The sequence below is a fragment of the Pseudomonas sp. A39 genome, assembly GCF_058145955.1.
The window spans coordinates 1-43,585 of the sequence record NZ_JBYVMD010000048.1 but is presented as its reverse complement, the minus strand read 5'-3'; the positions used below and the strand labels follow the sequence as shown (position 1 = coordinate 43,585).

At 62.0% G+C, this 43,585-nt stretch carries 37 protein-coding genes; 22 read left to right on the top strand and 15 right to left on the bottom strand.

Going from position 1 to position 43,585, the window contains the following annotated elements; genetic code table 11:
* Positions 1–922: 922 nt before the first annotated feature.
* Positions 923–1,867, bottom strand: coding sequence for an aliphatic sulfonate ABC transporter substrate-binding protein (locus tag AC3ZU9_RS26455; RefSeq protein ID WP_043205515.1), 945 nt, complete (start codon positions 1,865–1,867; stop codon positions 923–925).
* A gap of 245 nt (positions 1,868–2,112) precedes the next feature.
* Here AC3ZU9_RS26455 and AC3ZU9_RS26450 point away from each other — a divergent pair, with 245 nt between their 5' ends.
* From AC3ZU9_RS26450 to AC3ZU9_RS26425, 6 genes are all read left to right on the top strand, one after another.
* Positions 2,113–3,051, top strand: a complete 939-nt coding sequence (locus AC3ZU9_RS26450; protein ID WP_012724862.1) for an aliphatic sulfonate ABC transporter substrate-binding protein — start codon at positions 2,113–2,115, stop codon at positions 3,049–3,051.
* A complete protein-coding gene (locus tag AC3ZU9_RS26445; RefSeq protein WP_012724861.1) occupies positions 3,048–4,373 on the top strand; it encodes an LLM class flavin-dependent oxidoreductase in 1,326 nt (441 codons plus the stop codon). Before AC3ZU9_RS26450 ends, AC3ZU9_RS26445 begins: the two co-directional genes overlap by 4 nt.
* A 216-nt stretch (positions 4,374–4,589) precedes the next feature.
* Positions 4,590–5,648 (top strand): ABC transporter substrate-binding protein, encoded by a 1,059-nt coding sequence (locus tag AC3ZU9_RS26440; RefSeq protein ID WP_046036768.1) that lies wholly within the window; start codon positions 4,590–4,592, stop codon positions 5,646–5,648.
* A complete protein-coding gene (locus AC3ZU9_RS26435; RefSeq protein WP_185753886.1) occupies positions 5,635–6,624 on the top strand; it encodes an ABC transporter permease in 990 nt (329 codons plus the stop codon). Before AC3ZU9_RS26440 ends, AC3ZU9_RS26435 begins: the two co-directional genes overlap by 14 nt.
* Positions 6,618–7,406: an ABC transporter ATP-binding protein gene (locus AC3ZU9_RS26430; RefSeq protein ID WP_102060827.1), complete on the top strand. Its 789-nt coding sequence runs from the start codon at positions 6,618–6,620 to the stop codon at positions 7,404–7,406. The genes AC3ZU9_RS26435 and AC3ZU9_RS26430 overlap by 7 nt, the downstream gene beginning before the upstream one ends.
* A gap of 73 nt (positions 7,407–7,479) precedes the next feature.
* A complete protein-coding gene (locus AC3ZU9_RS26425) occupies positions 7,480–8,832 on the top strand; it encodes a Fic family protein (protein ID WP_490091558.1) in 1,353 nt (450 codons plus the stop codon).
* Positions 8,833–8,842: 10 nt separating this feature from the next.
* Here AC3ZU9_RS26425 and AC3ZU9_RS26420 read toward each other — a convergent pair whose 3' ends face one another.
* The gene (locus tag AC3ZU9_RS26420) at positions 8,843–9,385 is read right to left on the bottom strand and encodes an acyl-CoA thioesterase (RefSeq protein ID WP_490091557.1); all 543 of its coding nucleotides are present in this window, start codon (positions 9,383–9,385) and stop codon (positions 8,843–8,845) included.
* A 109-nt stretch (positions 9,386–9,494) separates the two neighbouring features.
* On the opposite strand from AC3ZU9_RS26420, the gene AC3ZU9_RS26415 reads away from it, so the two are divergent.
* On the top strand, positions 9,495–10,454 hold the full coding sequence (locus tag AC3ZU9_RS26415; RefSeq protein WP_102060825.1) for a GlxA family transcriptional regulator: 960 nt from the start codon (positions 9,495–9,497) through the stop codon (positions 10,452–10,454).
* A gap of 170 nt (positions 10,455–10,624) precedes the next feature.
* Here the strand turns inward: AC3ZU9_RS26415 and AC3ZU9_RS26410 are convergent, their stop codons facing one another.
* Together AC3ZU9_RS26410 and AC3ZU9_RS26405 are read right to left on the bottom strand one after the other, a co-directional pair.
* Positions 10,625–11,011: a hypothetical protein gene (locus AC3ZU9_RS26410; RefSeq protein ID WP_043205513.1), complete on the bottom strand. Its 387-nt coding sequence runs from the start codon at positions 11,009–11,011 to the stop codon at positions 10,625–10,627.
* A 145-nt stretch (positions 11,012–11,156) separates the two neighbouring features.
* The gene (locus tag AC3ZU9_RS26405; protein ID WP_122811113.1) at positions 11,157–11,879 is read right to left on the bottom strand and encodes a pirin family protein; all 723 of its coding nucleotides are present in this window, start codon (positions 11,877–11,879) and stop codon (positions 11,157–11,159) included.
* Between the two features lie 180 nt (positions 11,880–12,059).
* Between AC3ZU9_RS26405 and AC3ZU9_RS26400 the strand changes: the two genes are divergently transcribed.
* Both AC3ZU9_RS26400 and AC3ZU9_RS26395 read left to right on the top strand, forming a co-directional pair.
* Complete coding sequence (locus AC3ZU9_RS26400) at positions 12,060–13,010, top strand: GlxA family transcriptional regulator (protein WP_043205512.1); 951 nt, start codon at positions 12,060–12,062, stop codon at positions 13,008–13,010.
* Positions 13,011–13,105: 95 nt separating this feature from the next.
* Entirely contained in the window at positions 13,106–14,629 is a 1,524-nt protein-coding gene (locus tag AC3ZU9_RS26395; protein WP_102060822.1) for an ATP-binding protein, read from the top strand.
* Here the strand turns inward: AC3ZU9_RS26395 and AC3ZU9_RS26390 are convergent.
* Together AC3ZU9_RS26390 and AC3ZU9_RS26385 are read right to left on the bottom strand one after the other, a co-directional pair.
* Positions 14,576–17,338, bottom strand: coding sequence for an ATP-binding protein (locus AC3ZU9_RS26390; RefSeq protein WP_490091556.1), 2,763 nt, complete (start codon positions 17,336–17,338; stop codon positions 14,576–14,578). The genes AC3ZU9_RS26395 and AC3ZU9_RS26390 overlap by 54 nt on opposite strands.
* Before the next feature lie 57 nt (positions 17,339–17,395).
* Complete coding sequence (locus tag AC3ZU9_RS26385; RefSeq protein WP_043205510.1) at positions 17,396–17,794, bottom strand: helix-turn-helix domain-containing protein; 399 nt, start codon at positions 17,792–17,794, stop codon at positions 17,396–17,398.
* A gap of 204 nt (positions 17,795–17,998) precedes the next feature.
* Here AC3ZU9_RS26385 and AC3ZU9_RS26380 point away from each other — a divergent pair, with 204 nt between their 5' ends.
* The 6 genes from AC3ZU9_RS26380 (at position 17,999) to AC3ZU9_RS26355 (ending at position 24,329) form a co-directional block, all read left to right on the top strand.
* On the top strand, positions 17,999–18,907 hold the full coding sequence (locus tag AC3ZU9_RS26380) for a LysR family transcriptional regulator (RefSeq protein WP_046036775.1): 909 nt from the start codon (positions 17,999–18,001) through the stop codon (positions 18,905–18,907).
* 150 nt (positions 18,908–19,057) lie between these two features.
* Positions 19,058–20,026: a hypothetical protein gene (locus AC3ZU9_RS26375; protein WP_490091555.1), complete on the top strand. Its 969-nt coding sequence runs from the start codon at positions 19,058–19,060 to the stop codon at positions 20,024–20,026.
* Positions 20,027–20,194: 168 nt separating this feature from the next.
* On the top strand, positions 20,195–20,785 hold the full coding sequence (locus AC3ZU9_RS26370) for an antibiotic biosynthesis monooxygenase (RefSeq protein WP_046036776.1): 591 nt from the start codon (positions 20,195–20,197) through the stop codon (positions 20,783–20,785).
* Positions 20,782–22,620 (top strand): amidohydrolase, encoded by a 1,839-nt coding sequence (locus tag AC3ZU9_RS26365; RefSeq protein ID WP_046036777.1) that lies wholly within the window; start codon positions 20,782–20,784, stop codon positions 22,618–22,620. Before AC3ZU9_RS26370 ends, AC3ZU9_RS26365 begins: the two co-directional genes overlap by 4 nt.
* A gap of 28 nt (positions 22,621–22,648) precedes the next feature.
* Positions 22,649–23,266, top strand: coding sequence for an isochorismate family cysteine hydrolase YcaC (ycaC, locus tag AC3ZU9_RS26360; protein WP_012724846.1), 618 nt, complete (start codon positions 22,649–22,651; stop codon positions 23,264–23,266).
* A gap of 181 nt (positions 23,267–23,447) precedes the next feature.
* A complete protein-coding gene (locus AC3ZU9_RS26355) occupies positions 23,448–24,329 on the top strand; it encodes a LysR family transcriptional regulator (RefSeq protein WP_012724845.1) in 882 nt (293 codons plus the stop codon).
* On the opposite strand, the gene AC3ZU9_RS26350 is transcribed toward AC3ZU9_RS26355, so the two are convergent.
* Both AC3ZU9_RS26350 and AC3ZU9_RS26345 read right to left on the bottom strand, forming a co-directional pair.
* Positions 24,316–25,353, bottom strand: a complete 1,038-nt coding sequence (locus AC3ZU9_RS26350; protein ID WP_490091554.1) for an AraC family transcriptional regulator — start codon at positions 25,351–25,353, stop codon at positions 24,316–24,318. The genes AC3ZU9_RS26355 and AC3ZU9_RS26350 overlap by 14 nt on opposite strands.
* A gap of 1 nt (position 25,354) precedes the next feature.
* On the bottom strand, positions 25,355–26,269 hold the full coding sequence (locus tag AC3ZU9_RS26345) for a GGDEF domain-containing protein (protein WP_012724843.1): 915 nt from the start codon (positions 26,267–26,269) through the stop codon (positions 25,355–25,357).
* Between the two features lie 381 nt (positions 26,270–26,650).
* On the opposite strand from AC3ZU9_RS26345, the gene AC3ZU9_RS26340 reads away from it, so the two are divergent.
* The 5 genes from AC3ZU9_RS26340 to AC3ZU9_RS26320 all read left to right on the top strand — a co-directional run bounded on the left by AC3ZU9_RS26340 (position 26,651) and on the right by AC3ZU9_RS26320 (position 33,138).
* Entirely contained in the window at positions 26,651–29,164 is a 2,514-nt protein-coding gene (locus tag AC3ZU9_RS26340) for a TonB-dependent receptor (protein WP_122811118.1), read from the top strand.
* Positions 29,165–29,306: 142 nt separating this feature from the next.
* Positions 29,307–31,172, top strand: coding sequence for a phytase (locus AC3ZU9_RS26335; protein ID WP_490091553.1), 1,866 nt, complete (start codon positions 29,307–29,309; stop codon positions 31,170–31,172).
* Positions 31,173–31,219: 47 nt separating this feature from the next.
* Entirely contained in the window at positions 31,220–31,912 is a 693-nt protein-coding gene (gene tolQ, locus AC3ZU9_RS26330) for a protein TolQ (protein WP_490091552.1), read from the top strand.
* Between the two features lie 15 nt (positions 31,913–31,927).
* Entirely contained in the window at positions 31,928–32,374 is a 447-nt protein-coding gene (tolR, locus tag AC3ZU9_RS26325) for a protein TolR (RefSeq protein ID WP_012724839.1), read from the top strand.
* Positions 32,371–33,138 (top strand): energy transducer TonB, encoded by a 768-nt coding sequence (locus tag AC3ZU9_RS26320; RefSeq protein WP_490091551.1) that lies wholly within the window; start codon positions 32,371–32,373, stop codon positions 33,136–33,138. The genes tolR and AC3ZU9_RS26320 overlap by 4 nt, the downstream gene beginning before the upstream one ends.
* Positions 33,139–33,238: 100 nt before the next feature.
* Here AC3ZU9_RS26320 and AC3ZU9_RS26315 read toward each other — a convergent pair whose 3' ends face one another.
* The 7 genes from AC3ZU9_RS26315 to AC3ZU9_RS26285 all read right to left on the bottom strand — a co-directional run bounded on the left by AC3ZU9_RS26315 (position 33,239) and on the right by AC3ZU9_RS26285 (position 41,377).
* A complete protein-coding gene (locus tag AC3ZU9_RS26315) occupies positions 33,239–34,183 on the bottom strand; it encodes a D-isomer specific 2-hydroxyacid dehydrogenase family protein (RefSeq protein ID WP_093541623.1) in 945 nt (314 codons plus the stop codon).
* Complete coding sequence (locus AC3ZU9_RS26310; RefSeq protein WP_012724836.1) at positions 34,180–35,358, bottom strand: acyl-CoA dehydrogenase family protein; 1,179 nt, start codon at positions 35,356–35,358, stop codon at positions 34,180–34,182. The genes AC3ZU9_RS26315 and AC3ZU9_RS26310 overlap by 4 nt, the downstream gene beginning before the upstream one ends.
* Before the next feature lie 30 nt (positions 35,359–35,388).
* Complete coding sequence (locus AC3ZU9_RS26305; RefSeq protein WP_490091550.1) at positions 35,389–36,072, bottom strand: peroxiredoxin-like family protein; 684 nt, start codon at positions 36,070–36,072, stop codon at positions 35,389–35,391.
* The gene (locus tag AC3ZU9_RS26300) at positions 36,069–37,433 is read right to left on the bottom strand and encodes an LLM class flavin-dependent oxidoreductase (protein ID WP_102060813.1); all 1,365 of its coding nucleotides are present in this window, start codon (positions 37,431–37,433) and stop codon (positions 36,069–36,071) included. Before AC3ZU9_RS26300 ends, AC3ZU9_RS26305 begins: the two co-directional genes overlap by 4 nt.
* Positions 37,434–37,445: 12 nt before the next feature.
* Positions 37,446–38,420, bottom strand: coding sequence for an ABC transporter substrate-binding protein (locus tag AC3ZU9_RS26295; protein ID WP_012724833.1), 975 nt, complete (start codon positions 38,418–38,420; stop codon positions 37,446–37,448).
* Positions 38,421–39,185: 765 nt separating this feature from the next.
* Positions 39,186–40,769, bottom strand: coding sequence for a rhodanese-related sulfurtransferase (locus AC3ZU9_RS26290; RefSeq protein ID WP_490091549.1), 1,584 nt, complete (start codon positions 40,767–40,769; stop codon positions 39,186–39,188).
* Positions 40,766–41,377: a cysteine dioxygenase family protein gene (locus AC3ZU9_RS26285; protein ID WP_012724831.1), complete on the bottom strand. Its 612-nt coding sequence runs from the start codon at positions 41,375–41,377 to the stop codon at positions 40,766–40,768. The genes AC3ZU9_RS26290 and AC3ZU9_RS26285 overlap by 4 nt, the downstream gene beginning before the upstream one ends.
* 217 nt (positions 41,378–41,594) lie before the next feature.
* Between AC3ZU9_RS26285 and AC3ZU9_RS26280 the strand changes: the two genes are divergently transcribed.
* Together AC3ZU9_RS26280 and AC3ZU9_RS26275 are read left to right on the top strand one after the other, a co-directional pair.
* Positions 41,595–42,500 (top strand): LysR family transcriptional regulator, encoded by a 906-nt coding sequence (locus AC3ZU9_RS26280; RefSeq protein ID WP_046034664.1) that lies wholly within the window; start codon positions 41,595–41,597, stop codon positions 42,498–42,500.
* A gap of 106 nt (positions 42,501–42,606) precedes the next feature.
* Positions 42,607–43,401 (top strand): class II aldolase/adducin family protein, encoded by a 795-nt coding sequence (locus AC3ZU9_RS26275; protein ID WP_490091548.1) that lies wholly within the window; start codon positions 42,607–42,609, stop codon positions 43,399–43,401.
* The last annotated feature ends 184 nt before the right edge of the window (positions 43,402–43,585 follow it).

Genomic DNA, 43,585 nt, shown 5'->3' with positions numbered 1-43,585 from the left:
CCGCGTCCAAGCCTCAAATGTGTAAACGATGTCCCCGGTTTCAGATGTAAACGATGTCTACGGTTCTACACCCCGATAGCGGTGTTCCAGTCGATTCATCAGGTGACTGATTCAGCGCCATCGGGGCCTCGGTATCTACACCAATCTGGCTATGGCGCTGGACCTGTGGCGAGGGAGCTTGCTCCCGCTGGCTGCCCGACAGCCGAGCGCCATCTAACGGTTAGACCGCGATGCAAATGTGGGAGGGGGCTTGCCCCCGATAGCGGTGTGTCAGTCGATTCATCAGGTGACTGATTCAGCGCCATCGGGGCTTGGGCATCTACACAATTCTGGCTATGGCGCAGGACCTGTGGCGAGGGAGCTTGCTCCCGCTGGCTGCCTGACAGCCCACCGCCATCTAACGGTTAGACCGCGATCCAAATGTGGGAGGGGGCTTGCCCCCGATAGCGGTGTGCCAGTCGATTCATCAGGTGACTGATTCAGCGCCATCGGGGCATCGGTATCTACAAAATTCTGGGTGTGGCGCTGGACCTGTGGCGAGGGAGCTTGCTCCCGCTGGCGGGCTGGCAGACGACCAGGATGTTGGATCAGACCGGGTACATATCCGTTATTTAGGTAACGGCCGCTATGGGTTCCGCCCTTACGGCGGCTCACTTTTGAAGAGCGCAAAAGTAAGCAAAACGCTCTTGCCCCAACACTCGGCACCTCGCTCACGCTCGGTGTGCCCGTAATCCGACAGGTATTTGGGGGGCCGCCGCCACGCGCCATCCATGGCGCGGGGCGGCTAAACCGGCATCCCTGCCGGTTTACCCCCCAAATCCCTGTCGAATTCCGGCCAGCGTGTTTGACGGGGCGCCTGAGATCAAAAGCCGGATCAAGATCAAGAGCTGCTCGCTTCGCATCGTGGTTACCGGTTACGGCCTCAAGGCTTCCAGGTTTGTACATCCTTGGCGTCCACGGCCTTGGGCAACAGCCCTGCCTTGAAGAATGCATCGGCGATTTTCTGCTGCTCGCCCAACTGATCGATCGTCACCGGTTGCACCTGATAACTGCGGTGCGCATTGGCTGCTTCAACCGTGGCCACATCCAGGTTGCCCCACAGCGGGCCAAGCACGTTGGCCGCGTCTTGCGGGTGGGTTTTCACCCATTGGCCGGCCTTTTCCAGCTGTGCATACACCACGTTCAACACGTCTGGATGCGCCTTGGCGTACGGCGTGCCGGTCAGGTAATAACGCTTGTAGCTGGCCAGCCCCGTGCCGTCCGCCAGGGTGCGTGTCGGCAGTTGACGTTGCACGCTGGTGAGGAAGGGCTCCCAGGTGACCCAGGCGTCGACCTTGTTGTTCTCGAACGCTGCGCGACCGTCGGCGGGTGACAGGTAGGCCGGCTCGATATCCGAAAAGGCCAGCCCCGCCTTGGCCAGCGCGGCGATCAGCAGGTAGTGCGTGCCGGCCGCCTTGGTCACTGCGATCTTTTTGCCCTTGAGGTCCGCCAGTTGCTGGATCGGTGAGTCCTTGCGCACCACGATGGCCTGGGCGGAAGGCGAGGGTGCTTCCTGGGCGAAGTAGGTGAGCTTGGCCTGGGCCGCCTGGGCGAAGATCGGCACGGTGTCGGCCACGTCGGCGCTGATGTCGACGTTGCCCACGTTCAACGCTTCCAGCAGCGGCAGGCCGCTGGGGAACTCGTGCCAGCTCACGTCGATGTTGTCGGCCTTGAGGGCTTTTTCCAGGGTGCCCTGGGTTTTGAGCAGGGTGATCAGGGTCGAGGATTTCTGGTAACCAATGCGCACGGTTTCCTGGGCCTGCGCACTGACTGCGACGGTAAAGGCCAGCAACCCGAGGACGGCGGCGAGGGGGCGACGTAGGGACATGATGAGCTCGATCTCTAACAAAATAGCCTTGAGCTTAAAGTTCTAAAAACCATTCGTTAAATACTCTTTGGATCTTAGCTTAGGGCGCTTTTTCCGCGTTCTGACGAATTGGGCATAACGATAGAATTATAGGGTTCTTTCATAATTTCTCGTCATTAATATAATCGAATTAACTTTACTGCCAGGCCCTGCGCGGTTTTTTGGCATATGCAGCTGTCTTCTTCTCACCCACGCCAAGGCCTTTCATGACGTTCAAGAAACTAATCGTCGCCGCCAGTTTGCTGTTCGCCGCTGCGGTGGCCCATGCCGAGCAAACCCTGGACATCAGTTACCAACGCTCGTCCACCTTGTGGATTTTGCTCAAGCAGAACGGCCAGTTGGAGCAGCGCCTCAAGCCCTTGGGATTCACCGTCAACTGGCATGAATTCAGCACCGGCCTGCTCAGCTCGTTGAACGCCGGCAGCGTCGACCTGCACGCCGATGTGGCCGACGCCTTCGCGCTGTTCACCCAGGCCGCCGATGCACCGCTGACTTATTACGCCCAGGAAAACTCATCGCCGGGCGCCCAGGCGATCATCGTTCAGGACCAGTCGCCGATCCACAGCATCGCCGACCTCAAGGGCAAGACCGTCGCGGTGTCCAAGGGCTCGGGCAGTAACTTCCTGCTGATTTCCGCCTTGAAAAAGGCCGGGCTGACCCTGGCCGATATCACCCCACGCTATCTGGAAGCACCGGACGGTGGCGCGGCCTTCGCCAATGGCAGTGTCGACGCCTGGGTGATCTGGGACCCGTTCCTCGCCTCCCAGCAACTGGATCACCACGTGCGTGTGATCGCCGACGGCAAGGACGGCCTGGCCGACTACAACCGTTTCTACCTGGCCACGACTAAGTTCGCCAAGGCCCACCCGGACGTGTTGCAGGTGACCTTCGACACCCTGCGCGAGACCGGCCAATGGGTGAAGGCCCACCCCAAGGAAGCCGCCGACATCCTCGGCCCGCTGTGGGGCAATATCGCCCCGGCCACCGTGGAGCGCGCCAATAGCCGACGCAGCTACGACATCATTCCGGTCAAGGTGGAAAACCTCGCCGAGCAGCAGCGCATCGCCGACACCTACTACACCGCCAAGCTGATTCCCAAGCCGTTGAAGGTCAGCGCCATCAGCGTGTGGACACCCAAGCCATGAGCCGCCAAATCCATTTATCCGCGTTCCTGTTGAGTGGGCCGGTGGTGCACAGCCATGCGGTGTGGCGCCACCCGGAAACCGTCGGCAATTACCTCGACCCCGAGTACTACGCACGAGTGGCCAAGGTGGTGGAGGAAGGGCTATTCGACTTCCTGTTCTTCGCCGACCGCCTCGCGGTGGGCGATCAAATGGGCGGCTCCCGCGCGTTCGCCTTGCGCTACGGCGCCCAGGACGCCACGCGCCTGGACCCGTTGCCGATCCTCTCTTACCTGGTCGGCAAAACCAGCAAGCTGGGCTTGGGCGCGACGCGGTCCACCACTTATTACGAACCGGCGCACATCGCCCGTGAATTCGCCACCCTGGACCACCTGTCCAAGGGCCGCGCGGCGTGGAATATCGTCACTTCGATGAACGACAGCGAAGGGCGCCTGTTCGGCAAGGACAAGCACCTGGAGCACGACCTGCGCTACGACCGTGCCGATGAGTTTGTCGAAGTCGCGCTGAAACTGTGGAACAGCTGGGGCAAGGACGCGCTGAAGCTGGATCGCGAAAGCGGTGTGCTGGCGGACCCGGAGTTGATCCGTTCGGTGCAGCACCAGGGCGAATGGTTCAAGGTTGAAGGCCCGCTGAATATTCCGCGCACGCCCCAGGGCCGACCGGTGCTGATCCAGGCCGGTTCGTCAGGCCGTGGGCGGCGCTTCGGCGCGCGTTGGGCCGAGGCGATCTTCACCATCCATCCGCATTTGGCGGCGATGCGTGCGTTCCGTGATGACGTGCGCGCCCAAGTGGTGCAGCAAGGCCGTGACGCCGACAGCTGCAAAGTGCTGACGGCGGTGATGCCGTTCATTGGCGGCAGCGAAGCCGAGGCCCGCGCCAAGCGCGATCAGCACAACGCGTTGGCCCGGCCGGAGTTGGGGCTGGTGACACTGGCTTCGCAGCTGAATGTGGACCTGTCGCCATTCCCGCTGTCGGCGACGCTGGCCGAGATTGCCCAGTCGCCGCTGATCCCTCCGGCCGCCGCGGAAAAGCTCTTGATGCAAGGCCCGCAAACCACTCTGGAACAGCTGGGGCGCATCTTCGCCAGCAGCGTGCGCGTGCCGCAATTGGTGGGTACCGGGGCGCAGATTGCCGATCAGTTGGCCGAGCTGTTTGAGCAGGGCGGTTGCGACGGGTTTGTAATCTCTCCGGGGTACCTGCCGGGGTCGTTCACCGAGTTTGTCGAGAGCGTGATTCCGCATTTGCAGCGCAAGGGCTTGTTTCGCACCGCGTATGCAGGGTCGACGCTGCGCGAGCACCTGGGCCTGGCCGAGCTGCAGGGTTGAGCGGTTATTCATCCTGTAGTGAGCGGGCTTGCCCCGCGCTGGGCTGCGAAGAGGCCCCACTAAGATCGCCGCGTTCTTTCAGGTAACACGTGGTGTTTGGTTTTAGGGCCGCTTCGCAGCCCAGCGCGGGGCAAGCCCGCTCACCACAGCAAGCCCGCTCACTACAAAGAACGGTCTGCGGGCTTCATTACTGAGTTGATAAAAGGGATATTTCGCATGGCTGATTTCGATCATTTAACCCGTCGCCGTTTATTGGGCCTGGCCGGCATCACCCTGGCCAGCCTGTCGCTGCCACGCCTGGGGTTCGCCGCCGATGAACACGCCGGCCACAACACGTCACAAGAGCCCACCGGCACCGGTGAGTTCATCCGCCTCGACGCCCCGCGCAAGTTGAAACTGGCGGTCAACCTCAACGCCGTGTGCCTGGCCCCGGTGGTCATCGCCCATGGCCAGGGCTTCTTCACCAAGCACAACCTGGACGTGGAGTTGGTCAATTTCGGCAACTCTACCGAGGTGTTGCTCGAGGCCATCGCCACCGGCAAGGCCGATGCGGGCGTGGGCATGGCGCTGCGTTGGCTCAAGGCCCTGGAACAGGGCTTTGATGTGAAGCTCACCGCCGGCACTCACGGCGGATGCCTGCGCTTGCTCAGTGCCGCGAAGGGCGGTGTGACCACGCTGGAAGACCTCAAGGGCAAGGCCATCGGCGTGACCGACATGGCCAGCCCGGACCGCAATTTCTTCTCGATCCTGCTGAAAAAACACGGTGTGGACCCGGTGCGCGATGTCGAGTGGCGCCTGTATCCCGCCGACTTGCTCGGCACTGCGCTGGAGCGCGGCGAAGTGCAGGCGGTGAGCGGCAGCGACCCGTTCATGTACCGCCTGATCAAGTCCGGTGTGGCGCGTGAGTTGTCCACCAACCTGGTGGAGGAATACGCCAACCTCAGCTGCTGTGTGGTCGGTGTCACCGGCAAACTGGTGCGTGAAGAGAAGCGCGTGGTCGCGGCGCTGACCCAGGCGATTCTGGAGGCCCACGACTATTCTGTGCAGCACCCGGAGGAGGTTGCCAAGGGCTTCCAGGCCCATGCGCTGAACACGTCGGTGGAGGAAGTGCAGGCGATCCTTCACGACCATACCCACGGGCATCACGCGGTGGGCGCGGCGTTGACCCAGGAGATCCTTACCTACGTGACCGACCTGAAAACCGTCGAAGTGATCAGCAAGAGCACCGACCCGCTGGCGTTTGCCAAGGAGATCACCGCCGATGTCTTCAGCTGACGCAACCACCCTCAACCCACCGCTGGCCTTGAAGGTCGCGTGGCAGGGCGCCGCCGTGGTGACGGCCTGGTTGGCCGTCGCGCTGTTGATCAGCTACTGGCCCAACGCGACACGCCACTGGCCGATGACCCAAGGCCTGGCCAATCTGTGCGTGGGTGTCGCGGTGCTGTTCCTCGTGCTTAGCCTGCTGGGGCGCAGGGTCTCCAGACTGGGCCTGCGCCTGCGCAATGCCGGTCCCTGGCTGATTGCCTTGCCGGTGCTGCTGGGCCTCTGGGAATTGCTCACCGCCAAGCTGGCGCTGTTGCCGGTGCCGTTTTTCGCGCCGCCCCAGGCCTTGCTGGCGGTGTACATCGAAGATTACGCCCGGCTGGCCGACAGCCTGTTGCATTCGGCGTTGTTGCTGGGCTCGGGCGTGGCCCTCGGTGCGATCACCGGGTTTATCGCTGGCGTGGCCATCGGTTGGTCCACGCGCATCGGCTATTGGCTGCACCCGGTGCTGCGCATCCTCGGCCCGGTGCCGTCGACGGCGCTGTTGCCACTGTGTTTTTTCCTGTTTCCGAGCAGTTGGAGTGCCAGCGTGTTTCTGATCGCCCTGGCCACCTGGTTTCCGGTCACGGTGCTCACGTGGTCCGGCGTGGCGAGCGTGGACAAAGCCTATTACGACGTGGCGCGCACCCTGGGCGCCAAGCAAGGTTTCCTGATTTTCAAGGTGGCGATTCCCGCCGCGTTGCCCCACGTCTTTGTCGGCCTGTTCATGGGACTGGGCGCGTCGTTTTCGACCTTGGTGGTGGCAGAAATGATGGGGGTTAAGTCCGGCATCGGCTGGTACCTGCAATGGGCCCAAGGGTGGGCCGCCTACGCAAACATGTATGCCGCATTACTGATCATGGCACTCGCCTGTTCGGGGTTGATCACCGGGTTGTTCCTGGTGCGTGACCGGTTGCTGGCCTGGCAGAAAGGATCAATGAAATGGTAGCCCTGGCACACGCGGTATTGGCATCGGAAGGCTTGGCGCTGCGCATAGACAACCTCAGCCATGGCTTCGCCCTGGATGGCCAGCACCTGCCGGTGTTGGAGCGGGTGTCCCTGGACGTTGCGCCGGGCGAGTTCGTGGCACTGCTCGGGCCTTCGGGCTGCGGCAAGTCCACCTTGCTGCGCCTGGTGGCCGGCCTGGAACCGGCGGACTCCGGCCGGTTGCTGGGCGACGGTGAAGCCATCACCGGCCCGGACCCGAGCCGCGTGGTGGTGTTCCAGGACCCGACCCTGTACCCGTGGCGCCGCGTGTGGGACAACGTCGCCATCGGCCTGGAAGCCCAAGGCCTGCTCAAGACCCATTCGGCCAAGGTCGACGAGGCCCTGGAAAAAGTCGGCCTCAGTCAGTTCGCCCGTGCGTACCCGCGGCAGTTGTCCGGCGGCATGGCGCAACGGGTGGCGCTGGCGCGTGCGCTGGTGAACCAACCGCGCCTGCTGATCCTCGATGAGCCCCTGGGCAAGCTCGACTCCCTGACCCGCATCGCCATGCAAAAGGAACTGATCGACCTGTGGCAACGCCAGGGCTATACGGCCCTGCTGGTCACCCACGATGTGGAAGAAGCGTTGCTGCTGGCCAATCGCGTGATCGTGTTCAGCGACCGTCCGGCCAAGATCCAGGCGCAATTGACGATTGACCGGCCTTACCCACGGCACCGGGATGATCCTTATCTGGTTGACCTGCGACGGCAGATACTGGGCCTGCTGGGGCTGGGGGAGAGCTGGTGAAAGGGTATAAGCCTTGACACGCTGAAGCGAGCGCGCAACGATCAACTCAATTTTCAGAAATTGAGTTTCAGCGATGGCTAAGATCCAAAAGCCCAAAGATTTTGGCGTGTTGCTAAAACTACATGGTTTAGAGATTTTTGAGCTTGCAAAAACCTATAAAGCGGTTGATGAAAAGGGTAGATACCTGCATTGGGACGAATTCAGAAGGCATCCGGCGCCTGGAGTCAATAAAGAGGCTGCTTGGGCGGCCACTAAAATGTCCCGGTCCTATGGAAGTAAGACTCTTGAACTTCGAAGCGAGTGTGGTAATCCATTTTTGTTGTGCATGACCGATTATTGTAGTGCGGTTATTCATGGGATTGAATTGGTGGCGTCTAGACTAGGGGGTGAGGCGGCATCATCTACTAAGCACCGTGATGATAATCGATATCTAGTTGATTCGTTGATGATGGAAGAGGCAATTTCCAGTGCGCAGTTGGAAGGGGCCGCTACGACGCGTAAAGTTGCAAAAGATATGCTGGCCAAGGAGCGTGCTCCTCAGAATGACGATGAACGAATGATTCTCAATAATTATCATCTGATGAAGAGTGCAAAATATAATAAGGATGAGAATCTCTCTGTCGAACTTATTTGTGAGTTTCATAGCATTGCGACTACTGGCGTAAATGAAGAGGATGTTCAACCGGGATATATCAGAGATACTGATGATATTTTTGTAGGTGGGGCCGGGGATGAGGTGATTCACCAGCCGCCCAAGGCCACCCTGCTGCCTGCTAGGCTAAATGCTTTGTGTCTATTTGCCAACGATAGGCATGACGGGCTTGATGGGCGAGCCTTTATTCACCCAGTGGTCAAAGCCATCATATTGCACTTTATGATCGGTTATGAGCATCCTTTTCGAGACGGTAATGGACGTACAGCGCGCTGCTTGTTTTATTGGTTTATGCTTAAAAGCGGATATTGGCCTTTTGAGTATATTTCTATAAGTACGTTGTTAAAGGAAGCGCCTGTAAAATATGGACGTTCATACGTCTATACGGAGACGGATTCTTTTGATTTGACTTATTTCGTGGTTTATCAATTGAAAATAATTGAACGTGCCATCAATGAATTTATGGATTATTTTGAATGTAAGAGGGAGGAGGCTGTTGAGTTGATGGGGTGGTTGGATAATTTAAATATAAAGGGTAGGTTGAATTATCGGCAGGGGCACTTTTTGAAAAAGGTTCTAAGTAATCCAGGGCGGATCTTTACTCCAAAAGAGCTGACGCATGATTATGACGTGACAGAAAATACCGCACGTAAGGATCTCGAGAAGCTGGTTGATATGAAGGTCTTATTTAAGGTTCAAGAGGGTAAAGGGTTCTTGTACCTTGCCAGGGAGGACGCCGAAGCCAACTTGAAAAAATTGGCCGGCGCTCGTTAACCGCCCGGCCTCACGCCTGCTCCTCCCCCCGCAACTGCACACTCATCTGATCACAGCTGTGCGCCCAGTCGCTGAGCCATTGCGGCATTGGCGGCGACGTCTCATCCAAACCCAGCTCGCGCACAAAATCACTCGGGGGCAGGGTGCCTTTGGCCGCACGGAACAGCCCGCGCATGACCACCACGCCGACCACGCGGCCGTTGCTGACAAAGCGGTGTTCCATCAGGCTCCACTTATGGTCCCAGCCGAGCATGCGGGTGTGCACCTCGAACACTTCGAACAGCTTCAACTCGCGGCGGAACTTGCCCCAGGTATCGCCCACGATCGGCAGCGCCTTGTTGCGCAACGCCACGCGAAACGCGCCGGTGCGCAACACGAAATCCATGCGTGCAACATCCGCCAGGGAAAAGTAGCGGCCATTGGTGACGTGCCGGTTGAGATCCAGGTCCAGCGGCCAGACGCGCATGCGCACCACGGTGGTGGCCAGGCCATGGGCCGGTTTGCGCCAGGGGCGCCGGGACAGCATGAAGAGCAAGCGAAACCAGAGATTCATAAACACGCCAGGCAGTTGATTAATGGCTGCACTGTAAGGGCGCGGAATCGGCTAAGGTAGGTGCGCAAATGACTTATTACATGCGAAAAGCGCAATCCGGGTTTCTTTTATGCACATCACCTTGCTCCTGGCTGAACGTTGTTCCGCCGCCAGTGCCACCCTGGCGGTGGAGATGCTCAGTGCCGCCAACCTGTTTGCCGACAGCCCACCTTTTGAAGTCGTGGTCGCCTCCCTGGACGGCCAGGCCGTGGAGGCTTGGGGCGGCCAGCGCTTGCAGGTGGACTGCGCGGTGACGCAGATCACGCAGACCGACCTAGTGCTGATCCCAGGTTTTCTGTTCACCTTGAAAGAAGCCCTGCCGAGCTTCCCCGCCTATGGCCCCTGGTTGCGCGAGCAGCATGCGCGCGGCGCGGTGTTGGCTTCGATGTGTACCGCGACGTTCTTACTGGCCGAAACCGGTGTGCTGCAAGGCCTGCGCGCCACCACCCACTGGGCGTTCGCCGAGCTGTTTCGGCGTCGCTACGCGGACGTGAGCCTGGATGACGCGCAGCTTCTGTGTGAAGAAAACCGCGTGATTACCTGTGGTGGCGCCAGTGCGGCGATGGACTTGATGCTGCACCTGATTCGGCGTTTCGGCTCGCCGGAGCTGGCCCACACCTGTGGCAAATACCTGTTGATCGATACTGTGCGCAGCGAACAGTCGGTGTACGCCATGTGGTCGCTGCCCAAAAGCCATGGCGACGGCGAGATCCTGCGGGTACAGCACTGGCTGGAGCAGCACTTCGCCGAGCCGCTGGTCATCGACGCGGTCGCCCAGCGCTTCGGTTTTGGCGTGCGCAACTTCAAGCGGCGCTTCAAGGAGGCCACCGGCTATACGCCGATTGCCTACCTGCAAACCCTGCGCCTGGAACGGGCCAAGCAGATGCTTGAGTCGACCCGCATGACGCTGGAAAGTATCACCTACGCGGTGGGCTACGAAGACAGCAACTCTTTCCGGCGCCTGTTCCAGCAGCGGGTGGGCCTGTTGCCGGCGGCGTATCGCAAGAAATTCCTCGCCCATCCGGTTTGATTCAACAACGCAGCTGCGCATCGCCCTCGATACACGCGACCAAAAACGCCCTCACCACAGCGTATCGAAACGCGGCAACCGATCGACAGGGCGGCGCTGTGGGGAGAAACAACAGACGAAAAAAAACCGGCTGATCAGGCCGGTTTGGGGTTCCCGCAAACAGCGCGGGATTATGCGTTGTTGCCCTGCAGGCGATCAGCACCGCCTTCAGCCAGGCCACGTTCCTGCAGGCGATCAGCACCGCCTTCAGCCAGGCCACGTTCCTGCAGACGATCAGCACCGCCTTCAGCCAGACCACGTTCCTGCAGACGATCAGCACCGCCTTCAGCCAGACCACGTTCCTGCAGACGATCAGCACCGCCTTCAGCGACACGACGTTCCAGCAGGCGGTCAGAACCCCCTTCGGCTACGCGGTTGCCTTGCAGGCGGTCGGCGCCACCCTCTGCAACACGACTGTCGATCAGGCGATCCGCACCGCCTTCAGCGACAACAGGGTGAGCAAATGCGTTTGCAGCGAGTACCGAGAAAGCGAGGCTAAGCAAGATTTGGCGTTTCATGAGAGTGTGCTCCGAGTGTTTTAGTTTGGATGTTGCTGGTATGGGTTTGATGTTACGCGTTGCATTTTTTTAGAGAACTTCATTGCGCTGATGGTGACTATCGATGCCAGCGATGGCCCGGTACACGGGGCCATCGCAGCGCCAGTCATGGCATCTGCGGCAGTTCCTGCGGGCGCAGGTCGAACACCAGCACTTCGGCGTCCTCGCCGTGGCTCAGGCGGATCTGCCGCTCATCCCGCACTCGGGCGCCATCGCCTTCCTGCAAGCGCTGGCCGTTGACTTCAACGCTGCCCTGGGCCACATGGATGTACACATGGCGATCCGGCGGCAGGTCGAGGGTGGCGGTTTCGTCACCGTTGAACAGCCCGGCATATACCCGTGCGTCCTGGCGCACGCTGAGGGAACCGTCGTTGCCGTCCGGCGAGATGATCAACTGCAAGCGTCCACGTTTCTGCGCCTCGCTGAAGTGCTCCTGCTGATAGCGCGGTTCGGCGCCAGCCACGGCCGGCACGATCCAGATTTGCAGGAAGTGCACGCCACGGCTCTGGCTGTGGTTGAACTCGCTGTGGGCCACGCCGCTGCCGGCGCTCATCAGTTGCACATCGCCAGGGCGGATCACCGAACCGGTGCCGAGGGTGTCCTTGTGTTCCAGCGCGCCTTCAAGCACATAGGAGAAAATTTCCATGTCGCGGTGCGGGTGCTGGCCGAAGCCTTTACCGGCGGCGACGCGGTCATCGTTGATCACCAGCAGGTCGGAAAAACCCTGTTCATTCGGGTTCCAGTAGTTGGCGAACGAGAAGGTGTGGAACGACTTCAACCAACCGTGATTGGCGGCGCCGCGTTCGGAAGCTTTGCGAAGAGTCAGCATGGTCTTGTCCTCAAGTGGGAGCGCGCTGCGAGATGCAGGGCTCCTGCGTTGAGAAGAAGATTAATGGTTACTGCAGAATTCATTAAGAAGATAAAAACTGAATAACTGTCTCATCTGAGTTGACAGTTTCGAACGTGTCATAATGCCCGCCGCATTCTTTCTCGATGGATCTTTGTGTTTATGAAAACCGTGGCCATGGCGCTGTTTCCGGACTTCCTCCTGCTCGACATGGCCGGGCCGCTGGAAGTGTTTTCGATTGCCAACCGCTACCTGCCGGCGGCGGCGCATTACCAGATCCTCACCCTCGGCACCGAACCTGGCCCCTTGCGTGCCTCCAATGGCGTCGTGGTGCAGGCCGACCTGTTGCTGGACCAGGCGCACGACGCCTACGACCTGTTACTCGTTCCCGGTGGCCCCGGCGCCTACAACGAATGCCACCCCGCGTTGTTGCCGTGGCTCAAAGAGGCTGCACCTCGCGCCACACGCTTTGGTTCGATCTGCACCGGTGCCTTTGTGCTCGGGCATGCCGGCCTGCTGGACAATCACCGTGTGACCACCCACTGGCACTACACCGAGCGGCTGATCAAGGCCTTCCCCAAGGCGATCGTCGAGACCGATCGCATTTACCTGCAGGACGGGCGGCTGATCACCTCGGGCGGGGTGACGGCCGGGATCGACCTGGCGTTATCGATCGTTGCCCAGGACCACGGCAAGCAAGTCGCGGTGGAAGTGGCCAAGGTGCTGCTGGTGGTGATGAAGCGCCAGGGCGGCCAGGCGCAGTTCAGCCCGATGACGGCTGCCGTAGCACCCCAGGAAACCGCGATCACCCGCGTGCAGAACCACGTGCTGGCGCACCTGGACCAGCCGTTCACCATCGAATCCATGGCTGAGCTGGCCGGCATGAGCGCTCGCCACTTTGCGCGGTTGTTTGCCAGGGAGGTGCAGATGACGCCGATGGCCTTCCTGCAAGGCGCGCGCATCGACCGTGCCCGGCAGTTGCTGGAGTCCACCGACCTGCCGCTCAAGACCGTGGCCTTCCATGCAGGCTTCGGCAGCGTGCGGCATATGCGCTTTCTGTTCAGTGAAAAACTCGGTCTCAACCCGACCCAGTACCGACAACAGTTCAGTTAACGACAGAATGTCCGTCTGGCGCACTCGATTGTCCGTATCGCTCCCCGTGCCAGCATTGTCCTGTCATGGGTAGCTGGCAAGATAGCGTCAAGCCCATGGAAAAGGATGCGCAGGCGCCCAAGGCCGGGTGTTTCAGCGCGATGACAGACATGAACAACCCTCAGGCGATTGACGTTGATGGCACGGTGCGCTTCGGCATCTATGCCTTTCACCGGCAACAGCGGTTGGTCAGCAAGATAGGCTTGCCGGTGCCTCTGGGTGGGCGTGCGCTGGATATCCTCGCGGTGCTGTTGGAAACGCCCGGGCAGTACGTCAGCAAGTCCACCTTGATCGAGCGGGTGTGGCCGGACAGCGTGGTGGAAGAAAACAACCTGCGTGTGCACATTGCGGCACTGCGCCGCGCCCTCGATGGCCAACGCTATATCCTCAACGATCCCCTGCGTGGCTATTGCTTCGCCGCCAAGGTGCAGGGGGCCATGCCCGCCATGACACCTCGACACAACCTGGCGGCACGCCTCAGTGCGGTGATCGGCTGTGAGGCGTTGTTGGGCGTGCTGGCGCGACGCCTGTCCGGGCACTGCCTGATGACCCTGACCGGGTGCGCCGGTGTCGGCAAGAGTACCCTGGCCCTGGCGTTGGCCGAACGGGTATTGCCGCGTTACCGGGACGGCGTGTGGTGGGTTGACCTGGCCACGGTGGAGGCGCCGATGACCATGCTGCGCCACCTGGCCACGGCGCTGCACCTTGAACCCAGCGCCAACGCCACACAGCTGTGCCGTCAATTAGCCTCCCGTCAGCTATTGCTGGTGCTGGATGGTGCCGACTTGCTGCTTGGCGCCTGCCGGCACCTGGTGCGCGTGCTACGTGAAACAGCCCCCCAAGTCAGCGTGCTGCTCAGCAGTCGTGAAGCCTTGCATGTCCCGGGCGAATGGGTGCAACGCGTGCCCCGGTTGGCGGTGCCTGTACCGTCGGCGCTGGGCAGTGTCGAACACGCCATGGCCTACCCGGCCGTACAACTGTTCGTGGCGCGGGCAAGCGCCGGGCAACAGGGGTTTGTGTTGCGGCTCCAGGACCTGGCGCCGCTGCGCGATATCTGCCGACGCCTCGATGGTCTCCCTCTCGCACTGGAGCTGGCTGCGGCCCAAGTGGATGCCCTGGGCGTGCGTGGCTTGCAGCAGCAATTGTGCAAGGGTTTGCAGGTGCTGACCCGAGGCCGTCGCACGGCGGTGGAGCGCCACCAATCGCTGATCGCAGCCCTGGACTGGACCTACCAGCGGCTGAGCCTGCCGGAGCGCTGGCTGTTCTTGCAATTGGGGTTGTTCAAGATGGCGGTGACCTTACCCACCCTGAGCGAGCTGGTCGCTGGCTCGGAGCTGGAACATGCCGACCTGTCCTACCTGCTGGGGCGTCTGGTGGACACCTCATTGCTGACCCTTGAACCCGGCCCGGGCCATTCGCGTTATCGCCTGCTCAACTGCGTGCGCAGCTATGCGCTGGCCCACCTGCGTGACCCGGTGCAGGTGGCACGGTTGCAGCAGGGCGATGGGCATTATTTGGGGCCGTTCTCAGGCCGGCCGTTTGTCTTGCAACTCGTCGAGCAGGCGGCGTACGCGGACTAGGTCCGGGGTGGCAAAGCCTTCGGTAAAGCGCGCATGGACCGAACCCAGCACGTCGCGTGCAGCCTGCAGGCGACCTTGGGTCTGCCACAGCTGCGCCAACGACGTCGCGCAACGTAGCTCCCAGGCCAGTGCGCCTTGCTGGTGCGCCAGCCCGAGGGCGTCGACCAGCAGCGTTTCGCTCGCACGGGGATCCGCGATGCTTGCGGCGCGTACCCGCAGGATTTCCGCTGCGCACCAGCCCGCGCCGCCCGTGCGTGCGCGTTCAAACCCTGAGTCATCCACGGCGTGTGCACCCAGCGTGATCAGGATGTCCTCGATCAGCCCCAAGCCTTGCAGATCCTGGTGCCCCAGGATGCCGGCATAGTGCCCCGCCCAGGTCTGAAACAACTGCACCGAGTGCTTGTGCGCGTGTTCCAGCAACAACGCTTGCAGGCTCTGGGCGGCGTGCTCGTCACCGTTGTAACGGGCGATGACCACGCCTGCCAGGGCCAGGGTGTAGCAGACGGAGGTGCCGTGATTGATCTGCAGCGCTAACGCCAACGCCTGGCTGGCGGTACGCCAGGCTTGCTCGGGAAAACCCTGCAGCCACAGGATCCGCGCCAACACCGTCAGTGAGGCCACGCTCTGGTCGTATTGCACGCCAATGCCGTGGGCGAACCGATTGAGGTGGCCGCTGTGCGCCATGCGTTGGATCACTTGCTCAGCATTGTGCCGGGCGAGCGCCTGATTGCCGTTGTAGTGCTGCGCCAGTACGCGCAGGCGCTGGGCACTGACGTCCAGTTGCGGGTCGGTGCGCGGGTCGAGGCGATCGAACTGCTCGCTCTGCGCCAGTGCCTGGCGATACAGGCCTGCACACAGGTTCACCGCCATATGCCCGGAGACCGCGCGCAATTGACCCGCGACGTCCTGGCGCTCCTCGGCCAGGCGGCGGGCGCTGACAAACGCGGCGATGGTCTGCGGGGCACCGCCCATGGCGTGATAGGACAGGCTGCCCAGCGCCAATTGCAGTTGCATCGTCAAGCGCGGGCAGGGCGAGGCGGCCCGGCTCATCAGCGCCAACGCCTGGTCCACATACAAACGGTGCTCCCTGAGTAACGACAACTCTTGCCACAGTGGCATGGCGCTGACCGTCAAGCGGATTGCCAGCAAGTGTTCGCCCCCTTGCGCGAGCCCCCAGTCGAGGGCCGAGCGGATGTCTTCACGCAGCGGCGCATAGCGGTCGATCCAGGGTTGGGTGGCGATCAATTGCCAGTCCTCGCGCGCTTGCTCCATCAGCGCCAGGCAGCGCTCGGCATGGCGCCCGCGGGTGGCATCGAGCTCATCGGCGACGCTGAGTTTTTCCAGGGCGTAGGTGCGCGTGATATCCAGCAGGCGATAGACCATCTCGTCATCACCGACCTCCACATTGAGCAAGGACTTGGCGACCAACTGGGTGATTGAACCCAGCACCTCGGCGGGTGCGACCTCTTCCCCGGCGATCACCGCCGCCGCGCTGGCCAGGCTGAACCCGCCCCGGAACACCGCCAGCCGGCGCAGGCAGATCTGCTCGCAGGCCGTCAGCAGCTCAAAGCTCCAGTCCAGCGTGGCGCGCAGGGTTTGATGGCGGGGCAGCGCGTTGCGCCTGCCACGGGTGAGCAAGCGGAAATTGTCCTCCATCTGAACCAGCAGTCCGGGCAGGCCAAAGCGTTCGATCTGCGCCGCGACCAACTCGATGGCCAGGGGGATGCCGTCCAGGCGTTGGCAGATATCAATCGCCAGTGGCAGTTCGGCTTCACTTAATTCAAAGCTGTCCTGATGGGACATGGCCCGCTCGATCAACAGTTGCAGGGCCGGGTAGCCCAGCGCCTGGGCGCGGTTGCCGGTGGCCGGAGGGCAGGCCAGCGGTTCCAGGCGCTGCACGTACTCGCCCTCGGCGCGCAAGGCCTCGCGGCTGGTGGCCAGGATGTGCAAGCGGGGCGCGTGGCGCAGCAGGGTTTCGCTGATCAGGGCGATGTCGTCCAGCAGGTGCTCGCAGTTGTCGATCACCAGCAGCAACTGGCGCTCCTGCAGGCTGCGCGCAAACGTGACCAGCGGCTCTTGTTCTGCGTGGGTGAGGTCGAGCAGGGCGGCGAGATTGGGCAGGATCATCGACGCCGCGCTGAGCGGCGCCAGGTCCAGCAGGCGTATACCGTCGCGGTAATGCCCGATCAGCAATTCCGCCACGCGCAGGGCGACGGTGGTCTTGCCGATGCCGCCGGCGCCTGTCAGGGTGATAAAGCGTTGCGCGGGCAGGTTCTGCACCAGGCTGTCGATCAGGGCCTGGCGGCCGATCATGCGGGTGCGGCGCAACGGCAGGTTGTGGCACGGGCGTTGGGGGGCGCCCTCGGTGGGTAGCGTCATCGGCTCGATGCTCAGTGGCGCAACAAAACTGTAGCCACGCTGGGCCACGGTGACGATATAGCGCTGCCCGGCCTGGCCATCGCCCAAGGCCTTGCGCAAGGCTGCCATGTGCACTCGCAGGTTGCCATCTTCCACCACGCTTTTGGGCCAGACACGGGCGATCAACTCTTGCTTGCTCACCACATTGCCGGCCTGCTCCAGCAGGATCATCAGGATATCCACCGCACGCCGCCCCAGCCGCAACGGACGACCCGCCTCCAGCACCAGGCGTTGGCGCGGGTGGATGCGGTAGGGGCCGAAATGCACGGCCTGGTCGCTGAGGTCACTCATGGGGACCCTGTTCGTGGAGGGGGAAGCGGCCAGCATATTCCAGGTACGTGCGGACCACTAGGCTGCAATCACTTGAGGCTTGTGACGCAATTGGTGATTTCGCCAGGTCATCGGGTTGACCCCTTCGCTGCGGGTGAACATATGGCAGAAATGCGCCTGGTCGCAAAACCCGCATTCCAGGCTGATTTGCGTCAGGCTCAGGCGCGAACCGGTGATCAGTTCCTTGGCCCGTTGGATGCGCTGCTCGCGAATCCACTCCTGCGGCGACAGCCCGGTGGTGCACTTGAACGCGCGGGAAAAATGGCTGCGCGACAGCGCACAGGCCTGGGCCAGGTCGGCAATGGCCAGGCTTTCGCCGAGGTTGGCGAGGATCAATTGCTTGGCGATACGCTCGCGCCGGGGGCATAGGCCGCCGGTAGCGGATAAGCGAGGAGCATGCTGCTCAAGTCGGGCCATGACGAAAATCCGCAGTCGATGGGAGCGTTCCCGGTGAATGGGTGCAGTGTAGACGCCGCTAATCTTGTTGCCGGACCGCCTGGCTGACGAGTTAATCGTTGTTAATTTCGCCAGGTACGTACGCGGAAAAGACAGCACAGACGTGCAATCGCGCTAGCGCTCCGCGTGCTTCTCTGTGCGCTTGCCAACCGTTTGGATACCACCATGAACCGCAACGACCTGCGCCGCGTCGACATGAACCTGCTGGTGATTTTCGAAGCGCTGATGTTCGAAAAGAACCTGACCCGGGTCGCCGAAAAACTCTTTATGGGCCAACCGGCGGTGAGCGCGGCGCTGGGGCGCTTGCGCGATTTGTTCGACGACCCATTGCTGCTGCGCAACGGGCGGGGCATGGAGCCCACGCCGCGTGCCGTGGCGATACTCAAGGAGTTGCAGCCGGCCATGGACATCATTTCGGGTGCTGTCAGCCGCGCCAAGGATTTCGACCCGTCTACCAGCTGCGCAGTGTTCCGCATTGGCCTGTCCGACGACGCCGAGTTCGGCCTGTTCCCGCCGTTGCTCAGCCAACTGCGCGAAGAAGCCCCAGGCATCGTCGTGGTGGTGCGCCGCGCCAATTACCTGTTGATGTCGTCGTTATTGGCCAGTGGCGAGATCACGGTGGGCGTGAGCTACACCACCGAATTGCCGGCGAATGCCAAGCGCAAGAAACTGCGGGATATCCCTTGCAAGGTACTGCGTGGGGATGACGGTGTTGAGCCGCTGACCCTGGACGACTACTGCGAGCGGCCCCATGCGATGGTGTCGTTTTCCGGGGACTTGAGCGGCAACATTGACCTGGACCTGGCGCGTATCGGCCGGGCACGGCGAGTGGTGTTGGCGGTGCCGCAGTTCAGCGGGCTGCGGGCGTTGCTCGCGGGTACGCAGATTATTGCGACGGTGCCGGATTATGCGGCCTGTGCGTTGACCGAGGGCACTGCGATACGCGCGGAGGACCCACCCTTTGCCATTGATGCCGCGGAGTTGTCGATGGTGTGGAGCGGGGTGCATGACAATGATCCGGCGGAGCGTTGGCTACGGGGGCGGATTGCGGAGCATATGTCGAGGGCGCTTTAGGTGTGGTTGGCAGGCAGCCGCAATAATTTGAATCTGATCGGCATCGACGTTAAGCAAAGTCTTGTCCCTCCGAGCGTTGTTTCCGGCAGCCTGCTTGGGTGAGGGCCTTCTAGCATGGGTTAACTTTTCCAGAGGAGGCTTGTCGCTGATATGCATATTCAAAGACCGCAATTTATCCCACAAACAGTGGCTGAGCCTTCTCCTAATGTGCCCGTGCCGCCGCCGGTGGAACAACCGAACGGCCCTGTGATCGCGTCGGATACACCCGTCACGCGCTCAAGAAGAGAGGTGGCAGCCACGCCGGGTTTATCGTCGAGGACGGTTGAGGCCTCAAGGTTAGACAGGGTCGACGATCCGAAACTTGAGATTAAGAAAGAGGCCACCTCACCCAACGGGCTGTTTGCTGTGAGTTACTCAATTCCTGTCGCCGGCTCCGGGCTGAACAATATTACGTTTCCAATGATCATTGACGAGGGGCTCCAACGAAAGACGGCCCAGGACCCTGGGATTTATTACGCGATGCTGTTCGACGTAAGCAATGAGCAAGGTAAATCTCTTGATGGCGGCTATATCGGGATTCAGCCACGGCAGGATGGCAAGGCGCTGGTGATGTTTTCCGGCTTTGGTTCGCACTTCAGTGCGCCCAAAGGCCGTGCCGAGGCGGATGGGGGGGAAGGAGGCAGCAATAGCACACTGGTCGATTTTGAGTTTGGTCATAAATATAACCTGACGGTGACCCGAGACCCTGACAACCCCCAGAGGCTGAAGGGCTATATTCAGGATGTCACGGACCCTGCTCACCCTGGGGTAAAGCAGCATGTCGAAGACCTTGATGTCGACCAGAAGTTTGTGTTGGCGGCCAGTAACACAGGGTTTGTCGAGCACTACGGTGCCGATATCAGCCGAAGCTCCCAGATCGCACCGACGCGCGGCAGTTTTTTCGCACCCTTCACGACGGAGGCTGACGGCACGGTCAAGGCGGGTGAAGTCAGGAGTGACGGGTTCTATGGTCGGTACAAAAACGCGATGATCGGTGATCAGGAATTTACCAAAGTGGCGGGTAAAGGTCAGGAAGTCTATTTTACGTTTCAGGGCGCGGGTTACGGCGCTAAGGCCTGACACGTAACAAAAACCGGAAGGCCCCTGCGGCTTTCCGGTTTTTTTTGCCTTGTCGAATCGATTGGCCCGCGAGCCGCCACGTCAAACAGCACATACATCCAATTCCCCGCCCCCAATCCCAACCACACTCCCTCCATCGCTCAACTCTGCAGGTGGGAATACACAGCCATGGACCCAACACCCAAAACCAGCCCCGACGAAGTCGTCACCTTGGTCGTCAAGCACCTGATCAAACAAGGCCGCGAAACCGACTACGAAGCCTGGCTGCGTCGCATCGTGCGGATCGCCGGCGCGCGCCCCGGCCACCTGGGTGTCGACGTAGTGCGCGGCAAGCAGGGCAAGCTGGCGCTGTTCACCTGTGTGTTGCGTTACCGCTCCACTGATGACCTGGAAACCTGGCTTGATTCCCCCGAGCGCAAATCGCTGATCGACGAAGCCTCCCCCTTGCTGGCCGATGGCGACAAAACCGAAATCGGTTCGGTCAATGAATTCTGGTTCGCGCCGCTGGCCGACAGCGCCGCCAAACCTCCCCGCTGGAAGCAAGCAGTGGTCACCCTGTGCGTGATCCTGCCGCTGACCCTGCTGGTACCCATCGTGTGGGGCCCGGTTCTGCGCCTGCACCCGTTCCTCTCCAACTACGTGGTCGCCACCTTCCTGGTCACCGTGACGATCGTTGTATTGGTGGTCTACCTGCTGATGCCGGCGGCCACCCGTCTGTTCGCTCCCTGGCTTGAAGCCTCTGTAAAGGAAACCCTATGAACGCCGATCTGATTCTGTTCAATGGCCAGTTCCACACCGTGGACCGTGAAAACCCGCGCGCAACCGCCGTCGCCATCAGCCAGGGGCGCTTTGTCGCCGTGGGCACCGACGGTGAGGCCATGGCCCTGCGCGGCAGTGGCACCCAGGTCATCGACCTCAAGGGCCGCACCGTCATTCCCGGCCTCAATGACTCGCACCTGCACCTCATCCGTGGCGGCTTGAACTACAACCTCGAACTGCGCTGGGAAGGCGTGCCGTCCCTGGCCGATGCCCTGCGCATGCTCAAGGACCAGGCCGACCGTACGCCCACCCCGCAATGGGTGCGCGTGGTGGGTGGCTGGAACGAATTCCAGTTTGCCGAAAAGCGCATGCCGACCCTGGAAGAGTTGAACCAGGCGGCGCCTGACACTCCCGTATTCGTGCTGCACCTGTACGACCGCGCCTTGCTCAACCGTGCCGCCCTGCGCGTGGCCGGCTACACCAAGGACACACCGAACCCGCCGGGCGGCGAGATCGTGCGGGACAGCAACGGCAACCCCACCGGCATGCTGGTGGCACGGCCGAACGCGATGATCCTGTATTCGACCCTGGCCAAGGGCCCGAAACTGCCGCTGGAATACCAGGTCAACTCGACCCGCCAGTTCATGCGTGAACTCAATCGCCTGGGGCTCACCAGCGCCATCGATGCCGGCGGTGGTTTCCAGAACTACCCCGATGACTACGCGGTGATCGAGCAACTGGCCAAGGACGAGCAACTGACGGTACGCATCGCCTACAACCTGTTCACCCAGAAGCCCAAGGAAGAACTCAGCGACTTCAAGCACTGGACCGGCAGCGTCACCCTGCACCAGGGCGATGACTACCTGCGCCACAACGGCGCCGGCGAGATGCTGGTGTTCTCGGCGGCCGACTTCGAAGACTTCCTTGAGCCACGCCCGGACCTGCCGCTGACTATGGAACAGGAACTGGAGCCGGTGGTGCGCCATCTGGTGGAGCAGCGTTGGCCGTTCCGCTTGCACGCCACCTATGACGAGTCCATCTCGCGCATGCTCGACGTGTTCGAGAAGGTCAACCGTGACATCCCGTTCAACGGCTTGCCGTGGTTCTTCGACCACGCCGAGACCATCACCCCGAAAAACATCGAGCGTGTACGCGCCCTTGGCGGCGGTATTGCGATCCAGGACCGCATGGCGTTCCAGGGCGAATACTTCGTCGAGCGTTACGGCGCCAAGGCGGCCGAAGCCACGCCGCCGATCAAGCGCATGCTTGCCGAAGGCGTGCCGGTAGGGGCGGGCACCGACGCCACGCGGGTGTCGAGCTACAACCCCTGGACCTCGTTGTACTGGATGGTCAGCGGCCGCACCGTCGGCGGCCTGGAACTGCACGCCGAAGGCCTGCCGCGCCTCACCGCGCTGGAATTGTTCACCCATGGCAGCGCCTGGTTCTCGTCCGAGCAGGGCAAGAAGGGCCAGATCAAGGTCGGCCAGTTGGCGGACGTGGCGGCCCTGTCGGCGGACTTCTTCAGCGTCGACGAAGAAGCCATCAAGTGGATTGAGTCGGTACTCACCGTGGTCGGCGGCAAGGTGGTCTACGGCGCCGGCGACTTCGAAGACTTTGCACCGCCGCGTGTGCCGGTGCTGCCGGACTGGTCGCCGGTGGTCAAGGTGCCGGGTCATTGGCGCCCGACTTCGCCCTTGCAGGCACAGGTTCACCAGTGCAGCGGCCCGTGCGGCGTGCACGCCCACAGCCACGAAAAAGCGCGCCTTTCCAGCGTGCCGGTCAGCGACTTCCAGGGATTCTGGGGTGCGTTCGGCTGCTCGTGTTTTGCGTTCTGATTTCCCAAACCCGTTAGGAGATATTCCCATGGCTTACAAACGTTTGAACAAAGATGACGCTGTCGTACTGTTAGTCGATCACCAGACTGGCCTGATCTCCCTGGTACAGGACTTCTCCCCGAACGAGTTCAAGAACAACGTGCTGGCCCTGGCCGACGTGGCCAAGTTCTTCAACCTGCCGACCATCCTGACCACCAGTTTTGAAGGCGGTCCTAACGGCCCACTGGTTCCCGAGCTCAAGGCCCTGTTCCCGGACGCGCCGTACATCGCCCGCCCTGGCCAGATCAACGCCTGGGACAACGAAGACTTCGTCAAGGCGGTCAAGGCGACCGGCCGCAAGCAAATCATCATTGCCGGTGTGGTGACGGATGTGTGCGTTGCGTTCCCGACCCTGTGCGCCCTCGACGAAGGCTTTGAGGTATTCGTGGTCACCGACGCGTCGGGCACCTTCAATGAAACCGTGCAACAGGCTGCCTGGGCACGCATGACCGCTGCCGGTGCGCAACTGGTGAACTGGTTCGCCGTAGCCTGCGAGCTGCAAGTGGACTGGCGCAACGACATGGAAGGCCTGGCCAACCTGTTGTCGCCGCGCATTCCCAACTACCGCAACCTGATGAACAGCTACTCGGCGTTTACTGCCAAATAACCTGCTCTCAAGTCTGTCGGTAATCCCTTGTGGGAGGGGGCTTGCTCCCGATGACGGTGCTTCAGTCTAAATTTCTTTGACTGACCCACCGCTATCGGGGGCAAGCCCCCTCCCACATTTCGATTTGTGGTGCGGCGACAAACCCGTTATAAAAACCGAAAATGTCCACCGAGAAGCGACAATGAATCCCTTTGAAGACATGCGCCTGTTCTGCCAGGTCATGGAGTCCGGCAGCTTCACCGCCGCCGCCGAACAGCTGGGCCTGTCCAAGCAATTCGTCAGCCGCCGTCTGATCCAACTCGAAGACCGCCTGGGCGTACGCCTGCTCAACCGTTCCACGCGCCGTTTGGATGTCACGCCACTCGGCCAGAGTTACTACGAATCCGCCTTGCGCCTGCTCAGTGAAGTCGAGCAAGTGGAGCAGGGCATCGCCGGCCAGAACAGCGAGCCGCGCGGCACCATCCGTCTCAGCGCGCCGTTGTCGTTTGCCATGGCTCACCTGGGCTGCCTGTTGCCGCTGTTCTTGCAGCGCCATCCCCAGGTGTCGGTGGAGGTCGATTTGAGCGACCGTCCGGTGGACCTGATCGGCGAAGGTTACGACCTGGTGCTGCGCATCGGCACCCTGGAAGATTCCACCTTGATTGCCCGCCGTATCGCCAGCATCCCACGGGTGTACTGCGCGAGCCCTGACTACCTGGCCCTGCGCGGTACACCGCAAAAGCCGGATGACCTTGCCGAACACGATTGCCTGCCCTACGGCCATGGCCGCCAGGTGCAATGGCGTTTCAAGGGCAAGGTGCAGGCGTTGAATGTGAGCGGGCGCATGCGTGTAAACAACGGCGATCTGCTGCGCGACACCGCCATTGCGGGCTTGGGCGTGACCTACCTGCCGACCTTTATCGTCGGCGAAGCGGTGAAGGACGGCCGCCTGGTGACGGTCCTGGACGAGTTCGCCCCCGAGGCGCTGACCCTGTCGGCGGTGTACCCGCAACACCGGCAAAGCTCGCGGCCGGTGCAAGCGCTGGTGGAGTTCCTGCGCGAACGCCTGGCTAGCGGCTGCTGAACAGCTGGCGGATCAGGTTGGGCGTGCTGCCGGTCCAGCGCTTGAACGCGCGGCGAAAGTTGGCCGCATCGTTGAAGTTCAGGTACGCCGCCACTTCGTCATTGCTGTAGCCCTTGACCTGATACAGGTGCAACGCCACCTGCTTGCGCACACGGTCCACCTGCTGCTGAAAACCGGTGTCGTGCTTGTGCAGCTTGCGCTTGAGGGTGGCCGGGCTCATGGCGAAGGCGTGCGCGGCCTGTTCCAGGCTCGGCGGTTGGCGCACCTGCTCGTGTAAATAGGCGTAGAGGCAGTCGAGAAAACTGCCGGCGAAGCCCAACTGTTCGATCTGCTCGCGGGCTTGCTGGCGCGCCACCTGGCCCGCGGTGGCCGAGGCACCCGGCCAGGCGCGGGTGAGGTATTCGCGCGGGAGGCTCAGCATGTCCAGCGGCCGCTCGAAGCGTGTGTCTTCCCCGAGGTTTACCCAGTACTGCTCGACGTAACGCGGCTCGGCATGGCTCAAACTGCTCACCCACGGCAGCCGCTCACCGCTGAGCCATTGGCTCATGGCGACCACCGACGTCATGCTGGCTTCCAGCAAAAAGCGCCAGTGCTCCCCGGCGCCGCAACTGTCCAGCCAGTACAGGTAGGCGTGGTGTTCATCCAGCTCCAGTTGCAGGGTGACCAAGGGGCTGAGCAGCACCTGTTGCTGGATCAATATGTCCAAGGCCTGGTGCAGGTTTTGCGCATGGCCGAGGGCATGGCTGGCGGCGCCGTAATAGCCCGGCAATAGCCGCTGCCCAAACAGGAAGCTGCTGTCGTCGGCGTCGAGTAACTTGCGGCTGTTACCGATCAAGGCGAGAAACTGCTGGGGGCTCAACCGCGCGTTGCCCGCCAGGATATCCTCGTGAAACAGCCCGGTACCCCGCAGCAGGCGATGACTGTCGATGTCGCGGGACAACGCCAGGTCGATCAGCGTGGCGGGTTGGTAGTGTCCTGGGATGAAGCGGCTGTCGCTTTCATACCAGTTGATTTTCACCGCCATCTCAGGCGCTTTTCGCGAGCGGTTGCTTGGCCCGCGCCAGCGCGAGGTTCAGACGCTTGAGCAAGTCCGGGGGCGATTCCTCCAGGGCCATGACCACGGCGGTGGTCGCCGCCAGTTGCAAGCGCTCACCGTGCAACCGGGTCTTGTGGGCCAGGCCGCGCACGGCTTGCTGCAACTCCAGCGCGAGCTCCTTGGCCTGGCGCTCACCGGTGTTGGGCAGCAGCACCACAAAGCGGTCGCCGGCCAGGCGGCACAGCAGGTCCTGGCGGCGCAGGTTGAGCAGCAACAAATGGCTGAGGGCCTGCAACACGGCATCGCCCTCGGCATGCCCGTAGGCCTGGTTGATGGCGGCGAAGTTGTCCAGGTCCAGCGCCAGCAGTGACAGCGGTTGCTGTTGGTCGTGGCTGTCTTGCAGGCTGTCGGCCAACTGGCGCTTGAGGTAGTCGGCACCGGCCAGGGGCGTGAGTTTGTCGAACAGCCGATGCTCACGGAACAGCCGCTCGCGCTTCTCCATCTGTGCGCTGATTGCCAGTTGTTCGCGGTGCCAGTGGTAGATGCCGATGGTCAGCAGGATCATGCCCACCGGCATCGGCCCGGACTCCAGCCAGTGGTCCCAGGTGATGCTGTCGGGCAGGCGGATAAACTCGTCGAGGCTGTCGATCCACCAGGAAAAAAAGATGCATGACAGGCCCAGCGCCAGGTAATTGGTGACGCGCCCGGCCGGGCGGCTTTTCAGCACCAGGCCCAGCCAGACCAACGCCAACAGCGCGGATCCGCCTTCGCCGAAGATGTCCAGCCACACCCATTCGCTGACGCTTTTCAACTCGCCGCAGGCCAGGTGCAGGATCAGCCCGAGGTTGGCGGCGATCAGCAACAGGGAGAGTTTCCAGCGGTGGGGCTTGAGCACGGAAAACATGGCCGCGGGTCCTCGGGAAAATGAGCGATGGGCGCCAGCACAGCAGATGGATGTGACGGTTGGATGACGGTGGGGGAGGGTCGAATCAGCTCATGCCGCTAACAATGAAAAGCAAAAAATGTGGGAGGGGGCTTGCCCCTGATAGCGGTGGGTCAGTGAAAAATCAGGGGGCTGACCCACTGCTATCGGGGGCAAGCCCCCTCCCACAGTAGATCTTCACAGGTCATTTCAGCTCATTCCAACTTAAGATCCTGCTCAAACCCTCGGTTTACGGGGCTCCGCGCCGATCGCTGTCACAGAACCGTCATCCCCCACCCCTAGCGTGCCCTCCCAGTTGCCGGGCCCGTTGCCTGGCGCCAACGGATTCTTGGGGAGGATTGCATGTACAAGCGCACCGGGCTCGTCAGCTTCACGCTTACCGCCTTGGCCCTGGCGATGGCCAGCGAGCGGCTGAATGCGGCCGACGCGGCCACCACCGAGCACGTCGAAGTGGTTGGCCAGGCGGCGGCCATGGACCAGGCACTCAAGGAGCAGCGCAAGTCCGACAGCATCAAGAGCGTGGTGCATGCCGACGGCGTGGCCCAGTTGCCGGATGAAAACGTCGCCGAAGCGGCGCAGCGCCTGCCAGGCATCAGCGTGGAGCGCGACCAGGGTGAAGGGCGCTTCGTCAGCGTGCGTGGCCTGGGCCCGGACCTCAACAGCGTGACCATCAACGGCACCCTGGTGCCCGCGCCGGAAAGCGCGCGGCGCGCCGTCGCACTGGATGTGCTGCCCTCGGAACTGGTGCAGTCGCTGTCGGTGATCAAGACCCTCACGCCGGACATGGACGCCAACTCCCTCGGCGGCACGGTCGATGTGCAAAGCCTGTCGGCCTTCGACCACAAGGGTTTGTTCTACACCGGCAGTACCGAAGCCAGCTACGACAAGAACACGCGCCAGACCAGCCCGAAATTCTCCGGTGCGGCCAGCAACCGTTTCAGCCTGGGCGACGGCATCGACAACTTCGGCGTGGCCGCCGCACTGAGCTGGCAGAAGCGTGACTTCGGCTCGGACAACGTCGAGACCGGCGGCGCCTGGGACTTCACCGACGGCGCCAAGCTCAATGAGTTCGAACAGCGCGACTACGACATCAGCCGCGAACGCGCCGGCGGCGGCCTGAACTTCGACTACAAGCCCGACGACCTCAGCAGCTACTACCTGCGCACCCTCTACAGCCGCTACACAGACACCGAAACCCGCAACGCCGCCAGCCTCGAATTTGCCGACCCCCAGGCACCTGGTGAGTTGGGCGACGCCGAAGCCAAGCGCAAGCTGAAAAACCGCGAAGAAACCCAGGAAATCCAATCCTACGTGTTTGGCGGCGAACGCATGCTCGGCCTGTGGACCCTGAGCGGCCAGGCCGGCTACAGCCAATCCAGCGAAGACAGCCCGGCGCACATCGCCGGTGCCACCTTCGACGGCGGTGACTTTGCCAACAGCGGCTTCTATGACCAGGACAAACCACGCCCGATCATCGGCAGCGGCTTCTACGACGCGCGTAACTTCACCCTCGACAAAGTCGACTGGGAAAAACAGAACACAAAAGACACCGAGAAAAACCTGCGCCTGGACCTGGCCCGCGACTACGACCTGAGCGGCTATGCGTCCCAGGTGAAATTCGGCGGCAAAGTCAGCCGCCGCCACAAAGACAACGACCTGGAAGCCTGGGTCTACAAAGACTTCGACACCCTCGGCTTCAGCGCCGACCAGCTCAACCTCAGCCAATTCCAGAAGGGCAGCGTCGACTACCGTCTCGGCAACTACGGCCCCGGCATCAGCCCCGGCGCTATCAAGCAGCTGATCGGCAGCCTCAACCCGGCAGACTTCTATGACGAGACCGAATCACGGGTCAACGACTTCACCATTCGTGAAGACATCAACGCCGGCTACCTGATGAACACCGTCGATATCGACGACTGGCGCTTCATCGCCGGCCTGCGCTACGAGGGCACCGAGTTTGAAGCCAAGGGCACCGGCGCCACCGATGGCGTGTTCACGCCGACCGAGACCAAGCGCCGTTATCACCACTGGCTACCGGGCCTGCATGCGCGCTACCAGATCGACAAGAACACCCAGGTACGCGCGGCCTGGACCAAGTCGGTGGTGCGCCCGACCTTCGGCCAATTGGCGCCGGGGTTTGTCATCGACGATGACGAAGCCACCTTTGGCAACCCGGACCTCAAGCCCCTGGAGTCGAGCAACCTGGACCTGGGCATCGAGCACTTCATGGGCCGCGCCGGCACCGTCTCGGCCTTCGTGTTCTACAAAGACATCAAAAACTTCGTCTACAACACCGACCTCGCCGGTACCGGCGCCTGGACCAACTTCGCCGAGGCCCACACCTACGCGAATGGCGACAGCGCCAAGCTCTACGGCCTGGAACTGGCCTACTCACAGAAATTCGACTGGCTGCCTGCACCGTGGAACGGCCTGCTGATCGGTGCCAACAGCACGTTCAGCCGCTCCAGCGCCGACATCGAAGGCTTCGACAGCACCAGCGGGACGAACCGCAAGCGCAACATCAGCCTGCCCAACCAGTCCGACACCGTCGGCAACCTGATGCTCGGTTGGGAAGACGACAAGCTCAGCCTGCGCGTCTCGGCCAACTACAAATCGGCGTACCTCTATGAGCTGGCCTCGATCAACGACAAGGCTCACGACCTGCACGTCGACGCTCAGACCTTTGTCGACTTCAGCGCGCGCTACTCGCTGACCAAGAACCTGCAAGTCAGCTTCGAGGCGCAGAACCTCACCGATGAGTCGTACTTCGTCTACACCGGCCACCGTAGCTACAACGGCCAGTACGAGGAGTACGGCCCCACTTACAAGCTGGGCCTGACGTTCACCCATTTCTAACCCACACCTCGATTCCAATGTGGGAGGGGGCTTGATCCCGATGGCGATGGGTCAGGTACACATTGATTGGCTGATACACCGCTATCGGGAGCAAGCCCCCTCCCACATGGATCTCCATTGCTTTCGAAGGATTTGTTCGTTCATGAGAATCTCCAAGCTGTACCTGCTGATCGCGTTGGCCGCTTGCTCACCGGTAATGGCCGCCGACCTGGCGCTGACGCCTTGGGCACCCAGCCTGAATACCGAAGCCATGGCCTTCCTGCCCAACGGCAGCGAACGCCTGGCTGCCGGCACCCGCGACGGCCTGCAACTGCTCGACAGCAAGGGCGCCGAACTGGCCCGCTTCACAGGCAATTTCAGCAGCCTCGACACCCGCGTCGTCGGTGCCCAGGTGCTGGTGGCCAGCCTCGACAACGACCGCCAACAGGCCTTGCTGATCAGCCTCGATACGTCCACCAAGACCTTTGGCCAACCGCTGTACCTGCCCACCCGCGATTACCCGGTGAATGGCCTGTGCCTGTACCGCGACGGGGCGGCCAACCTGTTTGTGTTCCTGGTGGGCGAGGAGGGCAAGGGCGAGCAATGGCTGGTAGGCAACGGCTCGACGTTGCTCGCCGAAGCCCAGCGTGTACGCGGCTTGCCGCTGCCACCGTCGGCGCAGTTCTGCCAGGTGGATGACGCCACCCAGCAACTGGTGGTGAATGAAGAAAACGTCGGCTGGTGGGCCTACCCGGCGCACCCGGAAGCCGATGTCAAACGCGCCCCGGTCGCCCTGTTCGACAACCCCAAGCGCGAAGCCGGCGCCATGGCGCTGGTACCGGGCGGTGTGGTGGCGCTTGACCCCAAGACCGCCCAGTTGCACCTGTTCCAGCACAGCGGTGAGCGTTGGGTCGAGCAATCGAGCCTGACGCTGCCAGGTCTCAAGGAACCGGAACAACTCAGCGTTAATGGCCAGCACCTGCTGGTGCGTGATGACGACACCGGCAAGCTGTATCAGGGCACACTCAACTGGCAAGCCAAACCTGTGGCGGCCGCGCCGGTACTGCCGGAAGTCGCTGCGCTGCGCCAGACCGATCCAGTCGGCCGCCAGGGCGATGCAGCGGATGACCCGGCGATCTGGATTCACCCCACGCAGCCGGAAAAAAGCCGCGTGCTCGGTACTAACAAGAAGCAGGGCCTGCTGGCCTATGACCTCGACGGCAAGCTGTTGCAGGAACTGGCGGTCGGCCGCCTCAACAACGTCGACGTCCGCCCCCACTTCAAGCTCGGCGCGCACACCGTCGACCTCGCCGTGGCGAGTAACCGTGATCGCAACAGCCTGAGCCTGTTCAGCATCGACCGCCAGAGCGGCGAACTGCGTGAAGCCGGTGAAGTGCCGACGCCGCTCAAGGACATCTACGGTATCTGCCTGTTCCAGCCCGCCGGCGGGGACCTCTACGCCATCGCCAACGGCAAGGACGGCACCTTCCTGCAATACCGCCTCAGCGCGCCGGATGGCCGTGTGCAGGGCGAGCTGGTGCGCCAGTTCAAGGTCGACAGCCAGCCCGAAGGCTGCGTGGCCGATGACCAGCGCCAGCGGCTGTTTATCGGTGAAGAAGATGTCGGCGTGTGGGCGGTGGATGCGCGTGCCGACCAACCGGCCACGCTCACCAGCGTGATCAAGGTCGGCCCGCAACTGCAGGCGGATGTCGAGGGCCTGGCGCTGTACCAGAGCGATAAGCGCGATTACCTGGTGATCTCCAGCCAAGGCAACGACAGCTATGTGGTGGTGGATGCCGAGCCGCCGTTTGCCACGCACGGTGCTTTTCGCGTGGGCCTGAACGCCGCCGCCGGCATAGACGGCGCGTCGGAAACCGATGGCCTGGAAGTCACCGCCCTCAACCTCGGCGGGCCCTGGAGCCAAGGCATGCTGGTGGTGCAGGACGGGCGCAAGCGCATGCCCGAGCAGACCCAGAACTTCAAGTTCGTGCCGTGGGCGGAGGTGACCCGCACACTGAAATTACCCTGAACGGTCATCAGCCGGTCATCACTTTTTAATCGAATAGGAGCCTAACCATGCACGCGACGATGGAACATATGACGATCTGGGGTTTGATCAGCGACGCCAGCCTGTTGGTCAAGGCGGTGATGGTCACGTTGCTGCTGGCGTCCTTGCTCAGTTGGTACCTGATCATCCAGCGCGGCAGTGTGCTGCGCCGCCTGGAGCGCCAGTTGAACGGCTTTGTGCGGCGCTTTCGTGCCGCGTCCGACCTGCAGCCGCTGTACCGCGAAACGGTGCAGGCGGGCGAGGGCGGCATTGCGCCGATTTTTATCGCAGGCGTGCACGAATACCAGCACCTGCAAAGCCATGATCCGGCCGTGTTGGAAGGTGTCGAACGTGCGTTGCAGGTAGCGATCACCGAGCAGGAAATCGAGTTGGAAAAGGGCCTGCAATTCCTTGCGACCGTGGGCTCGGTGAGTCCCTACATCGGTCTGTTCGGTACCGTGTGGGGGATCATGAATTCCTTTATCGGCTTATCCCAGGTCCAGCAGGCGACGCTGTCGACGGTGGCGCCGGGCATTGCCGAAGCGTTGATCGCCACCGCCATCGGCCTGTTTGCCGCCATCCCGGCGGTGATCGCCTACAACCGCTTCGCGGCACGCGGCCAGACCTTGCTCACCCGCTATTACGCCTTCGGCAATGAACTGCAAGTGCGCCTGCACCGCACCTTGCGCGGCACGCCGATCAACCTGGCCGTGGCCGCCTGAACAAGGAGCAAACCGATGTTGACCAGGCCGCAACGCAAGCACGGGCCCAAGGCTGAGATGAATGTGGTGCCTTACATCGACGTGATGCTGGTGCTGCTGGTGATCTTCATGGTCACCGCGCCGATGTTGACCCAGGGCGTGAAGATCGAACTGCCCAAGGTCGCCGCCGAAGCGCTGGCCACCGACACCCGCCAGCAGATCCTCACGCTGTCGGTGAAGGCCGACGGGGGTTACTACTGGAACCTCGGCGGCGAGCTCGACACCCGGCACCAGACCGACAGCGCCGTGACCCTGGATGAAATGGGCGCCAAGGTCATGCAGGTAGTGGCGGCGCGCAGCGACACCCAGGTGTACATCCGCGCCGATGACAACGCCGGATACGGCCGGGTGGTCGCGGCCATGGCGGTGTTGCAGAAAGGTGGTGTGAGCAACTTGGGGCTGGTGACCGAGGCCCCGCAATGACGGCGATGATCATGCACAGTCCGACGTTAACGATGGCGCACGGGCAACCGTCCGGGTTCTGGAGAAACAGCTTCGCGGCGAGCCTGGCAGTGGCGCTCCACGTGGGCGTGCTGGCAGCGCTGATGCTGGGTGGGTCAACAGAAAAAACGCCGGTGCAAGCACCCAGGGTGATGCATACCCAGTTGGTGATGATGCCACCTGCGGCTGTTCCTGTTCCTGCTCCCGCACCTGAGCCGGTGGCCCTCACACCTCCGGAGCCCGTCGCTGTTCCCGTACCGGTGAAGCCCACCGTCGATCCGCAGATCCAGGCGCAGAAACTTGAGAAGGCCGCCTTGGCGCGCAAGCGTGTCGAAGACAAGAAAATCGAGCAACAACAAGAACGCTTGGCGACTGAACAGCGCAACCGCGAGCTGGAGCAACAGCGAGTGAACCAGGAACGCCTCGCCGCTGAACGCGCCCGCCCCGCAGCACCCGCCCCCGCGCCAGCCTTCGACAGCCGTCAATACCAGCCCTTGAGCAAGGAAGCGCCGGATTACCCCGAGCGTGCCCTGGACAAGAACATCGAAGGCGATTGCTCAGTCGAATACACCGTCAACATTCAGGGCCGTGTGGAAAACCCCAGGGTGCTCGACGGCTGCCACCCGCTGTTCATGCGACCTTCATTGGCGGCGGCAAATACCTTCCGCTACCAGCCACGGATTGTTGATGGAAAACCCGTGCCCGTGCCAGCAGTGCGCAACACGTTCCACTACCGCATCAAGTAACCCACCTTTATGCGTTATGGGGATGATACTTTTTGCCTGACCACAATACCCAATGTGGGAGGGGGCTTGCTCCCTCCCACCTGTTGATTGCTGTTCGGCGTTATGAATTCGCCAGGTTCTCCAACGTCCTACCGTCGATATACCGTTCCAGGTTCGCCAAAAACGTATCGGCAATCTCGTTGCGGCTATTGGTCGAAATCGCCGATGTGTGCGGCGACAACCTCACCCTTGGATGGGTGTACAACGGATGCCCATCCGGCAACGGCTCCGGCTCGGTTACATCCAGCGATGCCAGCCCGATCTGCCCGTTATCCAGCGCTTCCAGCAGCGCCTCCTGGTCCAGCAAGCCACCCCGTGCAATATTGATCAAGTGCAGCCCTGGCTTGGCGCTGCCCAGCACATCACGGTTGATGATATGCCGTGTGGACTCGGTCAGCGGTGCCGCCACCACCAGGTGATCGGCGCGCGCGAACAGGTCGTGAATGTCCTTGGCGGCTTCAACCCCCGTGCTGAACGGCGTCGGACTTTGACGCAGCGCCACCACCTTGATCCCCAAGGCCAGGGCTTTTTGCGCCAGGCTTTCGCCAATCGCACCAAACCCCAGGATGCCCAGCGTCGTGCCCTTGAGCGGGCGCAGCGGGGTGAATTGCCACTGGGCGTCCTTCACCCAGATCTCCGGTAGATGCTTGGACGCGGCAAAGATCGCGGCCAAGGCAAATTCGGCCAGGTTGTCGGCGGCACTGCCGCGCGAGGTGGTCACCGGCGGCCCGTTGAACAGCCACTGCGGGTAGAAGTCGATGCCCGACGACACCAGGTGCACCCACTGCGCGCCGTACGGCCAGCCCGGTGGCGGCGTATCCGGCGCGGTGTAGCCACGCACGTTGATCGGGCGCAGCAATAGAATGTTGGCCTGGGGCGGCAGGTCGCTGGGTACGCCCACGGGTACGCCGATCACTTGCGCGCCGGGGTGGATCGAGGCCAGGCGCTGGCGGATCACGTCGTTGTAATCTTCGTCCAGCTGGCTGGCAATAATCACCTGGCTCATGGGCGTTCCTTGTGGCGTTGGGCGAAGACGGCTTTGCCGACACCTTGCAACACGGCGTCGTTCTGCGGGGTGTGCACGCGGCTGCAGAGCACATCGCGGTAATGCCGTTGCAGTGGGCTATGGCGCGACAGGCCTGGGTTACCCGAGGCCTCGATGGCCAGCTCCACGGCGCGGATGGCGTTGTGGGTGACCAGGTACTTCAACTGCGCGGCATTGGCCGACGGGGTATGGCCTTCGGCCGCGGCGTCGAGCAGGCTGCGGTTGGCAAACAGCAGGGTGTCGATGTGGCCGACGGTTTCCTGGAAGCGCGGCAAGGTCGACAGCGCGGCGCCAAGGTTGGACGGCTGGCGCTCTTCCAGCCAGTTCACCAGCCAGTCCCGCGCGGCCTGGGCCACGGCGTCGTACACCGAGGACAACAACACCGACATCCACAGGAAACCCTCGCCGTCCAGCTCCGGCGAGGGCGCGCTCCACGGGCTGACGCTGACGGCGTGATCGAGTGGCACCCGCACGTTGTCGAGCACCACTTCGTGGCTGCAGGTGGCGCGCATGCCCAGGTGGTCCCAGGTGTCGATGATGCTCACGCCGGGGCTGTCTTTTGGCACCAGCCAGGCGCCGACCAATGGATCGGCGTCATCGCTGCGTGCCCACACGCTGAACCAGCTCAGGCCATGGCTGCCGGTGGAGTAGATCTTGCGTCCGCTGATGCGCCAGCCTTCGGCAGTGCGCACGGCGGTCGTCGCCGGCAGGCCGCCACGGGCCGGGGTGCCCAGGTCGGGCTCGACGCGCAGGGCGTTGATCAGGGCGCCGTCGCGCACAGCGTCATTCGCCACTTGCGTGCGCAAGTGCGCCGGCCACGTCTTGCTGTCTTGCAGGCGTGTGTGTTGCAGGTACTGCATCACCAGGATCAGCGCGGTGGACGGTTCGCCCTTGGCAATCGCACTGATCGCCTTGCGCGCCTGGGGCAGGCTGGCACCGCCGCCGCCCAGGGACTTGGGCACCGTGAGGGCGACCAGGCCGTGTTCGTGCAGCAACGTGAAGTTGGCATGAGGGAAGGCGCCGCTCTCGTCATAGAGGTGCGCGGTGCTGGCCAGCTCGGTGCTGAGGCGTTCGAGCAGGGCTTCGAAGTTGGCGACTTCCACGGAGCGCAGAGACGGTTGAGACGATGAAGTCATGATGATTGTACTCGGTCAAAATGTGGGAGCTCAGATAGCGATGCGTACAGGCTGCTCGCCCAACAACCGCTCAACGGCCTGCAGCACCGGCTCAGCTTCAGTGCGCACCAGCCAATCCGGGCTCACCTCCACAAACGCCACCGTGCCGTCCCCGGCAATCACCACCACCGTCGGTTGCGGCAACTCCCAGGTAGCGGTGCCGGTGGTTTCGCCAAGGTGATTGCCCTTGGCCAGGGCGGCATTGCGCGATGCCTCATCGGCGCTGTAGAGAATGCCCAGGCGTCGGCCGAGGGTGTTGTCGGGGTCACTGGCCACCTGCAGTTGCAGGGTGTGCCGGGTCTTGATTTCGACCAGGCGCTCAGGCACTTGCGGGCTCACTGCTACCAGCGGCACGCCCAGTTCGCGCAGGCGGGGGTAGAGCTGGCGTTCGTAATAGGGCAGGGCGATGTTGCACGCCGGGCAGCCGGCAAAGCGGAAGAAAATCAGCACCGCCGGACCGTCCGCCAGCAGCAGGTCGCGGTTGAGTTCACCGCCTTCTACAGTGAGCAGGGTGAACGGGGCCAGCTCATCGCCGACCTGCACGTAGTCGTCGGGGCGCGCTTCATCCACCAGGCGCTGGCGCTGGTCGATATTGACCTGCAACGCTTCCGGCGCCCAGGTGGCGACACGTTCGGCGTGCAGGTCCGCCAGTTGACGGTTGAGGGATTCACTCATGCCAGCGCCTCCTGTTTTTCTTCAACCTCGGCGGCGACGCTGTAGCGGTTGGCCGGTACGTCCAGGCCCAAGTTGTCGCGCAGGGTATGGCCCGTGTATTCGCTGCGGAACAGGCCGCGTTGCTGCAACACCGGCACCACCCATTCGGTGAAATACTGCAAACCGTCCGGCAGCACCGAGTTGATGATGAAACCATCGCTGGCGCCGGTCTCGAACCAGGTCTGGATCGCATCGGCGACTTGCTCCGGGGTGCCGACAAAATCACGTTTTGGCCGCGAAAAGTGCAGGGCGACTTCACGTAGGGTCAGGCCTTCGTCCTTGGCCAGTTGTTTGATGCGGTCGGAGCCGCCTTTCTGGCTGTTGGAACCGAGGTCGCCGAGCTCCGGGAACGGCGCGTCCAAGGGGTATTTGCTGAAGTCGTGATCGTTGAACGGGCGGCCGAGGGCGACGATTGCGTCTTCCACGGTGACCAGGTCGACGGCTTGCTGATAGCGGCTTTCCACTTCAGCCTCATCGCGGCCGACGATCGGGCGTATGCCCGGCAGGATCGACAGGCTTTGCGGGTCGCGGCCAAAGCCTTTGGCGCGACGCTTCAGGTCTTGGGAATAGGCCAGGCCCTCTTCGATGCTGTCCACGTGCACAAAGATCGCATCGGCGTTCTGCGCGGCAAAGTTGCGCCCATCCTCCGAGGTGCCGGCCTGGAAAATCACCGGTTGGCCCTGGCGCGAGCGCGCGATGTTCAGCGGGCCTTTCACCGAGAAGAAATCGCCCTTGTGGTTGAGTGCATGCAGCTTGCTCGGGGCAAAAAACTCGCCGGTCTGTTTGTTGTAGGTAAAGGCATCGTCTTCCCACGAATCCCACAAGCCCTGGACCGTGTTCACGTGTTCCTTGGCGATGCGGTAACGCACGGCATGGGGTGGATGCTCGGCCTTGCTGAAGTTGTCAGCGGTGCCGCTCAGCCACGAGGTGACCACGTTCCAACCGGCGCGGCCGCCGCTGATATGGTCCAGGGACGAGAACTGACGCGCCACCTGGTAGGGCTCGGTGTAGCTGACGGTCACGGTGGCGACCAAGCCAATATTCGTGGTGATCGCCGCGAGTGCCGACAGGATGGTCAGCGGCTCGAAACGGTTGAGGTAGTGCGGGCTGGACTTGGCGTGGATGTGCAGGCTGTCGGCGATGAAGACGAAGTCGAACTTGGCGGCTTCGGCCAATTCAGTCTGCTGCTTGTAGAAACCGAAGCTGGTGCTGGCATTCGGTTGGGCGTTCGGGTGGCGCCATTCGCCCCAGCCGTGTCCCACGCCGTGGACCATGGCGCCCAGTTTCAAATGACGTGGTTTTGCTTGATGTGGCTTGCTCATGTTCTGCTCCTGTTAGCGCGATGCTTGGGAAAGGGGGGCACGCTTGGCGTTGAAGCTCTTATCGAAGCCCTGTGACACGTCGATGTGCTGGGTCAGCAGGCCTTCTTTTTGATAGGTATCGGCGGTCGCTTGCAGGCCGCTGATGACGGAGTCGTCGATGGCGACCGGGGTCAGGTGGGTGTCCTTGGCCACCTCGACGTGCACGGCCAACGGCAGGCCGGTGATCTTGGCCTGGGCGGCGGCGTACTCATCAGGGTGGGTGTTGGCCCAGGCGTAAGCGCGGTCGACGCGTGCGACAAAGTCATCCAGTTGCGGGCGCTTGTCGGCGATGGCTTTTTGGGTGGCCGCGAGGTACAGGTGGTTGCTCAGCAGCTTGTTACCACTGATCAACACGCGAGCCTGGCTTTGCGAAGTGACCACGGTGGTGTACGGGTCCCAGGTGGCCCAGGCATCGACAGTGCCGTTATCCAGCACCAGGCGTGATTCGCTGGGCAGCAGGAAAATGAACTGCACATCCTTGGTGGTCAGGCCGGCGGTGGCCAGGGCCTTGATCGCCAGGTAATGGCCGATGGAACCGCGCCCGGTGACGATCTTCTTGCCCTTGAGGTCGGCGACGGTCTTGATCGGCGAGTCCTTGGGCACCAGCAAGGCAGTGGTGTTGCGCCCTTCGGCGTGGATGATGCTGACCACCTTGAGCGACGCGCCGGCACCCAGGGCGAACACATAAGGCGCATCGCCGAGGGCGCCGATATCCACGGCGCCGGCATTCAAGGCTTCGCCCAGGGGCGAGGCGGACGGGAATTCCGACCACTGGATCTCGTAGGGCACGTTTTTGGTTTCGCCGGAGACTTCCAGCAATGCCTTGATCGTGGATTTCTGGTTGGCCACGCGCAGGGATTGCAGGTCGGCGGCGTGTGCGCTGCCGATCAGGCCGAAGGCGAGGGCGGTACCCAGGAGCAGGCGTTTGAAAGGGGTGGTAAGGACCATGGGATGCAGGCTCCAGGCAGATCAAGAAAGGGTTTGATTACCTCCGCCTGGAGAAGGGGTCGGTGCATGGGTTAACGTTATGCCCATAAAAACGCGCTGTGAAGTTCTTTTTGGTTATAAGTTAATTATTAAAATATTTGATTATGTGTGAGTTGATTATTCGATAATTGCATTTGTTGGCGCATTGCGCGCCAAGGCGAATATCCCGTCAGGGGGAATTTTTGTGGTGAGCAGGCTTGCCCTGCGCTGGGGTGCGTAGCAGCCCTGTCAATGTCGCCGGGTTTTTTCGGGTAGAACTTCGGTGGCTGGTTTTGGGGCTGCTTCGCAGCCCAGCGCAGGGCAAGCCTGCTCACTACAGGGGCGCCTTGCCATTGGGGTAACAGGAACAACCTGGCCTGCGCCAGACAGGAGCAAATGCACATCAGGGGAGGGCTTTTTGTGGTGAGCAGGCTTGCCCTGCGCTGGGGGGCGGAGCGGCCCTGTCAATGTCGCCGGGTTTTTTCGGGTAGAACTTCGGTGGCTGGTTTTGGGGCTGCTTCGCAGCCCAGCGCAGGGCAAGCCTGCTCACTACAGGGGCGCCTTGCCATTGGGGTAACAGGAACAACCTGGCCTGCGCCAGACAGGAGCAAATGCGCATCAGGGGAGGGCTTTTGTGGTGAGCAGGCTTGCCCTGCGCTGGGCTGCGTAGCAGCCCTATCAATGCCACCGTGTTTTTTCGGGTAGAACGCCGGTGGCTGGTTTTGGGGGGCAGGCGTGTCAGGTGGATCAGATCACGTAGAAGCCATGGGTGCCGTCGCGAGCCAACTGGTCGACCAGGCCGTACTCCCAATCCAGGTACGCTTGCATGGCTTCCTTGGGGTTGTCGGTGCCTTCGTATGGGCGGCGGTAGCGGTCGATGCGCGGTGAAGCCAGGTGGGTTTCACCTTCTTCCAGCGGCAGTTGCGCGTTGATCCAGCCGGCGGTGCCGTCTTGCAGCAGGAACACTTGCTTGCCGGTGATGGCTTCGACTTCGGCCACCGCCAGGCGCGCCAATTGGCTGCTGCCGCAGGTCAGCACGTAGCGTGGTGCGGCGGGCACCTTGGCCAGGGCCTGGGACAGTTGGGCGCGCAGCACCCACCAGGCACCAGGGATATGGCGTTTCACGTAGTTGGCGCTGGCGGTGAAATCCAGCACCACGGTGTCGCCATGCTTCAGCCACTCGGCCAGGGTGTGCGGGCTGATCAGCTCGGCCTGAGGCGGGGCCGGTACCGGCGCGACCCAGGCGCCTTTTTCGCTGAAGTGCGCCGCGTGCAGGTCATCCAGCACATGCACTTCCCAGCCCAATTGCGCGAGCCAGGATGCGGACATATTGGCCCGCACGCCGTCGTCATCCGCCAGCACCAGCCGGGCGCCACGCACGCTGGCGACGTGGTCGGTTTCCTGCACCAGTTGCCCGCCCGGCGTGGAGCGCGCGCCCGGCAGGTGACCGGCTTCGAATTCTTCCGGAGTACGTACATCGAACAGGTAGGTGGTGCGGGTTTTTTCCTGCTGCCAGGCGTGCAGGTCGGCGAGGGTGGCACGACCCACGCGGGCCTTGTCGGCCACTCGGCGTGCATCCGCAGCGGCAGCCTGGCGATGTGCTTCCGACGTCGGTGCAAAACGTCGCGATTGACCATGGGCAAGTTTCTGCCCGGCCAATGTCCAGCCGATGGTGCCGTTACGCAGGGCCGACACCGGGTTGACCACGCCGGCATTGATCAGCGATTGGGTGCCGATAATGCTGCGTGTACGCCCGGCGCAGTTGACGATGATACGGGTGGCCGAGTCCGGCGCCAGTTCACGGGCACGCAACACCAGTTCGGCGCCCGGCACGCTGATGCCGGTGGGAATGCTCATGGTCTGGTATTCGTCGAAACGCCGTGCATCGAGCACCACCACATCGGCCTGGCTGTCGAGCAGCGCCTGCACTTCTTCGGCGGCCAGTGACGGCGTGTGGCGCTCGCTCTCGACTAATTCGCCAAACGCCTTGCTCGGCACGTTCACGTCGATAAACAGCTCGCCACCGGCCTTGCGCCAACCGTCCAATCCACCTTCCAACACACTTACCTGGGTGTAGCCCAGCGCGACCAGGCGCTCGGCGGCGCGGGCGGCCAAGCCTTCGCCGTTGTCGTAGACGGTGACCTGGGTATCGCGCCGTGGAATGCGCGAATACACCTCCAGCTCCAGCTTGGACAGCGGGATATTGGCGGCGAACAACGGGTGGGATTCGGCAAACGGTGCTTCTTCGCGCACGTCGACCAGGGCGACTTCTTCATGGTCCAACAGGGCCTGGCGAATCCGGGCAAAGCTGCGAGTCGATACGGTGGTCATAGGGCAGGGCTCTTTTCTTTGGACAAATCCCAGATGTTCGGGAGGAAGGCGTTGGAGTAGCCGGAAATAAACAGTTTCTCGCTGCCGTCAGGTTGGTACACCGCGCGGCGCACCGCACCGATATTGGCGCCGTACACATGGATGCTGATGGACACCTGGTCGCTGTGAGCATTGCTCACCTGGTGGATGTCACCGACTTTGGGCGACACCGCTTCAACCTGCCCCGGCACCAGCTGGATCGGCTTGCCTTCGGCTACCAGGCGGCCATCCGGGGCACGTTCAAAACCTTGGGAAAACTCTGCCCCGCGCAACATGCCGATCAGCCCCCACACCCGGTGGTCATGAATCGGCGTGCTTTGCCCCGGCCCCCATACAAAGCTGACGATGCTGAAACGCTGGCGCGAATCGGCATGCAGCAAGAACTGCTGGTAGCGCTCGGGGTCGGGTTGGGCGTATTCATCGGGCAGCCAGTCATCATGGCTGACCAGTTGCGCCAGTAGCTTGCCGCCACGGTGCAGCAGGTCGCCTTCGCGTGGATTGCCGTCGATCAATTCCGCCAGGGCGCCTATGAAGGCTCTGAGTCTCTCGGGGTGTCGGGCCTGGGTCATGACAATTCCATCGTGTGGTCGGTGGTGATGGGTTTATCTAAGCATAATGTTAATAGTTAATATGCTATTTTTTAATGATTAGCTTATAGCTGAAGGTAATTTATAACGGGTCTGAATAGTGTTAGACGTTATCGATCACAGGGTGGGCTATCCAGGCAGCCTTCCTGCAACTATGCTTCGCACACATCTTAATGACTGTTCTCTATGTGCGGCCCAAATGAAAATTGACGATATCGATGCCTTTGTCGAAGTGATTCGTTGCCAGTCCATCAGCCATGCCGCCGAGTCGTTGCAATTGACCCAGCCGGCCATCACCCGCCGTGTGCAGAACTTCGAGCAGGCGCTGGGCGTGGAGCTGTTCGACCGCAATACCAAACCCCTCAAGCCTACGCTGATCGGCACTCGCGTCTACGAGCAGTGCCGGCTGATCCTGCGCGAGATGGATGCCCTGCGCGAGCTGGTGGCCACCGACGCACCGCCTACCGGCGTGTTACGCCTGGGCGTGCCGCAGACCATCGGCGATGTGGTGCTGTTGGACGCGCTCAAGCACCTGCGTACCGAATACCCTGAACTGCGTGCCCAAGTCGCCACCGGCTGGGGCAGCCAACTGGTGGGCAAGATCGAGCGCGGCGAGTTGGATGCGGCGGCGGCGTTGTTCCCGGCGGGCAAGATCTTCCCGGATAACATCATCGGCGAGTCCATCGGCAAGATGGAACTGGTGGTGGTGTGCGCCAAATCCCAGCTGCCGAAAAAGCCGTGCAAGCTGGCGGACGTCTACCAGAACGGTTGGATCCTCAACCCGGACGGCTGCGGTTTCCGTGCCGGTTTACAGCGGACCTTGTCCGATCAAGGCCTGGCCTTGCGGGTCAACCTGGAAACCTTTGGCACCGAGCTGCAACTGGGTTTGGTGGCGGACGGCCTGGGCTTGGGCCTGGTGCCTCGGCCACTGCTGGAGCGCAGCGCGCATCGCGAGCAATTGGCGGTGATGCCGCTCAAGGACTTCAAGCCGGTCATGGATCTGTGGCTGATCTACCCGCACTTCCTCGGCAACCTGCAGGGCCCGGTGGATGCGTTTGGCAAGTGGGTGGCGGCCTCGTTGCACAAGATCAAGGACGCTGCCTGATATGAAAAAAAATAATAATTAGCTTAGATTAAAATGTGCTTTTATTATTTTTTTGCATCCCCTAGGCTTGCCTGGAAGTCCTTAAGGCCATCCAGGAAGTTTTGCCATGAGCAGCGTCACCTCGATTTCCAGCGTTTCCAGCAATGTTCGCCAACGCGTCACTCCAGAAGAATGGGAAGTGCGCGTCAAACTGGCCGCCGCTTATCGCCTCGCGGCCTTGTACAAGTGGACCGACCACATCTATACCCACTTCTCCGCCCGCGTGCCGGGCCCCGAGGAGCATTTCCTGATCAACGCCTTCGGCCTGTTGTTCGACGAAATCAGCGCCTCCAACCTGGTCAAGGTCGACCTCGACGGCACGATCGTCGATGACCCTACCGGCCTGGGCATCAACTACGCCGGTTATGTGATTCACAGCGCTATCCACGGCGCACGCCACGACCTGCAAGCGGTGCTGCACACCCACACCCGCGACGGTATCGCGGTGTCGGCGCAAAAAGACGGGTTGTTGCCGATCTCCCAGCATTCCATCGGTTTTTCCGGGCGGGTGGCGTACCACGGGTATGAAGGCATTGCCCTCGACCTGGACGAACGCGAGCGGTTGGTGGCGGACCTGGGCGACAAGAGTGTGATGATCCTGCGTAACCACGGCTTGTTGACTGCCGGTGTCAGCGTAGAACACGCGTTCCAGCAACTGCAGCAGTTGGAGCGCGCGTGCACTATCCAGGTCGCGGCGCAGGCGGCGGGGAATGCGGAGTTGATCTTCCCGCCGAAGGACGTGGTGGAGAAAGTCGAGCAGCAGGCCAAGGCACATTCGACGGGTGAAGGCCCAGGGGTGGCGCGGCATTGGAATGCGTTGATTCGGCAGTTGGAGCGTAGCGATACCGACTATAAAAACTGATCTTAATGTGGGAGGCGGCAAGCCCTAATGTCAGTCAGTTAAGACGTAGAAAGGGTAAAAAATAACCTGTGGCGAGGGAGCTTGCTCCCGTTGGGCCGCGAAGCGGCCCCAGCACTTTGTTTAAAAAGGCTGGGACTGCTGCGCAGTCCAACGGGAGCAAGCTCCCTCGCCACAGGTACAGTGT

Coding starts and splice junctions, on each gene's coding strand:
- AC3ZU9_RS26355 (WP_012724845.1), top strand. CDS start 23,448: ATGAATCCCTTTGAAGACATGCGCCTGTTCTGCCAGGTCATGGAGTCC.
- AC3ZU9_RS26305 (WP_490091550.1), bottom strand. CDS start 36,072: ATGAGTGAATCCCTCAACCGTCAACTGGCGGACCTGCACGCCGAACGT.
- AC3ZU9_RS26390 (WP_490091556.1), bottom strand. CDS start 17,338: ATGAGTGACCTCAGCGACCAGGCCGTGCATTTCGGCCCCTACCGCATC.
- AC3ZU9_RS26340 (WP_122811118.1), top strand. CDS start 26,651: ATGTACAAGCGCACCGGGCTCGTCAGCTTCACGCTTACCGCCTTGGCC.
- AC3ZU9_RS26320 (WP_490091551.1), top strand. CDS start 32,371: ATGACGGCGATGATCATGCACAGTCCGACGTTAACGATGGCGCACGGG.
- AC3ZU9_RS26410 (WP_043205513.1), bottom strand. CDS start 11,011: ATGAAACGCCAAATCTTGCTTAGCCTCGCTTTCTCGGTACTCGCTGCA.
- AC3ZU9_RS26415 (WP_102060825.1), top strand. CDS start 9,495: ATGCACATCACCTTGCTCCTGGCTGAACGTTGTTCCGCCGCCAGTGCC.
- AC3ZU9_RS26335 (WP_490091553.1), top strand. CDS start 29,307: ATGAGAATCTCCAAGCTGTACCTGCTGATCGCGTTGGCCGCTTGCTCA.
- AC3ZU9_RS26440 (WP_046036768.1), top strand. CDS start 4,590: ATGGCTGATTTCGATCATTTAACCCGTCGCCGTTTATTGGGCCTGGCC.
- AC3ZU9_RS26290 (WP_490091549.1), bottom strand. CDS start 40,769: ATGACCACCGTATCGACTCGCAGCTTTGCCCGGATTCGCCAGGCCCTG.
- tolQ (WP_490091552.1), top strand. CDS start 31,220: ATGCACGCGACGATGGAACATATGACGATCTGGGGTTTGATCAGCGAC.
- AC3ZU9_RS26345 (WP_012724843.1), bottom strand. CDS start 26,269: ATGTTTTCCGTGCTCAAGCCCCACCGCTGGAAACTCTCCCTGTTGCTG.
- AC3ZU9_RS26395 (WP_102060822.1), top strand. CDS start 13,106: ATGGAAAAGGATGCGCAGGCGCCCAAGGCCGGGTGTTTCAGCGCGATG.
- AC3ZU9_RS26300 (WP_102060813.1), bottom strand. CDS start 37,433: ATGAGCAAGCCACATCAAGCAAAACCACGTCATTTGAAACTGGGCGCC.
- AC3ZU9_RS26315 (WP_093541623.1), bottom strand. CDS start 34,183: ATGAGCCAGGTGATTATTGCCAGCCAGCTGGACGAAGATTACAACGAC.
- AC3ZU9_RS26285 (WP_012724831.1), bottom strand. CDS start 41,377: ATGACCCAGGCCCGACACCCCGAGAGACTCAGAGCCTTCATAGGCGCC.
- AC3ZU9_RS26380 (WP_046036775.1), top strand. CDS start 17,999: ATGAACCGCAACGACCTGCGCCGCGTCGACATGAACCTGCTGGTGATT.
- AC3ZU9_RS26430 (WP_102060827.1), top strand. CDS start 6,618: ATGGTAGCCCTGGCACACGCGGTATTGGCATCGGAAGGCTTGGCGCTG.
- AC3ZU9_RS26365 (WP_046036777.1), top strand. CDS start 20,782: ATGAACGCCGATCTGATTCTGTTCAATGGCCAGTTCCACACCGTGGAC.
- AC3ZU9_RS26295 (WP_012724833.1), bottom strand. CDS start 38,420: ATGGTCCTTACCACCCCTTTCAAACGCCTGCTCCTGGGTACCGCCCTC.
- AC3ZU9_RS26275 (WP_490091548.1), top strand. CDS start 42,607: ATGAGCAGCGTCACCTCGATTTCCAGCGTTTCCAGCAATGTTCGCCAA.
- AC3ZU9_RS26375 (WP_490091555.1), top strand. CDS start 19,058: ATGCATATTCAAAGACCGCAATTTATCCCACAAACAGTGGCTGAGCCT.
- AC3ZU9_RS26280 (WP_046034664.1), top strand. CDS start 41,595: ATGAAAATTGACGATATCGATGCCTTTGTCGAAGTGATTCGTTGCCAG.
- AC3ZU9_RS26435 (WP_185753886.1), top strand. CDS start 5,635: ATGTCTTCAGCTGACGCAACCACCCTCAACCCACCGCTGGCCTTGAAG.
- ycaC (WP_012724846.1), top strand. CDS start 22,649: ATGGCTTACAAACGTTTGAACAAAGATGACGCTGTCGTACTGTTAGTC.
- AC3ZU9_RS26370 (WP_046036776.1), top strand. CDS start 20,195: ATGGACCCAACACCCAAAACCAGCCCCGACGAAGTCGTCACCTTGGTC.
- AC3ZU9_RS26420 (WP_490091557.1), bottom strand. CDS start 9,385: ATGAATCTCTGGTTTCGCTTGCTCTTCATGCTGTCCCGGCGCCCCTGG.
- AC3ZU9_RS26385 (WP_043205510.1), bottom strand. CDS start 17,794: ATGGCCCGACTTGAGCAGCATGCTCCTCGCTTATCCGCTACCGGCGGC.
- AC3ZU9_RS26445 (WP_012724861.1), top strand. CDS start 3,048: ATGAGCCGCCAAATCCATTTATCCGCGTTCCTGTTGAGTGGGCCGGTG.
- AC3ZU9_RS26310 (WP_012724836.1), bottom strand. CDS start 35,358: ATGACTTCATCGTCTCAACCGTCTCTGCGCTCCGTGGAAGTCGCCAAC.
- AC3ZU9_RS26455 (WP_043205515.1), bottom strand. CDS start 1,867: ATGTCCCTACGTCGCCCCCTCGCCGCCGTCCTCGGGTTGCTGGCCTTT.
- AC3ZU9_RS26405 (WP_122811113.1), bottom strand. CDS start 11,879: ATGCTGACTCTTCGCAAAGCTTCCGAACGCGGCGCCGCCAATCACGGT.
- AC3ZU9_RS26425 (WP_490091558.1), top strand. CDS start 7,480: ATGGCTAAGATCCAAAAGCCCAAAGATTTTGGCGTGTTGCTAAAACTA.
- AC3ZU9_RS26450 (WP_012724862.1), top strand. CDS start 2,113: ATGACGTTCAAGAAACTAATCGTCGCCGCCAGTTTGCTGTTCGCCGCT.
- tolR (WP_012724839.1), top strand. CDS start 31,928: ATGTTGACCAGGCCGCAACGCAAGCACGGGCCCAAGGCTGAGATGAAT.
- AC3ZU9_RS26350 (WP_490091554.1), bottom strand. CDS start 25,353: ATGGCGGTGAAAATCAACTGGTATGAAAGCGACAGCCGCTTCATCCCA.
- AC3ZU9_RS26400 (WP_043205512.1), top strand. CDS start 12,060: ATGAAAACCGTGGCCATGGCGCTGTTTCCGGACTTCCTCCTGCTCGAC.